Here is a 55,870-nt window from a genome sequence, read left to right as displayed (position 1 = left end):
GTCGCCGAACCCGGTGGTCGTCAGCGTCGCCACGGTGAAATACAGCGCGTCCAGATAGCCGTCGATATGTTCGGCCCGCCCCCGGAAGGCGGCGTAGACGAAGCCGGTGACGACGAAGACGAAGGTGACCAGAGAGGCCAGGGCGCGGGTGATCTCCTCGACCCGGGTGTCGTCGAACTTGCGGCCGATGGTGCGCCAGAAGAAATCCGAATTGAGCAGGGTCCACAGCCGCAGCAGCCGCAGGAAGCCCAGATTGGCCAGCCAGATCGGGAACAGCAGGGTGGCCAGAACGAACAGGTCGATCCAGACGATCGGCCGCTTCAGCCAGTCGCGCACGTCGGACCAGGCATAGGCCCGCGCCGCCAGGTCAAGCGCCAGGATGGCGGCGATGACATAGTCCAGCACATAGAAAGCCCAGCCCGCCTCCTTGAGGATCGGCGTGGCCAGGAAGAAGCCGATGATGGCCAGGTCGATGACGATGACCCCCAGGCGGAACTTCACCGCCGCCGGCTGGGTCCCGTGATAGAGGTAGCGCAGGCGCGCCCTCAGTCGCAGCCCCTGGTGCTTGCCGCTGTCGCTGTGTTCGGACGTCATCGACGCCAGCGATACATGAATGCCGGAAAAATCCTATATGAAGGCGGACATGACCCAAGCCGCCCGCCCCTACATCCGCATGAACGGCGCCGGAAACGCCTTCATCGTCGTTCAGGCCTTCGAAGAGGGCTTCCATCCGAGCGAGGCCGAGGTGCGCGCCCTGTGCGATCCCGCCTCGCCAACCGGGGGCTGCGACCAGTTGATCGGGGTCGAACCGTCCGAAAGCGCCGACGCCTTCATGCGGGTGTGGAACGCCGACGGCTCGATGGTCGAGACCTGCGGCAACGCCCTGCGCTGCGTCGGCTGGCTGCTGCTGGAAGCCACCGACAAGGAAGAGGTGGTCATCGACACCCTGGCCGGGCCGACGACGGCCAGGCGGGCCGGCGATCATCAAGTAACAGTCGACATGGGGGCGCCGCGCCTGGACTGGAGCCAGGTGCCGCTGGCCGAGGAGATGGATACGCGCGGCATCGAGTTGCAGGTCGGGCCGATCGACGCCCCGGTGCTGCACACGCCCGCCGCCGTCTCGATGGGCAACCCCCACGTGGTCTTCTTCACCGACCAGCAGGACGACGCCTTCGTGCGCGGCTCGGGGTCGCTGGTCGAACACCACCCCCTGTTCCCCGAGGCGGTCAACGTCGGCTTCGCCAAGGTCATCGACCGCAACCATATCCGGCTGCGGGTGTGGGAACGCGGCGCGGGCCTGACCCTGGCGTGCGGCACCGGCGCCTGCGCCGCCCTGGTGGCCACGGCCCGGCGCGGCCTGACCGAGCGCAAGGCGACGGTCGTGGTCGACGGCGGCGAACTGACCATCGACTGGGACGAGGCCTCCGGCCACGTCTTCATGACCGGCCCGGTCGAGGTCGAACGCACGGGGCTTTTGCCACAGCCTTGAGCAATCTGCCCCGATCCGCGGGCTGACGTAGCGTCAGCGGTTGTCCCCATCGGCCCCACGATCTAGGAACAGGGGGCGCCTGCCCTTCCCGAGATCGAAATGCCCGAATTGACCGACAAACAGACCTTCTCCGACGACGACGCTCTGGAGTTCCACAGCGCTCCGACGCCGGGCAAGATCTCCATGGCCCCGACCAAGCCGATGGCGACCCAGCGCGACCTGTCGCTGGCCTATTCGCCGGGCGTGGCCGTGCCGGTCCTGGCCATCGCCGCGGACGTGGACAAGGCCTACGACTACACCTCCAAGGGGAACATGGTCGCCGTCATCTCGAACGGCACCGCCATCCTCGGCCTCGGCAACCTCGGTCACATGGCGTCCAAGCCGGTGATGGAGGGCAAGTCGGTCCTGTTCAAACGCTTCGCCGACGTCGACAGCTTCGACGTCGAGGTGAAGACCACCGACCCGGACGAGTTCGTCACCGTGGTCAAGAACATCGGCGACACCTGGGGCGGCATCAACCTGGAGGACATCAAGTCCCCGGAATGCTTCGAGATCGAGGCCCAGCTGCAGGACCTGCTGGACATCCCCGTCTTCCATGACGATCAGCACGGCACGGCCATCATCTCGACCGCCGGCCTGATCAACGCCTGCCATATCGTCGGCAAGAAGCTGGAGGACGTGAAGGTCGTCCTGTCGGGCGCCGGGGCCGCCGGCCTGTCGTCCATCGCCCTGATGAAGGCCGCCGGGGTCAAGGCCGAGAACACCGTCATCTGCGACCGCCAGGGCGTGATTTACAAGGGCCGCGACAACGTCTCGCAATGGCAGGCGGCGCACGCCACCGACACCCCGCTGCGCACCCTGGCCGAAGCCATGGTCGGCGCCGACGTGGTGCTGGGGCTGAGCGCGAAGGGCGCCATCTCCAAGGACATGGTCGCCTCCATGGCGCCCAATCCGATCATCTTCGCCATGGCCAACCCCGACCCCGAGATCACCCCGGAAGACGTCAAGTCGGTGCGCTCGGACGCCATCATCGCCACCGGCCGCTCGGACTATGTGAACCAGGTCAACAACGTCCTGGCCTTCCCCTATCTGTTCCGGGGCGCGCTGGACGTGCGCGCGCGCCAGATCAACCACGAGATGAAGATCGCCTGCGCCCACGCCCTGGCGGCGCTGGCCCGCGAGGACGTGCCGGACGAGGTCGCCGCCGCCTACCGCGGCCGCAAGCTGAAATTCGGCCCCGAATACATCATCCCGACCCCGTTCGACCCCCGCCTGATCTGGTACATCCCGCCCTTCATCGCCCAGACGGCGATGGACACCGGCGTGGCGCGCAAGCCGATCGCCGACATGGACGCCTATCGCATCGCCCTGAAGCAGCGGGTCGATCCATCCGCCGCCCTGATGCAGAAGATCTCCTCGGCCGTGCGCTCGGGGCCGAAGCAGCGCGTCGTCTTCGCCGAGGGCGAGGAGCAGTCGGTCATCCGCGCCGCCTGGGCCTTCAAGCAGGGCGACCTGGGCACCCCCATCCTGGTCGGCCGCGAGGACCTGATCCGTCAGAACGCCGCCGAGGCGGGCCTCAACTTCGACGACCTGGGCATCGACATCGTCAACGCCCGCACCTCGGGCCACAACGCCGAATACACCGACTGGCTGTATGAGCGCCTGAACCGTCGCGGCTATCTGCGCCGCGACGTGCAGCGGATGATCAACCAGGACCGCAACTACTTCGGCGCCACCATGATCGCGCGCGGCCAGGCCGACTGCATGGTCACGGGCGTGACCCGCAACTTCAACATGGCTCTGAAGGAGGTCCGCCGCGTTCTGGACGTCAAGGACCGCATGATCGGCCTGTCGATCCTGCTGGCCAAGGGCCGCACTCTGTTCGTGGCCGACACCTCGATCCACGAACTGCCCAACGCCGCCGAACTGGCCGAGATCGCCGTCAAGGCCGCCGCCACGGTCAAGAAGCTGGGCCGCAAGCCGCGCGTGGCCTTCCTCAGCTACTCGACCTTCGGCGATCCGCCCGGCGACCGCGGCGAGAAGGTCCGCGAGGCCATCCGCATCCTGGACGCCATGGACGTGGACTTCGAATACGAGGGCGAAATGCCGCCCGAGCTGGCGCTGAACCCCGAGGCGCGGGCCAACTATCCCTTCATGCGCCTGACCGGCGACGCCAACGTCCTGGTCATGCCGGCCATCCATTCGGCGGCCATCTCGACCCGCCTGGTCCAGTCGCTGGGCGGCGCCACCGTGATCGGCCCGCTGCTGGTCGGTCTGGAGAAATCGGTGCAGATCGTGCCCCTGGGCGCCTCGGTCAGCGAGATCATCACCGCCGCCACCTTCGCCGCCTATGCCGAAGGCGCCGAAGTCGAGGACTGACGGTTCACGTCCGCGAACGCTTCGAGAGGCGGCCTTCGGGCCGCCTCTTTGCGTTTCAGCCCTGGGTTTTCCGATTCAGGCGACGACGCTCGAAGGTCAGCCGGACCCATTCCGCCGCGCAGAAGACGACGGCGATGACGCCCAGCCAGGCGGCGATGACGAACATGGCGGCATAGCCCTCACGTTCGACCAACTCGCCCAGGGCGCCGCGCCCCAGCGTCCCGATCAGCAGGGCCAGCGAGGTGAAGACCGCGAACTGGACCGCGCCGAACATCTTGTTCGACAGGGCCGACAGATAGGCGACGAAGGCCGCGCCCGCGAAGCCGCCGGCGATGTTCTCGCCCGCGATGGCCAGCATCAGTCGCGCCAGTGGCTCGCCCGCTCCGAGCAGGCCGAACGCCTTGTAGAGCCCCGTCGCGCTCATGAAGGGGTGGATCACGGGCGCGCCCATGGCCAGATCCATCATCAGCAGATTGGTGGCCGCCGACAGCACCGCCCCCAGCAACAGGCTGGCCATCCGACCGATGACCAGCAGGGCCCAGCCGCCCAGGCCGATGCCGAGGATGGTCATGACCACCCCGAAGGTCTTGGAGGCCAAGGCGATCTCGGTCTTGGTGTGGCCCAGGGCCCCGCCCGTGTCGCCCATGTAGAAGGGGAAGGCGAACGGTCCCCAGACCCCGTCGGTGATGCGATAGGTCAGGATCAGGCCCAGGACGATGATCGCCCCCCACCCCAAACGCCCCATCAGTTCGACCAGGGGCGCCAGGATGGCGTCATAGAGGGTGTTCGCCAACGGCGGAGCGTCGCGCTCCGCCGGCGCCGGCCCGGTCTTGCCGCCGCGCCAGACGATCAGTCCGGCAAGCGCCGCGGGCAGCAGCACCGCCCCGCCGACGATCCACGGCCCCCAGGCAGCGGTGAACTCGCCCGCGCTCGGCGCCGGGGTGACGCTGAGCGCCGTGACCATGAAGCGGATCAGCATGAAGGCGGCCCAGGCCCAGGCGACCAGGGTGGCGGCCAGAGCGGCCATGCGCAGGCGCGGCGAGCCGATCCGTTCGCGCGCGATGGCCTGCTTCGGCGCCGGCTTGGGCTCCGGCGCGATCAGGGCGCCCAGCAGGCCCAGCCCCATCAGGCCGGCGCCGATGACGAAGGTCGCCGACCAGCCCAGAGTGTCCGCCAGAACCAGGGCGCCCGCGCCGCCGACCAGGGCCGCCGTGCGGAAGCCCAGTTGATAGACGGTCGACAGCAGGTCGACCGGGGCGCGCTCGTCGGCAACCTCGATCCGCCAGGTGTCGATGACGATGTCCTGCGTCGCCGAGGCGAAGGCGCCCAGCGCCGCCGCTCCAGCCAGAAGTCCGATGGCGCCCGTCCCCGGATGCGACAGGGCGATGGTCAGCAGGGCGCCGACCAGCACCAGCTGGCACAGGATCAGCCAGGCGCGCCGTCGCCCCATCCGCCCGATGATCGGCGGCGTCAGGCCGACCGAGGGCGACCAGAGGAATTTGAAGGCGCCGAACAGGCCGACCCAGGACAGGACGCCGATGGTCGCCACCGAAACACCGGCGTCCGACAGCCAAGCGTTCAGGGTGCCGAACAGCATGGCGAAGGGCAGGCCGGCGGAAAAGCCCAGCAGCAGCATGGCCAGGGTGCGCCGTTCGCGGAAGGCCGCCTTCAGCACGCCCAGGCCTTTCGGCGACGGCTGCAGGGCCGCGACCTCGGAAGCGGGCGTCTTCGTGTCGGTCATGTAGGTCTCCGGCGGGCGCCGCCGGAAACAGGCGGTCGTGGCAACTAGGCCCCGACCTTGGCGCGGTTGCCCGCGTTCGTCCAGCGGGCCAGGGCCGCGCGCAGGGCGTCGGCCTCCAGCGGCTTGGTCAGATGGTCGTTCATGCCCGCCTCCAGACAGGCGATGCGGTCCTCGGCGAAGGCGTTGGCGGTCAGGGCCACGATGGGGGCGCGTTCGCCCCGCGCCCGCAGCGCCCGCGCCGCGCCCGGCCCGTCCAGCCGCGGCATCCGCATGTCCATGAAGATCAGGTCGAAGCGGGCGTCCTTCAGCGTCAGCAGCGCCTCATGCCCGTCGGCGGCGGTCTGCACCACGCAGCCCTCGCGGCGCAGCAGGGTCCGGGCCAGCAGGGCGCCGACCGGATTGTCCTCGACCAGCAGCACCCGCACGCCCTTGAAGGCCACCGGCACGACGCGGTCGTCGTCCTGGCTGCGCCCGACCGCCATGGCCAGACCCTTCCTACGGCCTGCGGCGGCCTGCACCCGTTCGGCCAGGGAGGCCCGGCGCAGGGGCTTGATCAGGTAGCCGTGGAAGCCGGCGGCCCGATAGCGGTCGATCAGATCGCGCTCGCTGGGTTTCAGCAGAATGATGGCCTCGCCCTGGGCCGGCTTGACGGCCAGCACGCCGTCCTCGGCTATGGCGTGGTCGATCAGGGTCACGCCCGCCTGACGCGCGACGCGGCCGCCAGAAGCCTCGATCTGGGCCGTCGCCGCCTGACGCACGAAGGGATCGGGCGTGCGCACCGCCACGACCGCGTCGTCCAGGGGACGGGCGCGCGGTTCGGAATCGGCGACAGGGAAGTCGGCTTCGAAGCGGAAGCGGGCGCCGGGGCCGTCGGGCCTGTCGGACACGGTCACGGTTCCGCCCATGGCCTGGGCCAGGCGCCGCACCACGGCCAGGCCCAGACCCGCGCCGTCGAAGCGGGCGGCGTCGGAGACGTCGGCGTGGCCGAACTCGTCGAAGATGCGCACCCGCGCCGCTTCCGGCACGCCGGGGCCGGTGTCGTCGACGACGAAGGCCAGGCGCGGACGCGACGCGGTTCCGCCCGCGCGCTCGACCGTCAGGCGGACCCCGCCCCGGTCGGTGAATTTCACGGCGTTGCCCGCCAGATTGAACAGGACCTGACGCAGACGGCCCTCGTCGGCGATCACGTCGGGCGCGTCGGCGGCGACGGACCAGACGATCTCCAGCCCCTTGTCGTGGGCCTTGGGACTGAGCAGTTCGGCCACGCCGCGCGTCAGGCCTTCCAGATCGACGGGGGCGGCGTCGAACTCCAGCGCCCCGGCTTCCAGCCGGGCGAAGTCCAGCAGGTCGTTGACCAGACCCAGCAGATGCTCGGCCGACTTCTGCGCCGCCTCGGCGTAGGCGCGCTGGGCGCCGTCCAGCTTGGTCCGCGACAGCAGGCCCAGCATGCCGATCACCCCGTTCAGGGGCGTGCGCATCTCATGGCTCATCAGCCGCAGGAATTGCTGTTCCGGCGCGGCGGCTTCCGCTGCGGGGGCGATGTCGGTCGGTGCGTGCGTTCTGCGTGCCTGTCCCATGGCGACGACCCTAGCGCCCAAGGGTTAAGCGTGGCCGAACGACGATTTCAGCCTTTCAGAAGGCGGGGGCCTCGCTGCGATGGGCCGTCTGGCGATCGAAATCGCCCTGGGCCCCGACGGTCGTGCGGCGATACATCAGGGCCTCGGCCACGTGGCGGCGAAGCACCCCGGTCGAACCGTCCAGATCGGCGATGGTGCGCGCCAGCCGCAGGGTGCGGGTCCAGCCGCGCGCGGTCAGCCCCCCGGCCTCGCCCGCCCGCATCAGCAGGGCGCGGCCCGCGTCGTCGGGCGCGGCGAAGCGGTCCAGGGTCTCACCCGAAGCGCGGGCGTTGATCGCCTGATCGCGCGCCTTGTCCGGGTCGAAGCCCGCCGCACGGACGCGCTCTTCCTGCTGGGCGCGGGCGGTCGCCACGCGGACGGCGGCCTCGGCCGTGCCCTCGGCGGGCGGCGGCAGGGCCATGTCGGCGGCGGTGACGGGCGGGGTTTCGACCGTCAGGTCGATGCGATCAAACATCGGGCCGGAAATGCGGTTCTGATAGTCCTTCTGGCAGCGTGGGGCCTTGCCGCAGCCGCCGCGTCCCGATCCGCCCAGACCGCAGCGGCAGGGGTTCATCGCCGCCACCAGTTGGAACCGCGCCGGATAGCGGACATGGGCGTTGGCGCGCGCCACCACGATCTCGCCCGTCTCCAGCGGCTGACGCAGACTGTCCAGCGCCTGGGCCGAATATTCCGGCAGTTCGTCAAGGAAGAGGACGCCGTTGTGCGCCAGCGAGGCCTCGCCCGGCTTGGCCCGCAGACCGCCGCCGGTCAGGGCGGCCATGGAGGCGGAATGGTGCGGCGAGCGGAAGGGCCGGTCGCGGGTCAGGGCGCCGCGCTGGATCAGGCCCGCCACCGACCAGACCATCGAGGTCTCCAGCAGTTCCTGCGGCGTCAGCGGCGGCAGCAGGCCGGGCAGACGCTGGGCCATCATCGACTTGCCCGATCCCGGCGGGCCGATGAAGAGCAGGTTGTGGCCGCCCGCCGCCGCGATCTCCAGCGCGCGCTTGGCGCTTTCCTGGCCCTTGACCTCGCGCAGGTCGGGCGCGAGGCCGCCCGCCGTCACCGGACCCGGTTCGGGCGCGCGCAGCACCTGCGTGCCCCGGAAATGATTGATCAGGCCAATCAGGGAGCGGGGCGCCAGGATGGCCGTGTCGCCGGCCCAGGCGGCCTCGGGCCCGTTGGCCTCGGGGCAGATCAGGCCCAGCCCCATGGCCCCGGCCGCCATCGCCGCCGGCAGCGTGCCTCCGACCGCCGCGATCTGGCCGTCCAGCCCCAGTTCGCCGACCGCCGCCCAGCCGTCCAGGGCGTCCGGCGCGATCACCCCCATGGAGGCCAGCAGGGCCAGGGCGATGGGCAGGTCGAAATGGCTGCCTTCCTTGGGCAGGTCGGCGGGCGCCAGATTGGCGATGACCTTCTTGGGCGGCAGGGCCAGGCCGATGCCGGCGAAGGCGCCGCGCACCCGCTCCCTGCTCTCGGCCACCGCCTTGTCCGGCAGGCCGACGATGGCGAAGGCCCCGGCAGGAGTCGCCACCTGCTGCACCTCGACATCGACCCGTCGCGCCTCGACCCCGTCGAAAGCGACCGTCACCACCCGCGCGACCATGACTTCCCTCCCGCAGTCCGAAAGAGAACAAATCACGAACTCATCGCAACTGCAAGAGCGACGTTATGCGGCCTTGGGGCCTAGGCAGCCTCGCGCTTCTTGCGCTCGATCACGTCCCACATCAGGGCCGTCGCATCGACGCCCGAGAACTTCAGCATCTGCTGGGCGCCGGTGGGGGAGGTGACGTTGATCTCGGTCAGGTAGTCGCCGATCACGTCGATGCCGACGAAGACCAGGCCGCGTTCCTTCAGATAGGGACCGATGGCGGCGCAGATTTCGAGGTCGCGCGGCGTCAGCTCGACCGGGGCCGCCGTGCCGCCGACGCGCAGGTTGGAGCGCACCTGGTCCTTGGCTGGAATGCGGTTGATGGCGCCGACCGGCTCGCCGTCGATCAGGATGATGCGCTTGTCGCCCTTGGAGACCGCCGGAATGAATTTCTGGATCACCAGCGGGTCGCGCGAACCGGCGGCGTGGATCTCGATCAGGGCTTCCAGATTGGGGTCGTCGGCCTTGAGCCGCACCACGCCCGAACCGGCGGCGCCGTGCAGGGGCTTGAGCACCACGTCGCCGTGACGGCGGTGGAAGTCGACCAGGGCGAGCGGGTCCGAGGACACCAGGGTCGGCGGCTGCAGGCCGGGGAAAAGGGTGGCGATCAGCTTCTCGGGCGCCGAGCGCACCTCGGCTGGGTTGTTGACCACCAGGGTGTGCGGATGCACCCGCTCCAGCAGATAGGTGGCGGTGACATAGGCCATGTCGAAGGGCGGGTCCTGACGCATCAGGATGACGTCGACGTCCTCGGCCAGATCGAGGACGACCTCGGGGCCGAAGTCGGCGTGCTCGCCCTGGACCGTGTTCACCGTCACCGGCCGGGCGCGGCAGAACAGGCGGCCGTCCTCCAGCGCCAGGGTGCGGAAGTCGTAAATCCACAGCTTGTGGCCGCGCGCCTGCCCCGACAGGGCCATCAGGAAGGTGGTGTCGGACTCGACGTTCACCGCCTCGAGCGGATCCATCTGGATGGCGACCTTGAGCATGGAAGTCCTTTCACGGCGTCAGAGCGTTGCAGATGCGCGGCGAGGGGCCCGGACGCAAGGGCGCGCCCCTCTCTTTGCCGCTGCCATGCCCTTTCAGCCGTCATCCTCGGGCTTGACCCGAGGATCGGGTCAGCCGTCTGCGCGACACAGGAAAAATCGACCGCGCCGCTCCGCTCGATCCTCGGATCAAGCCCCAGGATGACGGGGGTTAGTTCAGGCGCAACCGCATCCGGTCCGCGCTGGCGCGGTGCGCGTCGGCGGGGTCGCCCAAGGCGCGAGCGCGCGACAGGGCCTCCAGCGCGCCGGTCAGGGCCCCCTGCTTCTCGCGGGCGGCGGCGACGTCCAGCCAGGGCCGGTGATCCTCGGGGTCCAGCAGGGCGCGGCGCAGCGCCGAACGCTCGGCCCCCTGATAGTCCTCGACCATCAGGGCTCGCGTGAACAGGACGTTCTGCAGCCGGACCAGGGCCTGACGGTCGCTGACCGGGGCCATCAGCAAATCCAGCCGATCGGCCACGTGCGGCGTCAGCCCCGCCAGCAGGGCGCGCCGCGTCAGTTCGCTGGGCAGGACCAGACGGCCCTGACTGAAAGGGTCCAGCGCCACCGGCCCCTCGGGCGTCTCGACCCGCAGCAGGATATGGCCGGGGAAGTCCACCGCCGCCGCCTTCAGCCCCGCCCGGCGCGCCGCGTCGAGGTAGAAGACCACCAGGGCCGCCGACAGGCCGCGCCGCCGCTCGGCCACGTCGATGACGTCGGTGTTGCCGGGATGATCGTAGTTGAGCAGGTCGCCGTTCAGCCGCAGGTCCGCGGCCATGGTCTCGGCCAAGGCGTCGTCGGGACTTTCGTTCGCCGCCCGCTCCTTGACCCTCTGGGCGGCCTGGTCGGCCAGCAGGCGGACCGGCTCGGGGTCGCGGAACGGATAGTCGTGGATGGCGCAGGCGATGGCGCATTCGAGCAGCGGAAAGCCGTCGTCCTCGGCGGTTCCCGCCTGGGCCAGAATGATCTCGGCGTCCTCGCGGGTCACGCGATGTCCGTTCCTGTCGTCGTCACCCCGCGAAGATGACGCGGAAACCGCCCGGGAGCCAGCGCCACCATATCGATTCTCAACACCAGCCCCTGCAGCGATGGCCGACTGCGGGCCGCGGCCTGCCCGGCGGCGGCCAGTCGGCCGTGCTGTTCCGGCCCCAACGACAGGATCGCCGCCTCGATCGTGCGCCGCCGTTTGACCTCGACCACCGCCAGGATGCGGCCGCGTTTGGCCAGAATATCGATCTCGCCGCCCCGCCCCTTCAGACGGAAGGCCAGAATCTGATAGCCCTTGAGCATCAGCCAGACGGCGGCGATCCATTCGGCGGCATGACCCTCGCGGTGCGACCGCCCGCCCAGCGCCTGACGCCAGCCCGATTTGGACCGACGCGGCGACGGGCCGGGCCGCAGGCGGGGCTTCACCCCCGGCCCTGCATTTCCAGCGCCCGCTTGTAGAGGGGCTTTCTGGGCAGGTTCAGCGCCTTGGACACCTCGGCGGCGGCCTCGCCCGGCGGCAGGCGGGTCATGGCCTCGGTCAGGGCCGCATCGGCGTCGGCGGCGCTGGCGACCTCGGCCTCGCCGGGGCCGACGACGACGACGATCTCGCCCTTGGGCGCATCGCAGCGCGGGTCGAGCGCCAGTTCGGCCAGGGTGCCGCGCACGGCCTCCTCATAGAGCTTGGTCAGTTCGCGGGTCACGGCGGCAGGGCGGTCGCCCAGCACCTCGGCCATGTCGGTCAGGCTGTCCTTCAGACGCGGGCCGCTCTCGAAGAAGACCAAGGTCTGACGCCCGGTGCGCAGTTCCTCCAGCATGGTCTTTCGCGCCCCCGACTTGGGCGGCAGGAAGCCGGCGAACAGCACCCGGTCGGCGGGCTGTCCGGCCAGACACAGGGCGGCCAGCAGGCTGGAGGCGCCGGGAATGGGATGGACCGGCAGGCCCTCGTTGATGGCGGCGCGGGCCACGACATAGCCGGGGTCCGACACCAGCGGCGTGCCCGCGTCCGAGACCAGGGCCACGACTTCGCCCGCCTTCAGCCGTTCGACGGCGATCTCGGCGGCGCGCGCCGAGGCGTGGTCGTCGCAGCGTTCCAGCTTGGCCCGCAGGCCATAGGCGGTCAGCAGCTTGGCCGTGACGCGGGTGTCCTCGGCCAGGACCAGATCGGCGGCGGCCAGAACGTCCAGCGCCCGCAGCGTCATGTCCCGCAGATTGCCGATGGGGGTCGCCACCAGATAGAGGCCGGGCGCGACGGAGCGCGCGGGCGGGGCGGTCGGCGGGAACAGCGGGGCGTCAGGCATGAGGCCATCCTAGAGGGCGTCACGGTGTCGTGAAACCCGCCGTGTCGAAGGAACGCGGTTCCGGTTGAGGCGCTCCGGCCCCATGCGGCGCACGACGCCGCCAAGCTTGGGAAACCCACCATGTCCAAATCGACCGCCATCGTCCTCGTGCACGGCTTCTGGGGCGGCGCCGCCCACTGGAGCAAGGTCATTACGGAGTTGAGTCGGCGCGGCTACACCTCGCTGCACGCCGTCGAAATGCCGCTGACCTCCCTGGCCGACGACGCCGAGCGGGTCCGCAAGATGGTGCGCCAGCAGGACGGTCCCGTCATCCTGGTCGGCCACTCCTACGGCGGCGCCGTGCTGTCGGAAGCGGGCGATCTGCCCAACGTGGCGGGCCTGGTCTATGTCGCCGCCTTCGCCCCCGACGCCGGTGAAAGCCCCGGCGCCATCACCCAGCAGGACCCGCCGTCCGCCGCCGCCAACCTGGCCCCGGACAGCGACGGCTATCTGTGGGTCAAGCCCGACAAGTTCCACGAAAGCTTCTGCCAGGACCTGACCGCCGACGAGGCCCTGGTCATGGCGGTGACGCAGAAGGCGCCCCTGGCCGGGACCTTCGGCGACGCCGTCACCGATCCCGCCTGGCGCAAGAAGCCGGTCTGGTATCAGGTCTCGAGCCAGGATCACATGATCGCTCCGACCAATCAGCAACGGATGTCGGCGCGGATGAACGCCCGCAAGGTCATCACCCTGGACGCCAGCCACGCCTCCCTGGCCTCGCGTCCGGTCGAGATCTCCGACCTGATCGAAGAGGCCGTCGCGACGGTCTGATCTAGGTCAGAAGGGTCCGCAGCACGGCGTCCAGCACCGGACGGCCGGCCGCTGTCGCTGCAACCCGGCCCTCAACCAGCGTCAGGAAGCCGTCGGCGATCAGTTCGGCCAGCGGACCCGTCTGGGCCGACAGGCCCAGCGTCATCAAAGTCGCCAGCGGCACGCCCTCATTGGTGCGCAGACCCAGCAGCACCAGCTCCTCGGCTTCGCCCAGCGGGTCCAGCGTCTCGCGCTCGGCCCAGGGGGTTCCGGCGGCGACGCCGGCGACATAGTCGGCGATGCGGCGGTGGGCGACGGTGGCGGTGCGCTGCCCCGCCAGGGTCAGCCGTCCGTGGGCGCCGGGGCCGAGGCCCAGATAGTCGCCGCCGCGCCAGACATGCAGGTTGTGGGATGATCGGGCCGCCACGTCGCGGGCGTGGTTGGACACCTCATAGGCCTCGAAACCCGCGGCCTCGAGCACGGCCTGCGTCGCCTCATAAAGGGCGGCGGCCAGATCCTCGTCCGGCGGGGTCAGGGTCCCGCGCGCGAAGGCGCGGCCAAAGGCCGTCGTCGGCTCAATGGTCAGCTGATAGGGCGAGACGTGCTCGAACCCCAGGTCCAGCGCCGTGCTCAGCTCCGCCGTCCAGTCGGCCACCGACTGCCCCGGCCGGGCGTAGATCAGGTCGATGGACAGGCGCGGGAAGGCGCGACCCGCCGTCTCGACCGCGCGCCGCGCCTCAGCCGCCGAATGGTCGCGGCCGAGGAAGGTCAGGGCTGCATCGTCGAACGACTGCACCCCCATCGACAGGCGATTGATGCCGGCGGCGGCCAGGGCGGCGTAGCGGCCCGCCTCGGCGTCGGTGGGGTTGGCCTCCAGCGTGATCTCGATCTCGCCGCCATTCTCGTCCATGGGGGGAAAGAGCGATTTGGCCCGCGCGATCACCGCCGCCACGGCCTCGGGCGGCATCAACGAAGGGGTGCCGCCGCCGAAGAAGATCGAGGCCAGACGACGCGGCCCGACGAGCGTGGCCTGCGCCTCCATGTCCGCCAGTATGGCCTGGACCAGTCCGGCCTGCTCCTCGACCCGCCCCCGGTCGCGCACGACGTTGAAGTCGCAATAGGGGCAGATGCGGGCGCAGTAGGGCCAGTGAACGTAGAGCGCCACATCCTTGGGGTCCCTATCGCCTCCCTCGCGGAGGGAGGCTGCTTGAGGGACCCGCGAGCCTGACGGGGCCTCAGTCAATCAGCGCCGCCTTGAGCCGGGCGAAGGCAAGGGCGCGGTGGCTGATGGCGTCCTTCTCGGCCGGGTCCATCTCGCCGAACGTCAGCTCCGAGCCCTCGGGCTGGAAGATGGGGTCGTAGCCGAAGCCCCGGTCGCCGCGCGGCGGGAAGACCAGCTCGCCGTCGATGCGTCCCTCGACCACCACGCAGGGGCCGTCGGGCCAGGCCACCGCAAGCGCAGACGTGAACCAGGCGCGGCGGTCGGTCGATCCGACCTCCTCCAGCCGCTCCTCTACCTTCTTCATGGCCAGGGCGAAATCCTTGCCCGGCCCGGCCCAGCGCGCCGAGAAGATGCCCGGCGCCCCGTCCAGGGCCGCGACCGACAGGCCGGAGTCATCGGCCAGGGCCACCTCGCCCGAGGCCTCGGCCGCGTGGCGCGCCTTCAGCATGGCGTTGCCGACGAAGGTGCTCTCGGTCTCGTCCGGTTCGGGCAGGTTGAGGCTGCCGGCCGTGACGATCCTGTAATTTCCGTCCAGCAGCGCTTCGATCTCGCGCGCCTTGCCCGGATTGTGGGTCGCGGCCACCAGCCGCATCCCTTTGATCAGCTTGAGATTCATGCGGCCACCTTAGTCCCGTCCGATGCATTGCGGAAGTTTAACATCGTTAAACGATATGTAACGTGCTTTTCGAGGGGGCATGGCGCATCTTCAATCTCAAGAACGGGGGTCGCACCGTTCAGACGAAGCGAGAAAGACGCAACGTTCACCCAGCGACACCACAGAAACGCACGAAAATCGTGCAACAACGGAGAGATACGATGCAAGCGATGAAAACCTCGATCTGGATGGACCGCGTCGGCCATGGCTTCCTCAACGCCCTTCTGCTGGCTGCTCTGCCTACCGCCGCCATCGCCATGATCATCCAGAGCCTGTGATCCGACATTGGATCGCTCTGGGGGCTTTGACGATCAGCATGAACACCGCGAAGAATAGCGCCGCGTGAGGGTTCGCCGGACCCCGCGCGGCGATCGCCGCCTGAACCACCCGGCCTGAGACCTGACTTCATGCGCCTCCCGAAACTGCCTGCCATCGGGATAAGAGCGCCGCGCCTGCCGGGCGCCAACCTGCGCACCCCCAATCTCAGGACTCTGGGTCCAGGTTCCGTATCCAGCCTGCTGAAGATCGCGCTGGATGTCGCCTATGTCCTGCTGGCCCTAATCACCGGCGTGCTGCTGCTGCTCTGGGTCGCCTCCATCGTCATTCCCATCGACCATTTGAACCTGACGGTAGCCGACGAATCCAACGGCCGTCAGATGCCGCTGACCCGTCCGCTGCTGCTGTTCGGCGTTGGGGCCATGACCGCCTATTTCGGCGGCTTCCTGATGATCCTGCGCGGCCTGCGAAAGATCTTCCGCACCCTGACCCTGGGCGACCCCTTCCAGCCCGACAACGTGCGCCGCCTGCGCCAGATCGGCCTGATCCTGGCCATCGTGACCGGCGGCGTCTGGCTGGCGCAGGGCCTGGTGGCCGCCCGACTGGCCCCCGGCGTCATGGAGCCTCAAGGCGTCAGCGACCTGCTCACCCCCGTCTTCTCCATCCTCGTCGTCTTCGTCCTGGCGGAGGTGTTCCGCGAAGGCGCGCGCCTGCGCCGCGAATCCGAACTGACGATCTGATCTTGAAACGTTAAGCTGACCCCATGGCCATCCGCGTCCAACTCGACCGAATCCTCGCCGAACGGCGCATGTCGCTGACGGAACTCGCCGACCGCGTCGGCGTGACCGTGGCCAATCTGTCGATCCTCAAGACCGGCAAGGCCCGCGCCGTGCGCTTCTCGACCCTGGACGCCCTGTGCCGCGAACTGGACTGCCAGCCCGGCGACCTGCTGGCCCACGAGCCTGGGCCAGGTTCCGATCCGGGCGACGCCTTCGACGACGCCGAGGACTGAGGTGGCCCGAAAAGGCCCGCCTGCCTCTTCCGACGACGACAAACGCATCTGGGCCCGCGTGACCGGCACGGTGACGCCGCCCGCGCGCCGCAAGGCCGCCCGCGTCACCCCCGGGGCCGTCCTGCCCGATCCTGAAGCGGCGCCCGTGCCAGCGGCCAAGCCCGCGCGCGGCGTCGCCGGCAAGAAGCGCAACGCGACCGATCAGACCCCGAGCTTCGAGGCCCTGGGCATCGTCGCTCCTGTTCGCCCGGCGCCGACCCGCGCCCGGCCGACGCCCGAAGAGCTGGAGCCGCGCCGCCAGCGCCGCCTGTCACGCGAACGCGATCCGATCGAGGCCCGCATCGACCTGCACGGCTTCGGCCGGTTCGAGGCCGAGGACCAACTGCGCGGCTTTCTCATCAGTTGCCAGATGCGCGGTCTTCGCTCGGTTCTGGTCATCACCGGCCAGGGACGGCGCGGCGGCGGGGTGATCCGCAGTTCGGTGCACGACTGGCTGACCGGACCGCATCTGCGCGGCGTGGTGTCCGGCTTCGCCTCGGCCCACCGCCGCCACGGCGGCGACGGCGCCCTCTACGTCACGCTGAAGCCGCGCTGAAGCTTAACTCTGGGCGTTGCGCACCGCCGCCGCCCCGGCGACCGGCGCGATGACCACGGCGAACAGGACATAGGCGCTCAGCAGGGCCAGGGCCGACAGCGGATCCTGACCGTTCGCCGCCCGCGTCAGGGCGCCCGCGCCGAACACCACCGGCGGGATGAACAGCGGCAGCACCACCACGGCGATCAGCAGACCGCCGCGCCTGGCCCCCAGCGCCAGAGCGGCCCCCAGCGCGCCGGTGAAGGCGAAGCCGAGACCGCCGATCGCCGCCGCCAGCGCCGTCAGACCGATCAGATGCGCCGGCTGGCCCAGGGCCAGGGCCGCGACCGGGGCCGCCAGGGCCAGGGGCAGACCCGTCGCCAGCCATTGCGCCAGGGCCTTGATCGCCACCGTCGCCTCCAGCGGCAGGGGGCCGAGCGCCAACAGGTCCAGCGCCCCGTCCTCCAGATCGCGCTCGAACAAACGCTCCAGCGACAGCAGCGAGGCCAGGGCCAGGGCCATCCAGCTGGCGCCCGAGGCCGCCGGGGCCAGGACGCGCGGATCGCCGCCCGCCGCCAGCGGCAGGATGGCGGTCAGGCACAGCATGAAGCCGCAGGCCAGCAGCGGCCCGCCGCCCCCGCCCCAGGCCAGCGACAGTTCGCGGCCGAACAGGACGCGCGCCGCCCTCACGCCAGACCCCCGACAGGAAGGCCGCCCAGATCGAGATTGCGCGCCGGGACGGGCAGGGGGTCGTGCACCGCCGCCAGGATCATGCCGCCGCTCGCCAGATGCGCCGCCATCAGCTCGGCGGCGACCGCGCGCCAGCGCTCGTCCAGCGGGGCCAGGGGCTCATCCAGCAGCCACAGGGCGCGCGGCGCGGCGACCAGCCGGGCCAGCGACAGGCGCCGCTTCTGGCCCGCCGACAGCTTGCGCGTCTCCAGATCCAGCAGGGGCGACAGCGACAGCCGCGCAATCGCCGCCTCGCGCGCCGCGCTGTTCCCGCCCAGCCAGGCCGTCTGGAAGTCGAATTCCTGACGCGCCGTCCGCGTCGGCTTCAGCCCTTCAAGGTGGCCGAGCAGATGAACGCCCTCGCGCCGCGCCGCCTCGGGCTCCAGCGTCTCGCCGTCTCCGCCCGGGCCTGCGCCGGAGAATGTGATCGCGCCCGCATCCGGCCGGATGAAGCCGGCCACGGCCCGCAGCAGACTGGTCTTGCCCGCCCCGTTGGCCCCGGTCAGGGCTGTGGCCTCGCCCGCCGAAAGGCGCAGCGACAGGCCCTGGAACAGGACGCGCTCGCCGCGCGACAGGCTCAGGTCCTGGATGTCGACCGTCTTCAGCATGGCCCCGCCGATTTGCGAACCTCTCTCAATGTCCACGACCGCGTTGTGGATACATGGACGGCTCTCGCGCACGGGACTATATGCGCAAGCGCCGCAGCAGGCTTTCGCCGCGCGCGCCTGGGACCTGTGCGCCCCGGCGTCCAGCGCGCGAAGGCGCAACCGAATTGTCGGGCGGCGTTTGTCAGAGGACCCTCTCCATGCCGTCGATTGACAGCCTCAAGACCCGTCAGGACCTTTCGGTCGGGCGCAAGAAGTACGCCTATTACAGCCTTCCCGCCGCCGAGGAAGCCGGTCTGACCGGGATTTCCCGTCTGCCGCGCTCGATGAAGGTGCTGCTGGAGAACCTGCTGCGCAACGAAGACGGCGTCTCCGTCACCGAGGACGACCTGAAGGCCGTCGCCGCCTGGATCGAGAACAAGGGCGCCGTCGAGCACGAGATCGCCTTCCGTCCGGCCCGCGTGCTGATGCAGGACTTCACCGGCGTTCCCGCCGTGGTCGACCTGGCCGCGATGCGCGACGCCATGGCCAAGCTGGGCGCCGACGCCGCCAAGATCAACCCGCTGGTCCCGGTCGACCTGGTCATCGACCACTCGGTCATGGTCGACCACTTCGGCACCGCCAAGGCCTTCGGCGAGAACGTCGAGCGCGAGTATGAGCGCAACATCGAGCGCTACAACTTCCTGCGCTGGGGTTCGTCGGCCTTCAACAACTTCCGCGTCGTCCCGCCCGGCACCGGCATCTGCCACCAGGTCAACCTGGAGAACCTGGCCCAGACCGTCTGGACCCTGGACGAAGGCAAGAAGACCGTCGCCTATCCCGACACCGTCGTCGGCACCGACAGCCACACCACCATGATCAACGGCCTGGCCGTCCTGGGCTGGGGCGTCGGCGGCATCGAGGCTGAAGCGGCCATGCTGGGCCAGCCGATCCCGATGCTGATCCCGGAAGTCATCGGCTTCAAGCTGACCGGCAAGCTGCCGGAAGGCGCGACCGCGACCGACCTGGTGCTGACCGTCACCCAGATGCTGCGCAAGAAGGGCGTGGTCGGCAAGTTCGTGGAATTCTTCGGCGACGCCATCGCCGGAATGACCATCGAAGACCAGGCCACCATCGCCAACATGGCCCCGGAATACGGCGCCACCTGCGGCTTCTTCCCGGTCTCGGCCGCCACCATCGGCTACCTGACCGCCACGGGCCGCGACAAGGCGCGCGTCGCCCTGGTCGAAGCCTACGCCAAGGCCCAGGGCCTGTGGATCGACGAGACCTCGGAAGATCCGGTCTTCTCCGACGTTCTGGAACTGGACATCTCGACGGTCGTGCCGTCGCTGGCCGGCCCCAAGCGTCCGCAGGACCGCGTTGAACTGACTGTCGCCGCCCCGGCCTTCCAGACCGCCCTGGCCGACGTCTTCGGCCGTGCGACCGACGCCGAGCGCGTTTCGGTCGACGGCGAGAAGTTCACCGTCGGCGACGGCGACGTGGTCATCGCCGCCATCACCTCGTGCACCAACACCTCCAACCCGTCGGTCCTGATCGCCGCCGGTCTGGTGGCGCGCAAGGCCCACGCCCTGGGTCTGAAGGTCAAGCCCTGGGTCAAGACCTCGCTGGCCCCCGGCTCGCAGGTCGTCACCGACTACCTGACCGACGCCGGCCTCCAGAAAGACCTGGACGCCATGGGCTTCAACCTGGTCGGCTACGGCTGCACCACCTGCATCGGCAACTCCGGCCCGCTGGACCCGGCCATCTCGAAGGCGATCAACGACAACGGCCTGGTCGCGACCTCGGTCCTGTCGGGCAACCGCAACTTCGAAGGCCGCGTGAACCCCGACGTCCAGGCCAACTACCTGGCCTCGCCGCCGCTGGTCGTGGCCTACGCCATCGCCGGTTCGATGCGCATCGACATCACCAAGGAGCCGATCGGCCAGGACAAGAAGGGCAACGACGTCTTCCTGAAGGACGTGTGGCCGACCTCGCAAGAGATCGCCGACATCCAGAAGAAGTCGGTCACCCCGGCCATGTTCGCCAAGCGCTACAAGGACGTCTTCAAGGGCGACAAGCACTGGCAGGCCATCAAGGTCACCGGCGGCCAGACCTATGAATGGGACGACAAGTCGACCTACGTCGCCAACCCGCCCTACTTCGAGGGTCTGTCGATGGAGCCTTCGGCCGTCACCGACATCGTCGAGGCGCGCATCCTGGGCATCTTCGGCGACTCGATCACCACCGACCACATCAGCCCGGCCGGTTCGATCAAGAAGGCCGCGCCCGCCGGCGTCTATCTGACCAACCACGGCGTCGACGCCCTGGACTTCAACAGCTACGGCGCCCGCCGCGGCAACCACGAAGTCATGATGCGCGGCACCTTCGCCAACATCCGCATCCGCAACAAGATCACCCCGGACATCGAGGGCGGCGTCACCAAGCACTTCCCCTCGGAAGACACGATGTCGATCTATGACGCGGCCATGCGTTACCAGTCGGAAGGCCGTCCTCTGGTCGTCTTCGCCGGCAAGGAATACGGCACCGGCTCGTCGCGCGACTGGGCGGCCAAGGGCACCCGCCTGCTGGGCGTCCGCGCCGTCATCGCCGAAAGCTACGAGCGCATCCACCGCTCGAACCTGGTCGGCATGGGCGTGGTTCCGCTGCAGTTCAAGCAGGACGGCTGGGCCAAGCTGGGTCTGACCGGCGAGGAGATCGTCACCATCCGCGGCCTGACCGACGCCAACATCGGCAAGCTGAAGCCGCGTCAGGACCTGTGGGTCGAGATGTTCCGTCCGTCGGACGGCAAGATGGCCCGCTTCCCGGTCCGCTGCCGCATCGATAACCAGACCGAGCTGGACTACTTCAAGTCCGGCGGCGTCATGCCCTACGTCCTGCGCAACCTGGCGCGCGGCGACGCAGAATAGGTCTCAGGCAGCAGTCTGAAACGGAAAGGCCGGCGGAGCGATCCGCCGGCCTTTTTGTTGGCGGGGACGACGAGGCCCTCAGCCCCGCGTGGCGTTGTGCGGGCCGGGGCGGCGCGGATTGCGGCCGAAGGCGATGTCGCACAGGGCGCGGCCGAACTCCTCGGACACCATCATCTGGCGGTCCCCCAGCACGCCGATCACGCGGCCGCCCGCCTGGGTGCCGACCTCGATCGGGTAGCGGCCGACGATCTGGCCGCCGCGCGCCGGATCGACCAGCTCAGCCGTCGCCCGCAGCCGGTGCACGCCCTCGCCGCGCAACAGCACCTCCAGCCGTCCGGCGCGATCCACATCCTCGACGTGGACCCTGAGCTGCAGGGGGTAGGCGCCGTAGGCGCAGGCGCTCAGTTCCTCCTGCACCTCGTCGACGAAGGTGTCGGCGAAGTCGCTCTTGGCGTTGACCCAGTCGCTCGACATGACCACCGACGTCACCTGGGCCGTTTCCATCAGGCCCGGCGGCAGATCCAGCGGTCCGCCGCCCTGGACCACCGGCGCGCAGGCGGCGGTCAGGGCGCTGAAGCCCAGCAGGGCCAGGCCTGGAATTCCTCGTCTCATCGCATCTCTCCCTTTTTGGAGAGCATTCAGACGTCAGACGATGAACGCCCGCTGAACCGCGATATGCGGGAGATTAAATCGCCGTATGGGTCAGTCCAGCTGCATCGCCTCGGCCAGCAGGCGGGCTTCGGCCGCGCGGCTGGAGCCGGCGCGCCAGGCGACGACGATCTCGCGGCGGGGGGCGTCGGCGGAGATGGGGCGGACCACGACGCCGGGGTTGTCGGCCAGGCCGGCCTGCACCGCCATCTGCGGCAGGAAGCTGACGCCCAGGCCCGAGGACACCATCTGGACGAGGGTGTGCAGCGAGGTGGCGGCGAAGACGTCCTCGCCGCGCGGGGCCTCGATATTGACGGCGGCCAGGGCCTGATCGCGCAGGCAGTGGCCGTCCTCCAGCAGGATCAGGTCGTCGGCCTTCAGCATCCCCTCGGGAATGGGTCCCAGACCGGCCAGCGGATGACCGACGGGCGCGGCGGCCAGAATCTCGTCGTCGCCGATGCGGGCGTGGTCGATGCCCGGCGCGTCATAGGGCAGGGCGATGACGGCGGCGTCCAGCTGTCCCGCCTTCAGCCCGGCAATCAGGCGCGGGGTCAGGTCCTCGCGGATGAAGAGGCGCAGGGCCGGGTATTTCTCTCGAAGCCCGGGCAGGGCGGCGGGCAGCAGGAAGGGGGCGACGGTGGGGATGATGCCCAGGCGGAACCGTCCCGACAGGGGCTTGCCGGCGTTGCGGGCCGCCTCGACCAGGTCCTCGGTGCGGGCCAGAACGTCCTCGGCGCGCTTGACCGCCTCGGCCCCCACGGCGGTCAGTTGCACCGCGCCGCGGGTCCGTTCGACCACCGGCGCGCCCAGGATCTTCTCCAGTTCCTGCACCCCGGCCGACAGGGCCGGCTGGCTGACGTGGGCGGCCTCGGCGGCCCGGCTGAAGGAGGCGTGCTCGGCCAGGAGCTTGAGATAGTGGAGCTGTCGCAGGGTGGGGAGCATCCGCCCCACATAGGCGCTCCCTATGGAGTGTTCAAAGACAATCGAGCGCATTGATGCAGGAAAGGCGACGCCGCGGGCACCAAGTCCGCGGCGCCGCTTGGCCTTTTTCTGGCGCCTATTTCAGATCGAACCGGTCGCCGTTCATGACCTTGGTCCAGGCCGCGACGAAGTCCCGCACGAACTTCGCGCCCGCATCGGCCGAGGCATAGACCTCGGACAGGGCGCGCAGCTGGGCGTTGGAGCCGAACACCAGGTCGGTGCGGGTGGCGGTCCAGCGTTCCTCGCCGCTGATCCGGTCCGTGCCGACGAAGGTCTCGTCGCCCTGATCATCGACCTGTTTCCAGCCGGTCTTCATGTCCAGCAGGTTGACGAAGAAGTCGTTGGTCAACTGGCCCGGACGGTCAGTGAAGACCCCGTGCTTGGACCCGCCATGGTTGGCGCCCAGAACGCGCAAGCCGCCGACCAGCACCGCCATCTCCGGCGCGGTCAGACCCAGCAGCTGGGCCCGATCGATCAACAGTTCCTCGGTCGGGACGTTGAAGCGGACCTGCAGATAGTTGCGGAAGCCGTCGGCGCGCGGTTCCAGAACCGCGAAGCCCTCGATGTCGGTCTCTGCCTGCGAGGCGTCGGTGCGGCCTGGCGTGAAGGGAACCGCCACGTCGTGGCCGCCGGCCTTGGCCGCCTGCTCGACGCCGACCACGCCGCCGAGGACGATCAGGTCGGCGATGGAGACGTTGGCCCTCGACGCCGCCTGAATGTCCTCATAGGCCTTGAGAACCCGAGCCAGCTTCGCCGGTTCGTTGACCGCCCAGTCCTTCTGCGGGGCCAGGCGCAGACGCCCGCCGTTGGCGCCGCCGCGATGGTCCGAGCCGCGATAGGTCACGGCCGAGGCCCAGGCCGTCGACACCAGGTCGGCGACCGACAGGCCCGAAGCGGCGATGCGATCCTTCAGCGCCTTCACGTCGGCGTCCGACAGGGCCGGTCCCGTGTGGGCCGGGATCGGGTCCTGCCAGATCAGGTCCTCGGCCGGGACGTCCGGGCCGAGGTAGCGGGCTTTCGGCCCCATGTCGCGGTGGCACAGCTTGAACCAGGCGCGGGCGAACTGATCGCCGAAATAGGCCGGGTCGGCGCGGAAGCGCTCCATGATCGGGCGATAGATCGGGTCGATCTTGAAGGCCATGTCGGCGGTCGTCATCATCGTCGGCACGCGCTTGCCCGGGGTGTGGGCGGCGGGGGCCAGGGTGTCCGCGGGGTTGCCGACCGGCTGCCACTGCTTGGCGCCCGCCGGGCTGCGGACCAGCTCGTAGTCGTGGTCCAGCAGCATGTCGAAATAGGTCATGTCCCAGGTGATGGGCGTGGGGGTCCAGGCGCCTTCGATGCCCGAGGTGATGGTGTGATCGCCCATGCCGCTCTCGTGGCCCGAGATCCAGCCCAGGCCCTGCTGGGCGATGTCGGCGGCCTCAGGACTGGCGCCCACCTTGGCGGCGTCGCCGGCGCCATGGGCCTTGCCGAAGGTGTGGCCGCCGGCGGTCAGGGCGGCCGTCTCCTCGTCGTTCATGCCCATGCGGGCGAAGGTCTCGCGGATGTCGCGGGCCGAGGCCAGGGCCTCCGGCTCGCCGCCGGGGCCTTCGGGGTTGACGTAGATGAGACCCATCTGGATCGCCGCCAGCGGCTCTTCCAGCGCCATGCCCTTGTCCGGCTGGATGCGGGTCTGGTTGCCCTCGTCGCCGACCCAGTTCTCCTCGGTGCCCCAGTAGACGTCCTTTTCCGGCTCCCAGACGTCGGCGCGGCCGCCGCCGAAGCCGAACACCGGCCCGCCCATCGACTCAATGGCGACGTTGCCGGCCAGGATCATCAGGTCGGCCCACGACAGCTTGGCGCCGTACTTCTGCTTGATCGGCCACAGCAGGCGGCGCGCCTTGTCCAGGTTGCCGTTGTCCGGCCAGGAGTTGAGCGGGGCGAACCGCTGCTGGCCCGCGCCGGCGCCGCCGCGGCCATCCCCCGTTCTGTAGGTCCCGGCCGAGTGCCAGGCCATGCGGATGAAGAAGGGGCCGTAGTGGCCGTAGTCCGCCGGCCACCAGGGCTGGCTGTCGGTCATCAGGGCGGTCAGGTCGCGCTTCACCGCCTCATAGTCGAGGCTCTTGAACGCCTCGGCGTAGTCGAAGTCGTCGCCCATCGGGTCGCCCGACTTGCCCTGCTGATGCAGGATGTCCATCGCCATCTGGTTGGGCCACCAGTCGCGGTTGGTGCGCCCCAGCAGCGAGCGCAGCGCGCCCGGCTCCTTCCTGGGATCGTGGAGAGGGGTAGGGCCGCCTGCTTGTCCGTCCATGACTTTCCTCCTGGTTGGCAGATTATGCTCGAGCCTACGCCCGGTTCCGCGCCGAAGGAAAATCGATAAACTTTGAGATGATCAGTAGGAAAACTTATGGCGAGGCTTGAAGCCTCCCGCTTGAACACGCGTCCGTCGCCATAATGAAAATCTATTCGCGACCGCGAAATGATCGATTTGACTTCCGGGCCTCCACAGCCCATCTGAGGCCCATCGGCGATGCGTCTCCCCGCGGCGCCGGATGTCTTACATGGTCAAAATGGAGCTCCAGTATGCTGGGCGTCGGTCAAAAACTGCCTGAATTCAAGATCACTGGCGTGAAGCCGGGCTTCAACAGCCACGAAGAGAACGGCGTCTCGGCGTTTGAAACGCTGACGCAGGACAGCTTCGACGGCAAGTGGAAGGTCATCTTCTTCTACCCGAAGGACTTCACCTTCGTCTGCCCGACCGAAATCGCCGCCTTCGCCAAGCTGGGCAAGGATTTCGAGGATCGCGACACCGTCGTCCTCGGCGGCTCGACCGATAACGAATTCGTCAAGCTGGCCTGGCGCCGCGACCACGCCGACCTGAACAAGCTGCCGATCTGGCAGTTCGCCGACACCGGCGGCAAGCTGGCCCGCGACCTGGGCGTCCTGGACGAAGAAAACGGCGTCGCCCTGCGCGCCACCTTCGTCGTCGACCCGCACAACGTCGTCCAGCACGTCTATGTCACCAACCTGAACGTCGGCCGTTCGCCGGAAGACACGCTGCGCGTCGTCGACGCCCTGCAGACCGACGAACTGTGCGCCTGCAACCGCCCGGTCGGCGGCGAGACCCTGGCCGCCTAAGTACTGGCCCAGGAAGGCCCGGACCGCGTTCGTACTGGTCCGGGCCGCCCCTCTTGAAGAGGCGGCGGCGGGCGACTGTCGCCGCCTTTTTCTTTTTAGGGCGCTATCGTCCTTCGGACTACTTGAGCGCGTTTTGAATACGCTGCTTCAATGCCCCTGGCGCCACCGGCCTGCAGTCGGCCCTTATCGGAGATTTCCCATGTCCCTCGACGCCCTGCGCGACCTCATCCCGGCCTACGGCAAGGACATCTCGCTGAACCTATCCTCGCTGGCCAATGAGACGGTCCTGAACGACCAGCAGAAGTGGGGCTGCTTCCTGGCCTCGGCCCACGCCATCGGCGTCGCCCCGGCGGTCAAGCTGATCGAGGCCCAGGCCGCGACGGTGCTGTCGCCCGAGGCGATGAACGCCGCCAAGGCCGCCGCCGCCATCATGGGCATGAACAACATCTACTACCGCTCGCTGCACCTGATGAAGAACAACGAGTACACCACCCTGCCAGCCAAGCTGCGCATGAACGTCATCGCCAACCCGGGCGTCGACAAGCTGGACTTCGAGCTGTGGTCCACCGCCGTCTCGGCCATCAACGGCTGCGGCGCCTGCCTGGACGCCCACGAGGGCGAACTGCGCAAGCACGCCGTGCCGAACGTCCAGGTCCAGGCCGCCCTGCGCATCGGCGCCGTGGTCCACGCCGCCAGCCGCATCGTCGCCTCGGAAGCCGCCCTGGCCGGCTGATCTGGCCGGCTGATCCGCCCGGATCGCCCGACAGCAGAAAGGCGCGGAGCGATCCGCGCCTTTTTCGTATCCGGCCTGAGGATGCCTAGTCCTTGTCGCCGCCCGATGCGGCGGCCATCTCGCGCATCATGTCCAGGATCAGCTTCTGCTGCCGCACCGACAGCTGCGGCGCCAGGCGGCCGATCTCGATCGTCTGACGCGTCGCCGGGAAGTCATGCACGAAGGGCGCAGCCTCGTCTTCGGCCATGCCCGGCCGGGGCGCGGTCAGCCCCTCGAAGAAGTAGCTGATGTCGACCTTGAAGAAGCGGGCGATGTCCCAGAGCTTGGACGCCGAAATGCGGTTGGCGCCCTTTTCGTATTTCTGGATCTGCTGGAAGGTCAGGCCCAGGGCGCGCCCCAGGTCGCTTTGATTATAGCCGAGCGCGATCCGCTTTTCGCAAACTCGCCGTCCGACGTGCCGGTCCACCGGATGGGGGCCGTCTTCTGCAGAGCCTCTGACCATGCGTCCGCTCTCGTCCATATCAACGCCTGCTCTCAATTGTTCCGAAATGCGACAGATAGCCAGCACTGTCATCACAATTCGCGCGGCAGGCGTGCCCGGCGCCGACGAACTGTCTAGTCGTCGTCTTCGGTCCTCAAGGCGCGGATTACGGCCAGGGCGGCGCGCTGACGCGCTGGCGACAGGTCGCGCGCCGCCGCGCCGATCCGCTGCACCAGGGCGCCCCGGCCTTCCTGCGGCGCCGGATCCGAAGCATCGCGCCAGACGGCCCCGGGGTCCTCCATGCCAAGCATCGTGCGCGGCTCGCCCCCGGCGCCGCGGACCGGCACGACCCTCGCCGCCGCAAAGGGCTGGTCCTTGAACACCGCGGCGATGTCGATGTTCAGCGCTTCGCAGAACTGCCACAGCCGGGCGGCGGGCACCCGGTTCGCGCCGCTTTCATGCCGTCCCCACTGGTTGGCGGAGATATCCAGCTTGCGGGCCATGTCGGCCTGGCTCAGGCCGCGGTCTTCACGGATAGATCGAAGACGCGCCCCTAGCGGCACATCAATATGGCGTGTGCGCCTGTGGTCGTCGTCCTCGCTCGCCGTCACGCCGCGCCCCCCGCGCGACGACGGATCGACGCGCCGCCCGCCAGCATCAGGACCAGCAGGAGGCCGAACAGACCGTCGCCCCAACGGCCATAGAGGGTCGGCGCGGCCGGTTTCGGCAGGCGCACGTCGATGACCCCGGCATGGCCCGGGTCCAGCCGCTTGCCGTTCACGATCCGGCCCCAGGGGTCGATCATGGCCGAGACGCCGGTCGGGGTGGCGCGAGCGATGGGCAGGCCGGTCTCGATGGCGCGATAGCTGGCCAGGTTCAGGTGCTGACGCGGGCCGGAGGTGGCGCCGAACCAGGCGTCGTTGGAGACGTTGACGATCCAGGCCGGGCGCGCCGCGCCCCTGGCCGGAGTGAAGCCCGGATAGAGGCTCTCATAGCAGATCAGCGGCTGCACGTTCGGGGCGTTGACCAGGCTGATCGGCGCGGGCTTCGGCCCCGCGCTGAAGTCTGCCGGGACGTGGACCAGGCTGCGCACGCCGATCTTGCCCATCAAGCGGCCCATAGGCAGATACTCGCCGAACGGCACCAGCCGGTGCTTGTCATAGACGGCGCCGATGCGCAGCCCGGCCGCCCCTTCGTCGTGCAGGGAGAACAGGCTGTTGTAGTAGCGGGCGCCGCCCTCGGCGGTCGGATCGGCCTCGCCCCGGCTGATCCCCATCAGCAGGGTCTGGCCGGTCTGAAGGGCGCCGGCGATGGCCTGGGCGTCGGGCGAGTTGAAGACGTCGTTGGCGGTCGCGGGCAGGGCGCCCTCGGGCCAGATCACCACGTCAGGCAGGACCGGTCCCGCCTGGACCGTCAGGGCGACATAGCGGTCGACGATGGCCTGATAGGCCTCGGGCGACCACTTGGATTCCTGCGGAATATCAGCCTGGACCAGCCGCACCAGGGTCGGGCCGTCGACCCGTTTCGCCGACGACAGGCGCAGGGTTCCAAAGCCGAACAGGCCCGCCAGAACGGCGACGCCGAGGCCCGCCGCGATCAGCCGCGAGCGACGCGGCCCGCCTCCCGCCAGCAGGCCCAGCGCCGACACGGCCGCCAGCGTCACCAGGCCCAGACCATAGACCCCCGCCACCGAGGCGAACTGCGACATGGCCGAACCGGCCCGCCAAGTGGCGCCCGTCGGGTTCCAGGGGAAACCCGTCAGCACATGGCCGCGCAGCCATTCCAGCAGGGCGAACAGGGCGGCGAACAGCAGGACGCGCCGCGCGCCCTTCGGGGCGAACCGACGATAGAGGGCCGTCGCCGCGCCGAAGAACAGCCCCAGCCCCATGGGCAGCAGGCTGGCGGCGAAGGGCGCCATCCAGGCCTGATCCTTGTTGACCAGAAAGGCCTCGGCCACCCACCAGCAGCCGATGAAGAAGTAGGCGAAACCGGCCAGCCAGCCGACCCAGAAACCGCCCTTCACCGTGCGCGACCGCTCGGCCAGCAGCATCAGCAGCGGATAGCCCAGCAGGCCCGGCAGGATCCCGAACGGCGGATGCGCCAGGGCGGCGCCCGCTCCGGCCAGCAAGGCCAGGGCGATGCGGCCCCAGCGGTTCGTCAGCACGCCTCCCCCCAAGGCCCTTAGGCCCTGCGCCGACAAACGCTCGCTCATGCATCAGCCTCATGTTCAGTCTTGTAGGGATCGGCGACGCCGAGCGTGGCCAGGATTTCGCGCTCCTCGGCCTCCATCTCCTCGGCCTCGGCGTCGTCCTCGTGGTCGCGGCCCAAGAGGTGCAGGACGCCGTGGACGACCAGATGGCTCAGATGGTCCGACAGGGTCTTGCCCTGCGCCTCGGCCTCCGTGGCGCAATAGGCGAAGCCCAGCACCACGTCGCCCAGATGCGGAAAGGCGCTTTCGGCCGCAGGGAAGGACAGGACATTCGTCGGCCGATCCTTGTCGCGAAAACGGGCGTTCAGGTCCTGCACCCCGGCGTCGTCGGTCAGCAGCACGACCACGTCGCCCTCGACCGTGCCCAAAGCCGCCGTCGCCGCGCGCAGGACCACGGCCTCGGCGTCAGGCAGCGCAGCCGTCCAGGCCGCGTCCTCGACTTCGATCTCGATCATCAGTCTTCATCGTCCTCAAGATCAGGGGTCGGCCGCCCCCGGGCCGCATCGGCGTCATAGGCGCGCACGATGCGTTCGACCATGGCGTGGCGCACCACGTCCTCGGCCTTGAAGGCCTGAACGCCGACCCCCTTCACGTCCTGCAGGATGCGCAGGGCGTGGCGCAGGCCGGAATCGCGCGGGTTCAGTAGGTCGATCTGCGACGGGTCGCCCGTCACCACCATCCGCGCGCCCTCGCCCAGACGGGTCAGGACCATCTTCATCTGCAGCCGCGACGTGTTCTGCGCCTCGTCGACGATGATGAAGGCGTGGCTCAGGGTGCGGCCGCGCATGAAGGCGATGGGGGCGGCTTCGATCTCGCCCTTCTCGCGGCGGCGGCGCACGTCGTCGATCCCCAGGATGTCGTTCAGCGACTCCCAGATCGGGGCCAGATAGGGATCGACCTTCTCGTTCAGGTCGCCCGGCAGGAAGCCCAGCTTCTCGCCCGCCTCGACCGCCGGGCGGGTGATGACCAGCCGGTCCACCTGTCCGCGCCGCAGCAGGGAGGCGCCGTAAGCCGCCGCCAGGAAGGTCTTGCCCGTGCCCGCCGGACCGACGCCGAAGGTCAGTTCGCAACGGCTGAGCAGGTCCAGATAGCGCGCCTGAGCCGCCGTCTTGGGCGCGATCGCCCCGCGCCGCCCAACCGGCAGGGCGACCGCGTCGGGCACGACCCGACCGTGGTCCGGCCGGGGCTGCGACACGGCGGCGCCCAGGGCCATGCGTACGTCGGCCTCGGTGATCTCGGCGCCCGTATCCGCCCGCTTGGCCAGGATCTCGACGACGCGCTTGGCCTGGGCCCGGTCCCGCGCCGAGCCGTTGATCGACACGCCCCCGCCCGGCGCCTCGACCAGCACCTTGAAGGCGTCCTCAATCAGGGCGACGTGGCGGCTGTTGGGGCCGATCACGGCCCGCAGCGCCTGATCGCTCAGGGACAGGAATTCGGACTCTCGCGCCATCAGGCTTCCTTCTTTGTGTTCCTAACGCCTCGTTCGCGGAGCGAGGCTGCTTGAGGGACATGTCCTTCGGGTCCCTATCGTCTCACCCGCGGGGCGAGACTGCTTGAGGGACACAGTGTCAATAAGCCGCCTCGTCGGGAAGCGTATCGAGTTAGATAGTGCCTAGGTCGATCAACCGCCCGTTCAAACTGTTCTGGGCGCCGCTGACGATCTCGACCGGAACGATCTGGCCCAGCAGATGATCCGCCGCCTCGACGTGGACCGCCTGCAGATAGGGCGAGCGGCCGATGGCCTGGCCGGCGTACCGGCCCTTCTTTTCGAACAGGACGTTCAGGGTCTTGCCCGCCTGGGCGGCGTTGAAGGCGGTCTGCTGTTCGAACAGCAGGGCCTGCAGACGCTGCAGACGCTCCAGCCCGACCTTCTCCTCGATCTGACCGGGCATGGTGGCGGCGGGCGTGCCCGGACGCGGCGAATAGACGAAGCTGAAGGCGCCCGCATAGGTCACCTGCCGCACCAGATCGAGGGTGTCGTCGAAATCGCGGTCGGTTTCGCCGGGGAAACCGACGATGAAGTCCCCGGCGATGGCCATGTCGGGCCGCGCCGCGCGGATGCGGGCGATCAGGTCGATGTATTTCTGACGCCCGTGCTTGCGGTTCATCAGCCGCAATACCCGGTCCGACCCGGCCTGAACCGGCAGGTGCAGATAGGGCATCAGGGCGTCCAGATCGGCGTGAGCGTGTATCAGGTCGTCGCTCATGTCGTTGGCGTGGCTGGTCGTATAGCGGATGCGGTCCAGGCCCGGGATCTCGGCCAGGGCGTAGGCCAGCCGGGCCAGGGTGAAAGGTTTTCCATCCGGCCCTTCGCCGTCATAGGCGTTGACGTTCTGGCCCAGCAGGGTGACTTCGCGCACGCCCCGGTCGGCCAGGGACCGGGCCTCGGCCAGGACCGCCGCGACCGGGCGCGACCATTCGGCGCCGCGCGTATAGGGGACGACGCAGAAGGTGCAGAACTTGTCGCAACCCTCCTGCACCGTCAGGAAGGCGGTCGGGCCGTCGCCGCCGCGCATCGCGGGCAGGGCGTCGAACTTCTCATGCGGGGCGAAGTCGGCGCCGATGCGCTCGCCGCGCGCCCGCGCCGTGCGGGCCAGCAGTTCCGGCAGCTGGTGGTAGGCCTGCGGTCCGACCACCAGGTCCACCGCCGGCTGGCGCTTCATGATCTCCTCGCCCTCGGCCTGAGCGACGCAGCCGGCCACCGCGATGGTCATGCCGCCGTCGCCGCGCGCGACCTTGCGCTCGCGCATCTGCTTCAGCTTGCCCAGCTCGGAATAGACCTTTTCGGCGGCCCGTTCGCGGATGTGGCAGGTGTTGAGGATGACGAAGTCCGCCGCCTCGGGGGCGTCCGTCGTCGCATAGCCCAGCGGACGCAGCACGTCGGCCATGCGCTCGCTGTCATAGACGTTCATCTGACAGCCGTAGGTCTTGATGAACAGGCGCTTGGGCGCAGCGGTCTGCGCTGCGCCGTCCGCCGTCGCTACGGGCGTTTCGAGGGTATCGGTCATGCCCGGCTTATGATCGCCGAAGCCGGCGACGGCAAGGCGAGCGAAACGCCGCGATCAGGCTCAGTTGTCGGCCGTTTCAGGCTCGATCCGCGCGGCGTGGCGCTTGTAGATCAGGCCCTCGCGCTCGACCGGCTCGGCGCCGGGAATGGCGTGGCCGTAAAGCTCCAGCTTGTGACCGACCAGTTCGAAGCCCAGGCGCTTGGCGATCTCGGTCTTCAGGCGCTCGATCTCGGCGTCGAAGAACTCGATGACCTCGCCCGTCTTGGTGTCGATCAGGTGGTCGTGGTGGTCGTCGCCGGCCTCTTCATAGCGGCTGCGGCCGTCGCCGAAGTCGTGCTTCTCGACCACGCCCGCCTCTTCGAACAGGCGCACGGTGCGATAGACAGTGGCGATCGAGATGTGCGGATCAATCGCCGAAGCGCGGCGATACAGCTCCTCGACGTCGGGGTGATCCTCGGCCTGCGACAGGACGCGGGCGATCACGCGCCGCTGTTCGGTCATACGCATGCCGCGGTCGGCGCAAAGTTTCTCGATCCGTTCCATGCGCCGGAAGATAGGCTGAGCCGCCGACTTATGGAAGCGTCGCGGTAAAGTTGAGCGCCAGAACCAGCGCGTCCTCGCGGCTTCCGTCCGCACGCGCATAATAGCCGCGCCGACGTCCCGCCTCATGGAAGCCCGCCCGGGCGTAGAGGGCGCGGGCCGCGACATTGTCCTCAGCCACCTCCAGGAACATCCGTTCGGCCCCGAGCGCGGCGGCGCGCACCACGGCGGCCTCGACCAGCCGGGCGCCCTGGCCGCCCCGCCGCGCGGCGGGCCGCACGGCCAGGGTCAGGATCTCGGCCTCGTCGGCCACGACGCGGACCAGGATGAAGCCGCCCGTCTCCTCCACCGCAAAAACGCCGGGCGAGGCCAGCAGGGCCGACAGGCTGGCGGCGTCCCACGGCGTCTCGAAAGCCTCGGCGTGGATGGCGGCGAGGGCCTCGGTCACGACGCTTGGGGGCGCGGCTGCCCCGGCAGTCGGCTGGGCGGCGTGGCGTCCGGCGCGCGCAGATAAAGGGGGCGGGGCAGGGCCGTCGCCGGATCGACCACGGCGGTCATATAGGCCAGGGCTTCGGGCGAGGGGGCGGGCAGGCGGGCGAGGATGGCCGCGCCCAGGCGCTCGGGATAGGCCTCGGCCAGGACCGGCCCGCCCGAGCCGACCAGGATCGGCGGCGCGCCGGCGGCGGCGTGGAAGATGCGATCCGCCGCCGCGTCCAGCGACAGGGCTTCCGGTTGGCCCAGCGGGCGGCCGTCGCGGAACAGCCGCGCATAGACCTGCCCCCGGCGGGCGTCGATGACGGCGGCCACCAGTCCCGAAGGCTTGATCGAGACGGCCAGGCCGTCCAGCGTCGACAGGCCGACCACCGGACGATCCAGCGCCGCGCCCAGGCCTTGAGCGAAGGCCAGGCCGACCCGCAGGCCGGTGAAGGAGCCCGGTCCGACGGTGACGCCGATCCGGTCCAGCGCCTCGAAGCCGCCGCCGGCTTCCTTGGCCGCGTCGGCCACGGCGTCGCGGACCATGCCGGCCAGCCGCTCCTGATGGCCCTTGGCCATCAGTTCGGAGCGGACGCCCAACAGGCGCCCGTCCTCGACCACGCAGGCCGTACAGGCGCCCAGCGCCGTATCCACGATCAGAACTCTCATCGCGGCCTTCCTATCGGGGCGGTCAGGCCGACGCCAGCGCCGCGACCACCCGGCTCACCGCCTGACGCAGCGCCGGATCGCTGATCCGGGGAAAGGCCTCGGCCAGGGCGCGCCCGTCCGCGGTCGCGGTCAGGGCCCGCAACCCGGCGACCGGATCCAGTTCGTCCCCCCGCGCCGGAAAGAAGTAGGCCACCGAACAGCCCAGGGCCGTCGCCACCTGATGCAGGCGCGAGGCGGAGACGCGGTTGGCGCCCTTCTCGTACTTCTGCACCTGCTGGAAGCTGACGCCCAGCTGTACGGCCAGGGCCGTCTGCGACAGGCCCAGGGCCGAACGGCGCGCGGCCATCCTCAGGCCCACGGCGGCGTCGATGTCCTGAGTGCGGCGAGGCATGGGCGGCGTCTCCCTGACAATGGCGACGCCAGGGTTTCACATGAAACAATGAAACATAACCGTTTCGTTTCATCAGTCGTCCAGTCGAGCGATCACCGCCGCGACGGACCGGGCGCGGGACCGGGGTATCCGCTCGATCGTCAGCAAGGCGCCGGCGCCGCGCACCACCAGCTCCGCCTCGTCCGACCGCACATAGAGACGCGCGCGCAGGCTTCCGTCGTCCATCTCGATGACGCAGCCCTGATCGCGGCGCGGCCAGCGGCCCGGCGCATACTCCAGCACCGTCCCCGCCGCCGCCCAGGGCGCCAAGTCGTCGGTCGACAGTTGCAGCCGCCGCCGCTCCCCGGGAGGCGCGGCTTCAAAAGCGCGGCCGCGGGCCTCCAACCCGTCGGAGGGCGGTTTCGGCGATGAAACAGGGGCGGGGGCGGCGCCGACCAGAAGCGCCAGATCCTCGGGCGTGGCGTCCAGGGCGCCGGTCAGGCGGCGCTGGACGTCAGGGCGGAACAGGCCGGGCCGCTTGCCAGCCTCGTACAGGCCCCAGCCCTGGCTGGTCATGCCGATCCTCTGACCGGCCTCGGCCTGGCTCAGGCCCCGCTCGCGACGCAGGGCGGACAGGGCTTCGCCGAGGGCGCGCCCCTCGGCTCCGGCGTCATCGTCAGAAGTGAAACGGGCCATGCGGCGATCATGCCCCACGGCCCGTTCGGACGATAGTGTTTCATGTGAAACATCTTGGTGGGCTGCGGTCAGAAGGCTTCGCCTTCTCGACCCGACGCGGCCTGGCGCTTCGCGCGCGCTCAAGCAGCGAGCCGCCGCGCGGCGAGCGATAGCGCCCCTTACTTAGATCACCTGTTCGACGCTGGTCACTTCGGGGATGTAGTGGCGCATCATCTGTTCGACGCCCGCCTTGAGGGTGGCGGAAGAGGAGGGGCAGCCCGAACAGGCGCCGCGCATCCGCAGACGCAGGACGCCGGTTTCCTCATCGAAGTGGTCGAACAGGATGTCGCCGCCGTCCTGGGCCACGGCCGGGCGGATGCGGCTGTCCAGCAGACCCTTGATCTCGGCGATGATCTCGGTGTCCTCGCCGGCGTCTTCGGCCGCCGCCTCGACGCCGCGCGTCAGCGGCGCGCCGGAGACGAAGTGATCCATGATGACCGACAGGATCGGCGCCTTCATCACGCTCCAGTCCGGGGCCTGGGCGCCGCGCGTGACCGAAACATAGTCGGCGCCGAAGAAGACGCCCTCGACGCCTTCCAACTCGAACAGGGCCTCGGCCAGGGGCGAGGCCGCCGCTTCGTCGATGGTGCGGTATTCCAGCACGCCTTCGGGGGCCACGTCGCGGCCCGGCAGGAATTTCAGGACATTGGGGTTCGGCGTGGGTTCGGTCTGGATGAACATGGCCGGGAGATGCGCCCCCTGAGCGGCATCTTCAAGACCCCACGCGCGGCGCCAATCGTCGCTCAAGCAGCGAGGCCCGCGAGCCGAGCGATAGCGACCCCAAAAAATCGCTCAAGCAGCAAGCCGCCGCGCGGCTTGCGGTAGCGACCCCTGGCGTCACGCCAGGTCTTCGATGTCCGCTTCGGTCAGTTCGCCGGGCACGATGGTGACGGGCAGCTTGCGGCCGGTGAAGGCGCCGCCCTGTTTCAGCACCGCCGAGACCAGAGGCCCGGGGCCGCGCGAACCGGAGCCGGCGGCCAGGACCAGGATCTTGATGTCGGGATCGGCGCCGACGGCCTTGCGGATGGCGCCCTGGGGGTCGCCTTCCTCGATCAGGAAGACCGGGGCGGCGCCCGATTTCTCGGCGGCCTCCTCGCCGATGCGGGTCAACAGGGCCTCGGCCTCCTCGCGCTGCTGACGGCGGATTTCGTCGCGGACGCCGGACCAGTGCTCGTCCGAGCCGCCGGGCAGGGCGCGCAGCAGGACGACTCGGCCGCCCGTCGATTTGGCCCGCCGAGCGGCATAGCCCAAGGCGGCGCCGAACTCGGGGCTGTCGTCGACGACGACAAGAAACTTCCTGGGCATGGGTCTTGCGGCCTTGCGGATCTCTGAACAGCGGCGATCACCTAACGCCAAGCCGCCCCAAACGCCAAGGCCCGCCCGCCTCGCCGAGAACGACGAAACGAGCGGGCCCCATTCAGGCAGAAGTTACGCGGCTGCGCTCAAGCAGCGAGCCGCCGCGCGGCGAGCGATAGCGCTCTTAACTACCCAACACTTCCCGAATAGCACCGTTGGCGATGGTCAGCTTGGCGAAGGTCCAGCCGGCGCCCGAGGTCTCGATCTCGTCCACCGCTGCGCGCAGGGATTCGACCTGGCCCATGCGGGCGCCGATCCAGGCGTCGACGGCCTGTTCGGCGGCTTGCTCGCTGGCGCCCGCCGCCTCGGCCGAGGCCTGGGCCACGGCGCGGGTCAGCTGCTGCTGCTCGGCCATCAGGTCCTGGATCAGGCGACGCACGGCCAGACGGTCGAAGTGGTCGCCCGACGGCACCGAACCGGCCGCGACGCGCAGGCGGTCGAAGTCGAAGGCGGCGCCGACCTGGTGATAGAGGCGGGCCATGGCCGGGGCGCTCCAGCCCAGTTCATTGGCCAGATCGCCGATGTCGGCCGTGGCCACCATGGGCCGCAGCAGGGCGATGTCGCGCGCCAGGTCTTGCGGCGCGCCCAGGCCGACGAAGGTGGCGACGCGAGCCTCGAACTGCTGCTGCTCGAAGCGCGACAGCACGGCGGGACCGGCGGCGCGCAGGGCGTCGGCGGCCGGTTGATAGGCGGCGATCATGCCGCCGACCGTGGTTTCCGTGCGGGCGGCGCGACGGGCCAGCCAGTAGGTCTGGCGACGCAGGACCTTGGCGATCTCGCGATACAGCGCCGTCTGGGCCTCGGCCGGGATCTTCAGGTCCAGCGCCGAGACGGCGTTCCAGGCCTGATCCAGACGGAAGACCTGACGCGCGGTCTCGAAGGCCGTGACCATGGCGGCGGTGTCGCATTCCGCCGCCGCGCGCAGACGGTCGGGGAAGGTCGGCCCGGCCATGTTGACGATCTCGTTCGACAGCACGGTGGCGATGATGTCGCGACGCAGGCGGTGGCCCTTCATGTCCTCCTCGAACTTCGCCAGCGGGGCCGGGAAGTAGTGGACCAGCAGGCGCTCGAAGAAGGCGTCGTCGGGGGCCGAGGAGCCGACGATCTCGTCGAACAGCTCCAGCTTGGAATAGGCCGTCAGCACCGCCAGTTCGGGACGCGTCAGAGCGGCGCCCTGCAGCTTCATCTCGGCCATGCGGGCGTCGTCGGGCAGGTATTCCACCGCGCGGTTCAGCTTACCCAGGGCGGTCAGGTGCTGCATGAAGGCCTGCTGGGCTTCGAGCGCCTCGGCGCCCTCGGCCTGCTGCAGGCTGACGGCCAGGGTCTGGTCGTAGTTATGCGCCAGGACCTTGAGGCCGACCTCGTCGGTCATCGACTTCAGCAGGGCGTTGCGGTCCTCGGCCTTGAGGTGGCCCGAGGCGATGGCGCCGCCGGTGAGGATCTTGATGTTCACCTCATGGTCGGAGGAGTCCACGCCCGCCGAGTTGTCGATGGCGTCGGTGTTCAGGCGCATGCCCGCGCGCGCCGCCTCGATGCGGCCCAGCTGGGTGGCGCCCAGGTTGGCGCCTTCGCCGAGGACCAGGGCGCGAACCTCGCCGCCGTTGATGCGGATGGCGTCGTTGGCCTTGTCGCCGGCCTGGGCGTTGGTCTCGCCCGCGCCCTTGATGTAGGTGCCGATGCCGCCGAAGTAGAGCAGTTCGGCGCGCGCCTTGAGGATGGCCTGCATCAGGGTGGTCGGGTCGACGCTGTCGGCCTCGATGTCCAGCAGTTCCTTGATCTGCGGCGTCAGGGCGATGGTCTTGGCCGAGCGCGAGAAGACGCCGCCGCCCTCCGAGATCAGGCTCTTGTCATAGTCCTGCCAGCTGGTGCGCGGGGTTTCGAACAGACGCTGACGCTCGGCCCACGACTTGGCCGTGTCCGGGTTCGGGTCGATGAAGATGTCGCGGTGATCGAAGGCGGCGACCAGCTTGATCGCCTTGGACAGCAGCATGCCGTTGCCGAAGACGTCGCCCGACATGTCGCCGACGCCGACCACGGTGAAGGGCTCGGACTGGATGTCCTTGCCCATCTCGCGGAAGTGACGCTTGACCGCCTCCCAGGCGCCGCGCGCCGTGATGCCCATCTCCTTGTGGTCGTAACCGACCGACCCGCCCGAGGCGAAGGCGTCGTCCAGCCAGAAGCCGTAGGACTGGCTCACGCCGTTGGCGATGTCCGAGAAGGTCGCCGTGCCCTTGTCGGCGGCCACGACCAGATAGGGGTCGTCGCCTTCCCAGGCGACGACATTGGCCGGGCGGACGGGCGCGCCCTCGCCGACGATGTTGTCGGTGATGTCCAGCAGGCCGGACAGGAAGGTCTTGTAGGCGCGGATGGCCTCGGCCTGGACCGCATCGCGGTCGCCGCCTACCGGCAACTGCTTGGGATAGAAGCCGCCCTTGGAGCCGACCGGGACGATGACCGAGTTCTTGACCTGCTGGGCCTTCACCAGACCCAGGACTTCGGTGCGGAAGTCGTCGCGACGGTCCGACCAGCGCAGGCCGCCGCGCGCCACCGGGCCGAAGCGCAGGTGGACGCCCTCGATGTGCGGCGCCCAGACGAAGATCTCGCGGAAGGGCTTGGGCAGGGGCAGGTCCTCAAGCTCGCGCGAGGCGATCTTGATCGAGATGTGCGGCTTCGGATTCCCCTCGGCGTCGACCTGATAGAAGTTGGTGCGCTTGATCGCGCCGATCAGCAGGGCGATGCGGCGCAGCACCCGGTCGTGATCCAGGCTCTTCACGTCCTGCAGCAGGGCGACGATCTTGTCGTTCAGCTCGGCGACCAGGGCTTCGCGTTCGGCGACCGAACCGCCGTGGGCCGGATCGAACTTGGCCTTGAACAGCGACAGGATGGCGCGGGCCACGGTCGGATACTCGCGCAGGGCCGCTTCCTGCACCGCCTGCGACGGGTCCAGGCCGGTCTGCTGGCGATAGCGGGCCAGGGTGCGGATCAGGGCCGCCTCGCGCCAGTCGACGCCCAGCTCCAGCACCAGGCGGTTGAAGCCGTCGCTCTCGGTGCGGCCGGTCCAGACCGCCGAGAAGGCGGCCTCGAACGGGGCCTGGATGTCGGCGAAGGTCAGGGCCTCGCCGCGCGGGTCTTCCAGCAGGAAGTCGTGGACGAAGATGGGGGCGTCGCCGACCGGACGCACGACGTGGTCCGACTCTTCCAGCGTCTTCAGGCCCATGTCGGCCAGGATCGGCAGGACGTCGGACAGGGGCACGGCCGAACCGCGACGATACAGCTTGAAGCGGAACTGCAGCGAGGTCTCGTCCGCCGTGCGGAAGGCGCGGACCGCCACCGGCTCGGAATGGACGCCGTCGCCGGCCGAGCCGTCGTTCAGGCGGTCGAACTGCTCCAGATCGGCCACGGCCTCGGCGGCGTCATAGCGGTCGCGATAGGCGACGCCGAAGCCTTCGGCCCATTTGGCGCTGGTCGGGCCGACGGCGACCTCGTCCACCTCGGCGGCGCGCAGGGCGGTTTCGATGCGGTCGATCCAGCTGCGGCCGGCTTCGGCCACCTCAGCCTCCAGGGCCTTGGGATCGGGGTTCAGGTGAGCGCCCGGCTCGACGCCGATGATGTAGTGGACGCGCGTCAGCGGCTGGTCCGTCAGCTGCGGATACCAGGCCGAGACCCGACCGCCCCAGGCCTTGGCCAGGATGCCGCCGATGCGCTGGCGCAGACTGGCGTCGAAGCGTTCGCGCGGGATGAAGCAGAGCACCGAGACAAAGCGGTCGAACGGATCGCGGCGCGTGAACAAACGGATGCGCGGGCGGTCATAGAGGTGCAGGATGCCCAGCGCCGTCGCCAGCAGCTCGTCCTCGCTGATCTGGAACAGCTCGTCGCGGGGGTAGTTCTCGAGGATGTTCTTCAGGCGCTTGTAGTTGTGGCTGCCCGGCGCCTTGCCGGCGCGCTCCAGGGCGTTGGCCACCTTGCGCCGGATCAGCGGCACCTCCTTGGCCATCTTGTCATAGGCTTCGGCGGTGAACAGGCCAACGAAACGGGTCTCGCCCGAGGCCTTGCCATCCGCGCCGTAACGCTTGACCCCGACGTAGTCCATGTAGGCGCGGCGATGCACGCGCGAGCGGATGTTGGCCTTGGCCACCGTCACCGGTTCGCTGAGGTCCAGCTGGCGCTGCATGGCGGCGGTCAGAACCGCCGGCTCCGAGGCGCGGCGCAGGACGCGGCGCTCCGGGTCGCCCAGGACGCCCAAGCCCTGATCCGAGACGTCCAGCGGGGCCTCGGGCGCATAGCCGCCGTCGGCGCTGCGCGGATAGGCGTAGTCGCGGGCGCCCAGGAAGACGAAATGATCGCTCTTGGCCCAGCGCAGGAAGGCGATGTTCTCTTCCAGAACGGCGGGATCGATGGCGGAAGGCGGCGTGGCCTCCAGTTGCTCGACGGCGTCGCGCATCAGCTGGACCATGGCCCCGTGGTCCGAAACCGCGGCGCGCACGTCGGCCAGGGCCTGGGCCAGGCCCTCGCCCAGGGCGTCGCGGCGCTCCTGCGGCAGGGGGTCGATGACGGCGATGATCAGCGAGTCGCGGCGGCCGGCCTCGATCTCGACGATCGGGTGGAACAGGGCGCGCACGGTGACGCCGGCGTCGGCCAGCTCGCCCAGGACGCTGTCGACCAGGAAGGGGGCGTCGTCCTGAAGGATGAGGACGCTGTCATAGCCGGTCGGCGCGCCGTCGGCGCCGGCCAGGGGGCCGACGGTGACGCGGGCCGGCTCGCCCGCCTGGCGGGCCTGGGCCGAGCGCCAGACCAGGGCCAGCAGGGCAGCCAGGTCGTCGCCGCCCAGTTCCGGCGCCTCATCGGCGGCGTAGTCGTCGAAGGCCTGGGCCAGCAGCGACTTTTCAGCGGCGCCCGGCGGGCCGTCGACAATCCGCGCATAGGCCGCCTCCAGCGCCTCCAGAACTGCTGGGGTGGCGGAAACTGTGCGCGGAGCGGCGGACATGATGAAGTCTCGAACAGCACGGCCTGGGGCCGCAGGGATTTGACCGCGACACATTAGCGCCGCTGGCGAAACTGGCTAGGCCGCCCGGGGCGGCGAACCCCCTGAATTTCAGTGTGCAGCGCACCATGTTGCGCCCGAGGCCCACTGTTGAGCAGTTTCTCGCTGGCACAGCCACATTGACGACAACAACCGCCCCATTTCCGCCCCGATCGGACGCAGCCCGCCAGCTCAATCAGGGGGCCAGAAACGAACAAGGCCGCCGAGCGCGAACGCTCGACGGCCTGCTCGGGTCCCGGCGCAGGAGGGGGAGGGAGCGCCGGTCCTTGGACTTCGCGGCCAGGAGGGGGAGGGGAGGCCGCGTCGTCTGATTGGGTAGATAGTCGCCAGATATGGCGGATCAAGGGCAGGATCAGTCTTCGTTCGCCTCATTTTCATGCGACCGCTTGCCGCGCCCCAGCCAACGCTTGAATCCGCCGCCGGCGGTGGGTCGCCGCCTGTCCGCATCGCTCTTTCGCGGCGCATAGGGCTCGCCGTCGCCCGACAGCAGCACCGCCATCCAGCGCGAGCCCTTGAACTCGGCCAGGATAGCCATGGCCATGACCGCCAGGGGCGTCGACAGGAACATCCCGGGCACGCCCCACATCTTGCCCCACAGGGCCAGGGCCAGCAGGACCACCACGGGATCAATGTTCTGATTGTCCCCCTGCATCCGGGGCTGGACCATGTTGCCGACGACGAACAGCAGGGTCTGCAGCCCGACCAGAAGGATCAGAGCGGGCCAGTAGCTCTCGAACTGGACCAGGGCGAACAGGGGCGGGGCGCAGCCGGCGATGGCGCCGCCCAGCACCGGGATGAAGCCGACGATGAAGATGACGAAGGTCCAGAACTCGGCGTTCTGAAGCCCCACGGCCCGCATCAGCATCCAGGCCACGAAGCAGATCATGGCCCCGGTGACGGCCTGAACCCACAGATAGCCCTCGACCCCGCCGCGCACCCGGTTGAACACCTCCAGCGCCTCGCTGCGGGCGCCCCGGTCGGGGAACATGGCGACGATCTTCTTCCGGAAGCCCGCCTGCGACGCCAGCAGGAAGCCCAGGTAGACCATGACGAAGAAGGCGCCCGAGGCCACCCCCTGCGCCTGCAAGGCCGCCTGGGTCAGCCAGCCGCGCACGTCGATCCCGGCGATCAGGTCCTGCAGCGTCGGCGGGTCCTTGATCCCGACCAGGCCGCTGACGTCGGCGATGATGTGATCCAGGCGCGGCCCGATGCTGGCCGAGACCCCCGAGGCGTCGGTGAAGAAGCCCGCCGCCCCGTCGACGATGATCCAGATCGACAGCAGGAAGCCCAGCACCACCGCGATCAGGGCCGCCGCCCCGGCGAATCGCGACGGCACGGGCGTGCGGTGTTCAATGGCCCGCTTCACCCCGTCGATCATGATCATCAGGAAGATGGCCATGGCCAGGGGCGTCAGGATGTCCCGCAGCCAATAGAGAGCCGCCCCGCCCGCCACGACGGCGATCAGGACCAGGGCGTTGCGCGCGACCGAGGAGGTCGGAACCGTAATGGGCAGTTTCATGAGCGGGACTGTCGGGGCCGAGGCGACGGGCGTCAATCGCCGCCGCCGTCGCGGTTCCGCCTTGCGGCCCGGTCGCGGTCGGATAACCATGGCGGCGACACGCTGGAGATCGCCTGTATGACCGACGTCCCCGCCGCCCTCTTCCTCGGCCAGTCCTTCGAGGGCGCCGCTGAAAACCTGCTGTTCAAGCGCGCCAACCGCCACGGCGTCGTCGCGGGGGCCACCGGCACCGGCAAGACGGTGACGCTGCAGATCATGGCCCAGGGCTTCTCGGACGCCGGCGTCCCGGTCTTCTGCGCCGACGTGAAGGGCGACCTGTCGGGCATCAGCCAGTCCGGCAACGTCGAGAAATTCGCTGAACGCGCCGGGACCATGGGCCTGACCCTGAACGGCCGCGCCGCCCCCGTCGTCTTCTGGGACCTGTACGGCCAGAAGGGCCACCCGGTGCGCGCCACCGTCACCGACATCGGCCCCGTGCTGATGGCCCGGATGCTGGAGCTGAACGACGTGCAGGAAGGCGTGCTGACCGTCGCCTTCCACGTCGCCGACAAGGAGGGCCTGCTGCTGCTGGACCTCGAGGACCTGCGCAGCCTGCTGGCCTATGTGGCCGAGAACGCCCAGACCATCGGCCGCGAGGTCGGCAACGTCTCGCCCACCTCGGTCGCCGCCATCCAGCGCGCCCTGCTTCAGCTGGAGCAGCAGGGCGGCAAGGCCTTCTTCGGCGAACCGGCCCTGCGGCTGGAGGACATGATGCGGACCGGCCTGGACGGCCGCGGCCAGGTCAACGTCCTGGCCGCCGACCGGCTGATGAACAGCCCGCGCCTCTACGCCGCCTTCCTGCTGTGGCTGCTGTCGGAGCTGTTCGAACAGCTTCCCGAGATCGGCGACCCAGAAAAGCCGCGCCTGGTCTTCTTCTTCGACGAGGCCCACCTGCTGTTCAACGACGCGCCCAAGGCCCTGCTGGAAAAGGTCGAGCAGGTGGTGCGGCTGATCCGCTCCAAGGGGGTCGGGGTCTATTTCGTCACCCAGAACCCGGCCGACATTCCCGACAGCGTCCTGGCCCAGCTGGGCAACCGGGTGCAGCACGCCCTGCGCGCCTACACCCCGGCCGAGCAGAAGGGGCTGCGCGCCGCCTCGCAGAGCTTCCGCACCAACCCCGCCTTCGACACGGCCGAGGCCATTCAGGGCCTGGGCGTGGGCGAGGCCCTGGTCTCGACCCTGGACGAAAAGGGCGCGCCGACCGTGGTGGCGCAAACGAAGATCCGCCCGCCGGACTCGCGCCTCGGCCCCGCCACCGAAGCCGAACGCGCCGCCGTCATGAGCGCCAGCCCGGTGCGCGGCCTCTATGACGCCGTGGTCGACCGCGAGTCCGCCGAGGAAATCCTGGCCGCCCGTCAGGCCCAGGCCGACCGCATCGAGGCCGAAACCGCCAGCGCCGCCGCCGAAGCCAAGGCCGCCGAGAAGGCCGCCCGCTCGGTGCCGGCCCCGACCCGAGAGCGCGCCGCCCCGCGCCCTCGCGCCTCCAGCCGCCAGACCCCGATGGAGGCCCTGACCAAGTCCGTCCTGCGCACCGCCGGCTCGACCATCACCCGCGAACTGCTGCGCGGCGTGCTGGGCAGTTTGAAGCGACGGTAGGGAGAGTCAGCTAAGGGTGGAAAGCGGCCCTAGTGGGTAGAGAAGTTTATAACTGCAGCATCCGCAGGCAACGCGGTTGAAACCGAGACAAAGTTCCGAAACCGACCCGAGTTTATCCACACCGAGTATGAGTGCGCGGGAGCGACAGTGCACTTCAGAGAATACGTGCGCCCGTCAACCGATTGCTCCGGAACGCCTTTGCAGGCCGGAAACTCGTGGCCGTCTCTGGACACAAACGAGTAGCTTCGTTCGCGCATCGGCTGATCGAACGTTACCACAAGCGTTACTTCACCGGCTGGCACCACAGAGCCGGAAACGGGTGACATCGACACGATACGCGGTGCCGCAGGTTCGATGTTCGACTGAGTGGTCAGAACTGTGGCGATTAACAGCGCGATCATCGTGAACCTCCCGGGAGCGTCTCGGAATGAAGTTTAGACGTTGGCGTGCGGCCTGCAACTCTAAGTGATGCTCTCCCTCAGCATGGCAGAGGTGACCGTCCGCTATGGGTCGTAAGCAGACTCAGATCGCGTCGCCTCAGCCCCTCGGAACCAGCCGCCACATCCGCAGCGGATGGCGCACAGCTCCCGCTTCCTGACCCGCCGCGTCGCCGCGGCCGATGTAGAGGTCGGCGCGGACGGGGCCGCGGATGGCGGAGCCGGTGTCCAGGGCCATGACCAGGCCGCGATAGCTGGCGCGGGCGCCGATCAGATTGCCGCCGTCAGCCTCGATCCAGACGGCGTCGCCATAGGTCCAGCGCGACGGGTCCACGGCCACCGAGCGGCGGGCGGGCAGGGGGACGCCGGCGGCGCCGGTCGCCTCCTTGCCGTCGTCGGGACTGACCCCGAAGAAGATGTAGCGCGGGTTCAGGGCCATGACCCCCCGCGCCTCGGCCCCGCGACGGGCCGACAGCCAGCCGCGAATGGCGTCGCCCGAGGTTCCGTTCGGGGGCAGCAGGCCGCGCTCGGCCATCGGCCGGGCGATGCCGACGAAGGGCTTGCCGTTGTCGGCGGCGTAGGCGGCGCGCAGCCGAGCGCCGTCCGGGAAGGTCAGGGTGCCCGACCCCTGGATCTGCAGGAAGAAGAGATCCTCGGCCCGCATCCAGGCCAGGGCGGTCGACTGGGCCGATCCGGCCTCGATGGCGGCGCGGTCGCCGACTTCGGACAGGTTGGAAGGGCGGCTCAGGACCGGGGCGTCGAACTCGGCGTCGGGCGTTCGGCGGGCCGCATACTCGGGCGCGAAATAGGCCGTCAGCAGACCGGCGCGGCCGTCATCGGTGCGCGCCTCGGTCGCGACGAAGTTCGTTTCAAGAAAGGCGCGGGCGTCGCTGGGCGACGGACGTTGGCCCGCCAGGGCGCGGGCGCGATCACAGACGAGACTCGCCGCCGCCTTGGCCGGACGACAGCCGGCGACATAGGCGCCGAAGGCCGCCAGATGGTCCTCCTCGGCCCAGCCGGGCAGGGCGCTGAGGCTCAGGCCTTCGACCGGGGCGGGCGGCGCAACCGGCCCCGGTCCAGGGCGCGGCGGCGTCGTCGGAGCAACGACCGGCGGCGTCGAGGCGCAAGCCGCCGCGAACAGCAGCAGCGACAGGACGCCGACCCTCTTCGCCCCTGGCCCGGCCGCGCCCGACCGGTCGAGCGGCGGGGCGGACGGCAGGGCGGCGGCGCGCATCAGGCGCTGGCCGGCTCGACGCGGGCCAGGGCCCAGTTGGGATCGGCGGCGCCGAGGGCGCGCTCGAAGGTCCAGAGTTCGGCGGTGCGGCGCTCCTCGGTCGCGGCCTCGCCTTCGGCAGGGGTCACGACGCTGCGCATCTCGGCCAGGAAGCGGACCTTGGCGACGGCGCGGTCGTCCTTGACCGTGGCCAGCTCCAGATCGGCGCGGGGCGGATGCAGGAACTCGGCCTGCTCGCGCTCGCCGCGCGCTTCACGCGCCGCGATGCCGGCCTCGAACGAGGTCATGACCGACGGGGTCAGCAGGGGCCGCAGGGCCTCGCGGTCGCCCGAGGCGTAGCCGCGCACGATGGTCTCATAGGCCTGACGCGCGCCCTCCAGAAAGCGAGCGGGGTCGAAGGCCGGATCGCGGGCCTTCAACCCGGCGACGGCGGCGGCGGTGGCGGCGTCCACGCCCGGCGTGACGGCCGCCGGCGTCTGGCCGCCGACGGCTGCGGCCTGAGGCAGACGGGCGTCCTCCTGGGGCTGACGACCGACCTTCTTGCCCAGAACATTGTAGAGCATGAACAGCAGCACCGCGGCGACGATGGCGAACATGATGATCTGGAATTGCACGGGCACGGGCTTCACCTGATTGGCGCGCGCCCAGGGGGATCTGGCGGGCGCGCATCTGTTATGGTGAGGATTAGGGGGCGATCCCGCCGGGCGCAAGGCGAGGGCGGTCCAGAACGCGGGTCTCGCCGTTGCGGCCAATAGCCTCGCCGTGGTAGTCGCGGGCCCTTCACCCCGGGCCCGGAGCGGTCCGGCGTCCCTTGTTTTCAGACTGACGGCTTTCCTTCATGACCGACGCCACCGCCCCCGCCGACACCGCCCCCAACGGCCAGACCGAGCCGACGGAAGGCCAAGGCCAGCCCGCCGGTCCCGGCTTCCGCATCCTGGCGCAATACGTCCGCGACCTGTCCTTCGAAAACCCGCGCGCGCCGGAAAGCCTGCGCATCGAGGGCAAGCCCGCCATCGACATGGGCGTGGAAATGAACGCCGCCGGCCGCCCGGACGGCCTGTTCGAGCTGGACCTCAAGCTGTCGGTCAAGGCCACGGGCGAAGACAAGAACGCCGTGTTTCACGTGGAACTCGTCTACGGCGGCCTGTTCGCCCTGAGCGGCGTCGCCCCGCAGGACATCGAGCCCATGCTGCTGATCGAATGCCCGCGCTACCTCTTCCCCTTCGCCCGTCAGGTCATCGCCCAGGCCACCTCGGACGGCGGCTTCTACCCGCCCTTCATGGTCGACCCGATCGACTTCGCCGCCATCTACGTCGCCCGCCAGCAGCAGATCGCCAGCGGCCCGGCCGAGACCGGCCAGGCATAATTCAAGAAGACCGCTAACGCGAGGCGCGCGGCGCCTCGCTGCTTGAGCGGAAGGAAGGGGCGTCCGCGGGACGCCCCTTTTCTATGTCTAAGGGAGAGCCAGTCGCTGTGCTGAAGGTCATCGCCGAGGACTTCATCAAGCCCGAGCACGTCGAGACGGTGATGCCGCTCTATCGCGAACTGGTGCGGCTGACGCGCGAGGAGCCGCTATGCGTCGCCTATGATCTGTTCACGGATCAGCGCGCGCCCGGCCACTTCGTCTTCATCGAGGAATGGCCCGATCAAGCCGCGCTGGACGCCCATTGCGCCAGCGAACATTTCCGCCGTCTGGTCCCGCAGATCGACGCCTTTCAGGCAAAGCCCGGGACCTACATCCTGATGGACCCGGCGGTTTAGGCCGCCGCCTCGTCCTTGGCTTCGACCTCGACGGTCACGCCATAGCCGGCCCACAGGCTGTGGTCCTTCAGCGTCGCTTTCAGGAAGGCCTGATGCGCCGCCTGCTCCGCCTCGGTCGAACGGAAGGGCAGGGGGTTGGGCCGCGCGCCGTGGTCCACCGAAGCGGCCGCCGCCATGGCCTGAGGGCTGCGGGCGCTCGTCAGGTCCAGCGCTCTTTCCTTGCCGCCGCGCAGCTCCAGATAGACCTCGGCCAGCAGGCGGGAGTCGATCAGGGCGCCGTGCAGGGTGCGGTCGACCAGCGAGATCTTGAACCGCTTGCACAGGGCGTCCAGCGAGTTCGGCATGCCCGGAAAGCGCTTCTGGGCCAGCTGCAGCGTGTCGATCCACCGCTCCTGATGGGGCGGCTTCTGGCCGATGCGGCTGTATTCGAAGTCGATGAAGTTGCGGTCGAAGTTGGCGTTGTGGGCGATCAACGGGGCGTCGCCGATGAACTCCAGCAGGTCGGCCGCGATCTCGTGGAACTTGGGCGCGTCCTTGACGTGGTCGTCAGTGATGCCGTGGACCCGGATCGCGTCCGGCGGGATCAGCCGTTCGGGATTGACCAGACGGTGAAAGGTCCGGCCCGTCGGCAGCAGGTCGTGGATCTCGATGCAGCCGACTTCGATCAGACGGTCGCCCGTCTTGGGGTCGAATCCAGTGGTTTCGGTGTCGAGGACGATTTCGCGGGCCATATCCCCTTAATGGGGCAAGGCGAGCCGAGACGAAAGAGCCGGCTCAGCCGCGACGCGGCGGCGTCCACGACGGCGCCAGGACTGTCCCCACGATTTCGCGCACCTGATCCCGCGCCGCCTCCAGCCCTCCCCCGGTGTCGACCAGAAAATCGGCGCGGCGGCGTTTCTCGGCGTCGGGCGTCTGGCGGGCCAGAATGGCGTCCAGACGTTCGCGAGTCATGCCGGGGCGGGCCAGGACCCGCGTCGCCTGCACCTCGGGATCGGCCGTGACCACGACCACCGCGTCCACGAAGGCATCGCTGCCGGTCTCGAACAGCAGGGGAATGTCGAGCACGGCCAGCCGAACGCCCTCGGCCCGGGCCGCCGCCAGATCCTCGGCCCTGTCCTGCGCCACCAGCGGGTGAACGATCCGCTCCAACCGGCGGAAAGCGTCCTCGTCACGGCCCAGAGCCTCAGCCAGACGGGTGCGGTCCACGGCGCCGTCCACGACCACGCCGGGGAAGGCTTCATCCAGCGGCCCGACCGCCGCTCCGCCGCGCGCATAAAGACGATGGACGGCGGCGTCGGCGTCCCACAGCAGGGCGCCTTCGTCGGCGAACATCCGCCCCGTCGTCGACTTGCCCATGCCGATCGAGCCGGTCAGGCCGAGGATGATCATGCCGTCTTTCCCAAATGGGACTCTCCCAGATGGGCCAGCAGCAGGGCGCGCAGGTCCAGCGCCTCATCATTCAGGGGCGGCGGGCGCCGGAACAGGGCGGCAAACGAGGGCGCCGCCTGGCCGATCAGCATGGCCAGGCCGTCCACGGTCGTCAGACCTCGCGCCCGGGCCGCCGCCAGGAAGGGGGTGACGACGGGCTTGTAGGTCATGTCCATGACCACGGCCCCCGGTTTCAGCGCCGACAAATCAATGGAGGGCTGCACGCTGAGCGCGTTGATCACCAGATCAGCCTCGGCCAGAGCGGCTTCGTCGGCGACGCTGACCGACGGACCCAGATCGGCGGCCAGGGCCTCGGCCCGGTCGCGCGAACGGTTGAGGATGCGGATCTGCGCCCCCGCCTCGATCAGGGCGCCCGCGCCGGCTCTTGCAGCCCCGCCGGCGCCCAGCATGACGACGACGGCGCCCTTCAGGTTCAGCCCCGGGGCCTGTTCGGCCAGGGCGTAGAGAACCCCGACGCCGTCGGAACTGTCGGCGCGGACGCGGCCGTTGTCGAACACCAGGATGTTGGCCGAGCCGGTCGCCTGGGCCGCGTCGCTGGCCTCATCGGCCAGGGCGAAAGCCTGTTCCTTGAAGGGGGCGGTGACGTTCAGGCCCTGGATCAGACCGGCGCGGCCGGCGGCGACCAGGGCGTCGAACCCGGCGGCGTCCTTCGGCGCGAAGGGCACATAGGCGCCGTCGATGCTCCCGGCCTCCAGCCAGGCATTGTGGATGACGGGGCTGAGCGAATGGGCCACCGGCTGACCGGCGATGCCCGCCAGCAGGGCGGCGCCCGTGATGCGAGAAGGGGAGGGGCTCACGACAGGATCACTCCGGCGCGGCGCAGTTCGGCCAGCACCAGCCACAGCGGCAGACCCAGGACGGTGAAGTAGTCGCCCTCGACCGCCTCGAACAGCTGCGAGCCCAGCCCCTCCAGCCGGTAGGAGCCGACGCAGGTCAGAAGCGCCTCGCCCTCAGCCGCCAGATAGGCGTCGAGGAAGGCGTCGGAGAAGTCGCGCATCTTCATCTCGACCGTGTCGACGCCCGACCAGACCACCTGGCCGTTGCGGGCCAGGGCCGCGCCGGAATGCAGCTGATGGGTGCGCCCGCGCATGGCGATCAGGCGTTCGCGCGCCGCCTCAAGCGTCGGCGCCTTCGAAACCAGGCCGCCGTCGAAGGCCAGGGTCTGATCGGCGCCCAGGACCCAGGCCTCCGCGTCGTGGCGCGACACGGCCAGGGCCTTGGCCCGCGCCAGTTCAACCGCCAGTTCGACCGGATCGACGCCGGGGGTCTTCAGCGCGTCCTCGTCCACGTCGGCCACCTGAACCGTGAAGGGCACGCCCGCCTCGGTCAGGATGGCGCGCCGCGCCGCGCTCTTGGAGGCCAGGATCAGCCGTTCGCCGTCGTTTTTCACCAGACAGTCCCCACGCGATGCGTCCGCCGCTCGCTCAGAAGGTTGATGATGGCCGCCGCGGTCTCCTCGACCGAGCGGCGGGTCACGTCGATGGTCGGCCAGCCGCGCCGTTCGAAGGCGCGCCGCGCCTTGACCGTTTCCTCGCGCACGGCGTCGTGGTCGACATAGTCAGAGGCGTGGTGGGCGTTCAGCCCCTCCAACCGGTTGCGGCGGATCTGCACCAGCCGATCGGGCGACACCGTCAGGCCCACGACCAGAGGATTCTTCAACTGGGTCAGCCGCTCGCCGTCTTCCTGACCCGGCACCAGGGGCACGTTGGCGGCGCGGATGCCGCGATTGGCCAGATAGATGCAGGTCGGGGTCTTGGACGTCCGGCTGACGCCGCACAGAACCACGTCGGCGTGTTCCAGCTGATCCAGCGTGCCCTGGCCGTCGTCGTGGGCGATGGCGAAGTCCAGGGCGCCGATCCGGTTGAAATAGCCGTGGTCCAGGGCGTGCTGGGCGCCGACGCGGGTCGAGATATTGGTCCCCAAATAGCCCGACAGGGCCCCGACCAGGGGATCCAGCGCCCCGATCTGCGGCGTCTGCAACCGACGACAGCCTTCCTCCAGCTGTTCGCGCAGTTCACGGTCGACCAGGGTGTGCAGCACCACGCCCGGCGCCCCGGCGACTTCTTCCAGCACCCGCTCCATCTGCTTGGGCGAGCGGACCAGGGCGTAGATGTGTTCGATGGGAATGACGCCGTCGAAACGAGCGATTACCGCCTTGGCCATGGCGTTCAGGGTCTCGCCGGTCGAGTCCGAGACCAGGTGGACATGGAAATAGGTGGCCAGACGCGACGACGGGCGGGCGGGGCTCATGGCTCTGATCGTCTCCTCAACCTCAAACGCGGCGCGGATAGCGTCGGACTCTTTCCCCGTAGCCTGTGCAAAAGCCGGGGCGCCGTTCGACATCGCCTGGGCGCCGACTGGGCGCCGAATCCTCTAGCAAGCTCAAGAGGCGGTCGCGAGCGGGGATCACGGGCGCCGATTGGCGAACGGCGCCTGGAGTCGTTCATACAGGCGCCGAATTTCTATCCTCACCCGGGGATAAGGCGCCTTGTCCAGAATTGGCGCCCGGCGCCTTTCCCACAACGGCGCCCAGCTCGGACTCCCGTCACAGCGGACTCAGAGCCGGTTATCCCCACAATCAACACACCATGATCGAGGTCGCGGGATTCATTCGCGCGAAAACGGGGAGAAACCTGTCGATCGACGGTATGGCCGGATTCTATCCCCGCAGTTCAGCGCCCTGCTTCCATCCTCCAATTTCTTTCAATTCTTAAATCTGAATAGGGATTGAGGCTTGGGGGTGTGCATCCTAAAGCCCAAGGCATGAGCACTCCTCTCCTGATCCAGGCTCTCCAGGGCCAGACTACGACCCGTCCGCCCGTGTGGTTCATGCGTCAGGCGGGGCGCTACCTGCCGGAATACCGCGAGCTGCGGGCCAAGGCGCCGGACTTCATCGCCTTCTGCATGAACCCGGAAATGGCGGCCGAGGCGACGCTTCAGCCCATGCGCCGGTTCGGCTTCGACGCCGCCATCGTCTTCGCCGATATCCTGCTGATCCCGGGCGCCCTGGGACAGAAGGTCTGGTTCGAAGCCGGCGAAGGTCCGCGCCTCGGCGCCCTGCCGTCGGTGGAGTCGATGCGGGAGCTGGCCTCCGGGGCGGGGGAAGCCCTGAAGGCGGTGGGTCAGACCCTCAGCCTGGTGCGCGCTGAACTGGAGCCGGAACGGGCCCTGATCGGTTTCGCCGGCGCGCCCTGGACGGTCGCCACCTATATGCTGGACGGCGAAGCCCGCACGATCGTGAAGGGCGAGCGGGCGCAGGCCCGCACCTATGCCTATGCCGAACCGGAAAAGGTCGCGGCCCTGCTGGACGTCCTGGTCGAGGCGACCGCCCATTATCTGAAGATGCAGCAGGACGCCGGCGCTCAGGTGTTGAAGATCTTCGAGAGCTGGGCCGAGGGCCTGCCCGACGATCTGTTCGAAAGTCTGGTCCTGAAGCCTCACCAGGCGCTTGTGGCCCGCGCCCGAGCCCTGGGGGTCACTGTGCCGCTCATCGGCTTCCCAAGGGGCTCTGCGGCGCTTGCGGAGCGTTATGCGACTGAGTGCGATGTTCAGGCCGTGGCGCTGGACACCGCCTGTCCTCTGGAGGTCGGCAAACGGGTTCAGGCGATCAAGCCGATCCAGGGCGCGCTGGATCCCCTGTTGCTGCGCGCCGGCGGCCCCGCGCTGGACCGCCGCGTCGATCAACTGATGGAGGCCTGGGGCCAGGGACCGTGGATCTTCAACCTGGGCCACGGCATCCTGCCGGACGTGCCGATCGCCCATGTCGAACAGGTCCTGCGCCGGATCGGCGCCCAATGAGCCTGACCGCCGAGAACAGTCGTCCGAACCGGCGCGTGGCGGTGGTGCTGACCAATCTCGGCGGACCGGACGGACCGGACGCGGTCAAACCCTTCCTGTTCAACCTGTTCAATGACCCGGCCATCATCGGCCTGCCGGGCATCGTCCGCACGCCCCTGGCCCGGCTGATCTCTTCGCGTCGCGAGAAGGCGGCCCAGGCCAACTACGCCCTGATGGGCGGCGGCTCGCCCTTGCTGCCCGAGACGCTGAAACAGGCCGCTGCGCTTTCAGAGGCGCTGGCCGACGCCGCGCCGGGCGATGAGACCGAGGTCTTCATCGCCATGCGCTACTGGCATCCTCTGACCGAGGATACGGCGCGGGCAGTGGCGGAATTCCAGCCCGACCATGTCGTGCTTCTGCCCCTCTATCCGCAGTTCTCGACCACCACGACGGCCTCGTCGCTCAAGGCCTGGCGCGAAGCCTATCAGGGGCCGGGCGAGGTCCACGCCGTCTGCTGCTATCCCGACGCCGAGGGCTTAGTCGAGGCTCAGGCCCGGCTGATCCGTGAGACCATGGACAAGGCTGAAGGCCAGCCCGTGCGCGTGCTGTTTTCGGCCCACGGCATTCCGGAAAAGCTGGTCGCCGCCGGTGATCCCTATCAGGCCCAGGTCGAGGCCACCGTGGCCGCCGTTGTCGCCCGCATGGGTCTGACCGACTGGGCCATCTGCTATCAGAGCCGGGTCGGGCCGCTGAAATGGCTGGGTCCGGCCACGCCCGAGGCCATAGAACAGGCGGCGAAGGACGGCGTCGGCGCCGTGATCGTGCCCATCGCCTTCGTCTCCGAACACGTCGAGACCCTGGTCGAGCTGGATCTCGAATACGGCGAACTGGCCGCTTCGGTCGGCTGCGCCCCCTATCTGCGGGCGCCGGCGGTCGGCGTGGAGCCGGCCTTCATCGCCGCCTTGGCCCAGGCGGTCGAGGCCGCGCTGGAAACCTCGGGCGTGGCGCCGCAAGGCGCGTCCAAGGGGGGACCATGCGCCCACTTGAAAGCCTGTCCCGGCGGTTGTTCAAAGGCGGCCTGATCGGCCGAGGGGAGCGACATGGACTATTACAATCTCGCGCGCGGGTTCCACATCCTGGCGGTGATCGCCTGGATGGCGGGGATGCTCTTTTTGCCGCGCCTGTTCGCTTATGACGCCGAGCAGGCGAACAAGCCCGAGCCCTTGCGCGGCGAAATGCAGGCCCTGCTGCGGGTCTGGCAGACCCGACTGCTGCGCATCATCATCAATCCGGCCATGATCCTGGCCTTCATCTTCGGCGGCTGGCTGCTGTGGCTGCGCAGCGGCGAGGGCGCCGACTGGAGCTTCGCGCACCAGCCCTGGATGGCGACCAAGCTGACCGGCGTCTTCCTTCTGGCGGCCTGGCACGGCTTCCTGGCGGGGCAGAGGAAGAAGATCGCCGCCGGCACGTCGAAATATTCGGGTCGCTTCTGGCGCATGACCAACGAGATTCCCTTCCTTCTCGCCATCGTCATGGTTCTGTCCGTGACGCTGGAATGGACCTTCTAGGGCGCTAACCTCGCGACGCGGTCGCTCACTGCTTGAGCGCGCGAAGCGTCAGGCCGCGTCGGGTCGAAACCCGTAGGGCGGCGCGAAGCAGTCAAGACGGAGCCTTTTGACCGCGGCCTAGAGAAAAGGCCGTGCTTGACGGCGCCACGGGTTTCGTGGTTCCGCTGACGGCGAACCGTCCGGCGCAAGCTGCAGGGCGGTCCCTCTCTTCTCGCGACGCCTGCTGGTTCGATCCTGCGGGAGCCCGTCGCCCTCCCTCTGGCCGCAAGGCCGCGACATCGACAGACGAACCGCCCTCGACGCCCTCTCGCGTCCGAGCGCGTGAGCGAGCACGCCATGACCGACACGCCCGAAAACAACGACCAGTCCTCGGAAGTGGTTGAAACTGTTGCGGAACGTCCGCGCAAGACGCTGACCCTGGGCGGTTCGCGCGCCGTCGCCGAGCCCGCGCCGGAACCGGAAATCGAGATCGAAGCCGTCGCTGAAATCGTCAACGACGACACTGGCGTCGACACCACGGCCGACGACGAGGACGAGGACGGCGAGCCGATCGTCCCCAACGGCCGCATCACCCTGCAGGAACTGAACGAGAAGACGCCGGAAGACCTGGTCGCCTTCGCCGAGAGCCTCGAGATCGAGAACGCCGGCAACCTGCGCAAACAGGACCTGCTGTTCGTCATCCTCAAGACCCTGGCCGATGAAGAGGTCGAGATCATCGCCTCGGGCGTGCTCGAGATCCTGCCGGACGGCTTCGGCTTCCTGCGCAGCCCCGACGCCAACTATTTGCCGGGTCCGGACGATGTTTACGTCTCGCCGTCGCAGATCCGCCGCTTCGGTCTGCGGTCGGGCGACACGGTGCACGGCGCCGTGCGCGGCCCGCGTGAAGGCGAGCGCTACTTCGCTCTGCTCAAGGTCGACACGATCAACTTCGAAGATCCGGAGATGGTCAAGACCAAGGTCCTGTTCGATAACCTGACCCCGCTCTATCCCGAAGAGCGGCTGCACATGGAAATCCAGGACCCGACGCTGAAGGACCGCTCGGGCCGGGTCATCGACATCGTCGCCCCGCTCGGCAAGGGCCAGCGCTGCCTGATCGTCGCCCCGCCGCGCGTGGGCAAGACGGTCATGCTGCAGAACATCGCCAAGTCGATCGAGCGCAACCACCCGGAAGTCTTCCTGATCG

Annotated in this window: 54 protein-coding genes (2 of these 54 running past the window's edge); 16 read left to right on the top strand and 38 right to left on the bottom strand. The window is 69.3% G+C overall.

Annotated elements, in window-relative coordinates; all coding sequences use genetic code 11:
* Positions 1–594, bottom strand: partial view of a potassium channel family protein gene (locus AC3IS2_RS14555; protein WP_489198500.1) — the 5' portion only. The gene continues 210 nt to the left of window position 1, outside the view; only the first 594 of its 804 coding nucleotides appear in the window; the start codon lies at positions 592–594; its stop codon lies beyond the left edge, outside the window.
* A 49-nt stretch (positions 595–643) separates the two neighbouring features.
* On the opposite strand from AC3IS2_RS14555, the gene dapF reads away from it, so the two are divergent.
* Both dapF and AC3IS2_RS14545 read left to right on the top strand, forming a co-directional pair.
* Positions 644–1,489, top strand: a complete 846-nt coding sequence (gene dapF, locus AC3IS2_RS14550) for a diaminopimelate epimerase (protein WP_489198499.1) — start codon at positions 644–646, stop codon at positions 1,487–1,489.
* A 99-nt stretch (positions 1,490–1,588) separates the two neighbouring features.
* Complete coding sequence (locus AC3IS2_RS14545) at positions 1,589–3,868, top strand: NADP-dependent malic enzyme (RefSeq protein ID WP_489198498.1); 2,280 nt, start codon at positions 1,589–1,591, stop codon at positions 3,866–3,868.
* 55 nt (positions 3,869–3,923) lie between these two features.
* On the opposite strand, the gene AC3IS2_RS14540 is transcribed toward AC3IS2_RS14545, so the two are convergent.
* The 7 genes from AC3IS2_RS14540 to rsmI all read right to left on the bottom strand — a co-directional run bounded on the left by AC3IS2_RS14540 (position 3,924) and on the right by rsmI (position 12,177).
* Complete coding sequence (locus AC3IS2_RS14540; RefSeq protein WP_489198497.1) at positions 3,924–5,609, bottom strand: AmpG family muropeptide MFS transporter; 1,686 nt, start codon at positions 5,607–5,609, stop codon at positions 3,924–3,926.
* A gap of 44 nt (positions 5,610–5,653) precedes the next feature.
* A complete protein-coding gene (locus AC3IS2_RS14535) occupies positions 5,654–7,186 on the bottom strand; it encodes a response regulator (protein ID WP_489198496.1) in 1,533 nt (510 codons plus the stop codon).
* Between the two features lie 55 nt (positions 7,187–7,241).
* On the bottom strand, positions 7,242–8,828 hold the full coding sequence (locus tag AC3IS2_RS14530; protein WP_489198495.1) for a YifB family Mg chelatase-like AAA ATPase: 1,587 nt from the start codon (positions 8,826–8,828) through the stop codon (positions 7,242–7,244).
* An 80-nt stretch (positions 8,829–8,908) separates the two neighbouring features.
* Positions 8,909–9,859, bottom strand: coding sequence for a glutathione synthase (gene gshB, locus AC3IS2_RS14525; RefSeq protein ID WP_489198494.1), 951 nt, complete (start codon positions 9,857–9,859; stop codon positions 8,909–8,911).
* Positions 9,860–10,067: 208 nt separating this feature from the next.
* Positions 10,068–10,880 carry a SirB1 family protein gene (locus AC3IS2_RS14520; RefSeq protein WP_489198493.1) on the bottom strand — a complete coding sequence of 271 codons (813 nt, stop codon included), beginning with the start codon at positions 10,878–10,880 and terminating at the stop codon, positions 10,068–10,070.
* A complete protein-coding gene (locus AC3IS2_RS14515) occupies positions 10,877–11,305 on the bottom strand; it encodes a YraN family protein (protein ID WP_489198492.1) in 429 nt (142 codons plus the stop codon). The genes AC3IS2_RS14520 and AC3IS2_RS14515 overlap by 4 nt, the downstream gene beginning before the upstream one ends.
* Positions 11,302–12,177: a 16S rRNA (cytidine(1402)-2'-O)-methyltransferase gene (rsmI, locus tag AC3IS2_RS14510; RefSeq protein WP_489198491.1), complete on the bottom strand. Its 876-nt coding sequence runs from the start codon at positions 12,175–12,177 to the stop codon at positions 11,302–11,304. Before rsmI ends, AC3IS2_RS14515 begins: the two co-directional genes overlap by 4 nt.
* A 120-nt stretch (positions 12,178–12,297) precedes the next feature.
* On the opposite strand from rsmI, the gene AC3IS2_RS14505 reads away from it, so the two are divergent.
* A complete protein-coding gene (locus tag AC3IS2_RS14505; RefSeq protein ID WP_489198490.1) occupies positions 12,298–12,987 on the top strand; it encodes an alpha/beta hydrolase in 690 nt (229 codons plus the stop codon).
* 1 nt (position 12,988) lies between these two features.
* On the opposite strand, the gene hemW is transcribed toward AC3IS2_RS14505, so the two are convergent.
* Both hemW and rdgB read right to left on the bottom strand, forming a co-directional pair.
* A complete protein-coding gene (hemW, locus tag AC3IS2_RS14500) occupies positions 12,989–14,131 on the bottom strand; it encodes a radical SAM family heme chaperone HemW (protein ID WP_489198489.1) in 1,143 nt (380 codons plus the stop codon).
* A gap of 70 nt (positions 14,132–14,201) precedes the next feature.
* Complete coding sequence (gene rdgB / locus AC3IS2_RS14495) at positions 14,202–14,804, bottom strand: RdgB/HAM1 family non-canonical purine NTP pyrophosphatase (RefSeq protein WP_489198488.1); 603 nt, start codon at positions 14,802–14,804, stop codon at positions 14,202–14,204.
* Between the two features lie 446 nt (positions 14,805–15,250).
* On the opposite strand from rdgB, the gene AC3IS2_RS14490 reads away from it, so the two are divergent.
* From AC3IS2_RS14490 to AC3IS2_RS14480, 3 genes are read left to right on the top strand one after another with little or no spacing between them, the layout of a single operon-like run.
* Entirely contained in the window at positions 15,251–15,859 is a 609-nt protein-coding gene (locus AC3IS2_RS14490) for a DUF2975 domain-containing protein (protein ID WP_489198487.1), read from the top strand.
* 23 nt (positions 15,860–15,882) lie between these two features.
* The gene (locus tag AC3IS2_RS14485) at positions 15,883–16,131 is read left to right on the top strand and encodes a helix-turn-helix domain-containing protein (RefSeq protein ID WP_489198486.1); all 249 of its coding nucleotides are present in this window, start codon (positions 15,883–15,885) and stop codon (positions 16,129–16,131) included.
* A 1-nt stretch (position 16,132) separates the two neighbouring features.
* On the top strand, positions 16,133–16,726 hold the full coding sequence (locus AC3IS2_RS14480; protein ID WP_489198484.1) for a Smr/MutS family protein: 594 nt from the start codon (positions 16,133–16,135) through the stop codon (positions 16,724–16,726).
* A gap of 3 nt (positions 16,727–16,729) precedes the next feature.
* Here AC3IS2_RS14480 and ccmB read toward each other — a convergent pair whose 3' ends face one another.
* Together ccmB and ccmA are read right to left on the bottom strand one after the other, a co-directional pair.
* On the bottom strand, positions 16,730–17,395 hold the full coding sequence (gene ccmB, locus AC3IS2_RS14475; protein WP_489198483.1) for a heme exporter protein CcmB: 666 nt from the start codon (positions 17,393–17,395) through the stop codon (positions 16,730–16,732).
* Positions 17,392–18,042: a heme ABC exporter ATP-binding protein CcmA gene (gene ccmA, locus AC3IS2_RS14470; RefSeq protein WP_489198482.1), complete on the bottom strand. Its 651-nt coding sequence runs from the start codon at positions 18,040–18,042 to the stop codon at positions 17,392–17,394. Before ccmA ends, ccmB begins: the two co-directional genes overlap by 4 nt.
* A 197-nt stretch (positions 18,043–18,239) precedes the next feature.
* Here ccmA and acnA point away from each other — a divergent pair, with 197 nt between their 5' ends.
* Positions 18,240–20,945 (top strand): aconitate hydratase AcnA, encoded by a 2,706-nt coding sequence (gene acnA / locus AC3IS2_RS14465; protein ID WP_489198481.1) that lies wholly within the window; start codon positions 18,240–18,242, stop codon positions 20,943–20,945.
* A gap of 78 nt (positions 20,946–21,023) precedes the next feature.
* Here acnA and AC3IS2_RS14460 read toward each other — a convergent pair whose 3' ends face one another.
* From AC3IS2_RS14460 to katG, 3 genes are all read right to left on the bottom strand, one after another.
* Positions 21,024–21,557, bottom strand: a complete 534-nt coding sequence (locus AC3IS2_RS14460; RefSeq protein ID WP_489198480.1) for a hypothetical protein — start codon at positions 21,555–21,557, stop codon at positions 21,024–21,026.
* 90 nt (positions 21,558–21,647) lie between these two features.
* Entirely contained in the window at positions 21,648–22,535 is an 888-nt protein-coding gene (locus AC3IS2_RS14455) for a hydrogen peroxide-inducible genes activator (protein ID WP_489198479.1), read from the bottom strand.
* A gap of 115 nt (positions 22,536–22,650) precedes the next feature.
* Complete coding sequence (gene katG, locus AC3IS2_RS14450; protein ID WP_489198478.1) at positions 22,651–24,864, bottom strand: catalase/peroxidase HPI; 2,214 nt, start codon at positions 24,862–24,864, stop codon at positions 22,651–22,653.
* A gap of 272 nt (positions 24,865–25,136) precedes the next feature.
* Here katG and AC3IS2_RS14445 point away from each other — a divergent pair, with 272 nt between their 5' ends.
* Positions 25,137–25,691 carry a peroxiredoxin gene (locus tag AC3IS2_RS14445; protein ID WP_489198477.1) on the top strand — a complete coding sequence of 185 codons (555 nt, stop codon included), beginning with the start codon at positions 25,137–25,139 and terminating at the stop codon, positions 25,689–25,691.
* A gap of 199 nt (positions 25,692–25,890) precedes the next feature.
* A complete protein-coding gene (gene ahpD / locus AC3IS2_RS14440; protein WP_489198476.1) occupies positions 25,891–26,424 on the top strand; it encodes an alkylhydroperoxidase, AhpD family in 534 nt (177 codons plus the stop codon).
* A gap of 85 nt (positions 26,425–26,509) precedes the next feature.
* Here ahpD and AC3IS2_RS14435 read toward each other — a convergent pair whose 3' ends face one another.
* From AC3IS2_RS14435 to AC3IS2_RS14365, 15 genes are all read right to left on the bottom strand, one after another.
* Positions 26,510–26,926, bottom strand: a complete 417-nt coding sequence (locus tag AC3IS2_RS14435) for a helix-turn-helix domain-containing protein (protein WP_489198475.1) — start codon at positions 26,924–26,926, stop codon at positions 26,510–26,512.
* A gap of 113 nt (positions 26,927–27,039) precedes the next feature.
* A complete protein-coding gene (locus tag AC3IS2_RS14430; protein ID WP_489198474.1) occupies positions 27,040–27,516 on the bottom strand; it encodes a helix-turn-helix domain-containing protein in 477 nt (158 codons plus the stop codon).
* Positions 27,513–29,117 carry an apolipoprotein N-acyltransferase gene (gene lnt / locus AC3IS2_RS14425; RefSeq protein WP_489198473.1) on the bottom strand — a complete coding sequence of 535 codons (1,605 nt, stop codon included), beginning with the start codon at positions 29,115–29,117 and terminating at the stop codon, positions 27,513–27,515. Before lnt ends, AC3IS2_RS14430 begins: the two co-directional genes overlap by 4 nt.
* Positions 29,114–29,569 (bottom strand): rRNA maturation RNase YbeY, encoded by a 456-nt coding sequence (ybeY, locus tag AC3IS2_RS14420; protein ID WP_489198472.1) that lies wholly within the window; start codon positions 29,567–29,569, stop codon positions 29,114–29,116. Before ybeY ends, lnt begins: the two co-directional genes overlap by 4 nt.
* On the bottom strand, positions 29,569–30,564 hold the full coding sequence (locus AC3IS2_RS14415) for a PhoH family protein (protein WP_489198471.1): 996 nt from the start codon (positions 30,562–30,564) through the stop codon (positions 29,569–29,571). The genes ybeY and AC3IS2_RS14415 overlap by 1 nt, the downstream gene beginning before the upstream one ends.
* A 151-nt stretch (positions 30,565–30,715) precedes the next feature.
* Complete coding sequence (gene miaB / locus AC3IS2_RS14410; protein ID WP_489198470.1) at positions 30,716–32,122, bottom strand: tRNA (N6-isopentenyl adenosine(37)-C2)-methylthiotransferase MiaB; 1,407 nt, start codon at positions 32,120–32,122, stop codon at positions 30,716–30,718.
* Positions 32,123–32,182: 60 nt separating this feature from the next.
* Entirely contained in the window at positions 32,183–32,629 is a 447-nt protein-coding gene (locus AC3IS2_RS14405; protein WP_489198468.1) for a Fur family transcriptional regulator, read from the bottom strand.
* 64 nt (positions 32,630–32,693) lie between these two features.
* Positions 32,694–33,110 (bottom strand): ribosomal protein S18-alanine N-acetyltransferase, encoded by a 417-nt coding sequence (rimI, locus tag AC3IS2_RS14400; RefSeq protein WP_489198467.1) that lies wholly within the window; start codon positions 33,108–33,110, stop codon positions 32,694–32,696.
* Positions 33,107–33,805 (bottom strand): tRNA (adenosine(37)-N6)-threonylcarbamoyltransferase complex dimerization subunit type 1 TsaB, encoded by a 699-nt coding sequence (gene tsaB / locus AC3IS2_RS14395; RefSeq protein ID WP_489198466.1) that lies wholly within the window; start codon positions 33,803–33,805, stop codon positions 33,107–33,109. Before tsaB ends, rimI begins: the two co-directional genes overlap by 4 nt.
* Positions 33,806–33,827: 22 nt before the next feature.
* The gene (locus AC3IS2_RS14390; RefSeq protein WP_489198465.1) at positions 33,828–34,196 is read right to left on the bottom strand and encodes a helix-turn-helix domain-containing protein; all 369 of its coding nucleotides are present in this window, start codon (positions 34,194–34,196) and stop codon (positions 33,828–33,830) included.
* Positions 34,197–34,268: 72 nt separating this feature from the next.
* On the bottom strand, positions 34,269–34,871 hold the full coding sequence (locus AC3IS2_RS14385) for a helix-turn-helix transcriptional regulator (RefSeq protein WP_489198464.1): 603 nt from the start codon (positions 34,869–34,871) through the stop codon (positions 34,269–34,271).
* 162 nt (positions 34,872–35,033) lie between these two features.
* On the bottom strand, positions 35,034–35,591 hold the full coding sequence (locus AC3IS2_RS14380) for a NifU family protein (RefSeq protein WP_489198463.1): 558 nt from the start codon (positions 35,589–35,591) through the stop codon (positions 35,034–35,036).
* 156 nt (positions 35,592–35,747) lie between these two features.
* The gene (locus AC3IS2_RS14375) at positions 35,748–36,215 is read right to left on the bottom strand and encodes a universal stress protein (protein WP_489198462.1); all 468 of its coding nucleotides are present in this window, start codon (positions 36,213–36,215) and stop codon (positions 35,748–35,750) included.
* Between the two features lie 175 nt (positions 36,216–36,390).
* Positions 36,391–41,250: an NAD-glutamate dehydrogenase gene (locus AC3IS2_RS14370; RefSeq protein ID WP_489198461.1), complete on the bottom strand. Its 4,860-nt coding sequence runs from the start codon at positions 41,248–41,250 to the stop codon at positions 36,391–36,393.
* 409 nt (positions 41,251–41,659) lie between these two features.
* Entirely contained in the window at positions 41,660–42,826 is a 1,167-nt protein-coding gene (locus tag AC3IS2_RS14365) for an AI-2E family transporter (protein WP_489198460.1), read from the bottom strand.
* Positions 42,827–42,943: 117 nt separating this feature from the next.
* On the opposite strand from AC3IS2_RS14365, the gene AC3IS2_RS14360 reads away from it, so the two are divergent.
* Positions 42,944–44,461 (top strand): helicase HerA-like domain-containing protein, encoded by a 1,518-nt coding sequence (locus tag AC3IS2_RS14360; RefSeq protein WP_489198459.1) that lies wholly within the window; start codon positions 42,944–42,946, stop codon positions 44,459–44,461.
* Positions 44,462–44,490: 29 nt separating this feature from the next.
* Here AC3IS2_RS14360 and AC3IS2_RS14355 read toward each other — a convergent pair whose 3' ends face one another.
* The 3 genes from AC3IS2_RS14355 to timA form a co-directional block, all read right to left on the bottom strand.
* Positions 44,491–44,787, bottom strand: coding sequence for a hypothetical protein (locus AC3IS2_RS14355; protein WP_489200162.1), 297 nt, complete (start codon positions 44,785–44,787; stop codon positions 44,491–44,493).
* 211 nt (positions 44,788–44,998) lie between these two features.
* A complete protein-coding gene (locus tag AC3IS2_RS14350) occupies positions 44,999–46,132 on the bottom strand; it encodes an MltA domain-containing protein (RefSeq protein WP_489198458.1) in 1,134 nt (377 codons plus the stop codon).
* Positions 46,132–46,746, bottom strand: coding sequence for a TIM44-related membrane protein TimA (gene timA / locus AC3IS2_RS14345; protein WP_489200161.1), 615 nt, complete (start codon positions 46,744–46,746; stop codon positions 46,132–46,134). The genes AC3IS2_RS14350 and timA overlap by 1 nt, the downstream gene beginning before the upstream one ends.
* A gap of 224 nt (positions 46,747–46,970) precedes the next feature.
* Between timA and secB the strand changes: the two genes are divergently transcribed.
* Both secB and AC3IS2_RS14335 read left to right on the top strand, forming a co-directional pair.
* A complete protein-coding gene (gene secB, locus AC3IS2_RS14340) occupies positions 46,971–47,498 on the top strand; it encodes a protein-export chaperone SecB (protein WP_489198457.1) in 528 nt (175 codons plus the stop codon).
* 107 nt (positions 47,499–47,605) lie between these two features.
* Positions 47,606–47,893: a putative quinol monooxygenase gene (locus AC3IS2_RS14335; RefSeq protein ID WP_489198456.1), complete on the top strand. Its 288-nt coding sequence runs from the start codon at positions 47,606–47,608 to the stop codon at positions 47,891–47,893.
* Here AC3IS2_RS14335 and dnaQ read toward each other — a convergent pair.
* From dnaQ to AC3IS2_RS14310, 5 genes are read right to left on the bottom strand one after another with little or no spacing between them, the layout of a single operon-like run.
* Entirely contained in the window at positions 47,890–48,624 is a 735-nt protein-coding gene (dnaQ, locus tag AC3IS2_RS14330) for a DNA polymerase III subunit epsilon (protein WP_489198455.1), read from the bottom strand. The genes AC3IS2_RS14335 and dnaQ overlap by 4 nt on opposite strands.
* Before the next feature lie 43 nt (positions 48,625–48,667).
* The gene (coaE, locus tag AC3IS2_RS14325) at positions 48,668–49,282 is read right to left on the bottom strand and encodes a dephospho-CoA kinase (RefSeq protein ID WP_489198454.1); all 615 of its coding nucleotides are present in this window, start codon (positions 49,280–49,282) and stop codon (positions 48,668–48,670) included.
* Positions 49,279–50,139 (bottom strand): shikimate dehydrogenase family protein, encoded by an 861-nt coding sequence (locus tag AC3IS2_RS14320; protein ID WP_489198453.1) that lies wholly within the window; start codon positions 50,137–50,139, stop codon positions 49,279–49,281. The genes coaE and AC3IS2_RS14320 overlap by 4 nt, the downstream gene beginning before the upstream one ends.
* On the bottom strand, positions 50,136–50,735 hold the full coding sequence (locus tag AC3IS2_RS14315; protein ID WP_489200160.1) for a Maf family protein: 600 nt from the start codon (positions 50,733–50,735) through the stop codon (positions 50,136–50,138). The genes AC3IS2_RS14320 and AC3IS2_RS14315 overlap by 4 nt, the downstream gene beginning before the upstream one ends.
* The gene (locus AC3IS2_RS14310) at positions 50,729–51,592 is read right to left on the bottom strand and encodes a pyruvate, water dikinase regulatory protein (protein WP_489198452.1); all 864 of its coding nucleotides are present in this window, start codon (positions 51,590–51,592) and stop codon (positions 50,729–50,731) included. Before AC3IS2_RS14310 ends, AC3IS2_RS14315 begins: the two co-directional genes overlap by 7 nt.
* Before the next feature lie 513 nt (positions 51,593–52,105).
* Between AC3IS2_RS14310 and hemE the strand changes: the two genes are divergently transcribed.
* From hemE to rho, 4 genes are all read left to right on the top strand, one after another.
* A complete protein-coding gene (gene hemE / locus AC3IS2_RS14305) occupies positions 52,106–53,140 on the top strand; it encodes a uroporphyrinogen decarboxylase (RefSeq protein ID WP_489198451.1) in 1,035 nt (344 codons plus the stop codon).
* On the top strand, positions 53,137–54,201 hold the full coding sequence (hemH, locus tag AC3IS2_RS14300; RefSeq protein ID WP_489198450.1) for a ferrochelatase: 1,065 nt from the start codon (positions 53,137–53,139) through the stop codon (positions 54,199–54,201). Before hemE ends, hemH begins: the two co-directional genes overlap by 4 nt.
* An 18-nt stretch (positions 54,202–54,219) precedes the next feature.
* A complete protein-coding gene (locus tag AC3IS2_RS14295) occupies positions 54,220–54,687 on the top strand; it encodes a CopD family protein (protein WP_489198449.1) in 468 nt (155 codons plus the stop codon).
* 336 nt (positions 54,688–55,023) lie between these two features.
* A protein-coding gene (gene rho, locus AC3IS2_RS14290; RefSeq protein WP_489198448.1) for a transcription termination factor Rho crosses the window boundary here: on the top strand, positions 55,024–55,870 show its 5' portion. Its footprint extends 641 nt past the window's final position; 847 of the gene's 1,488 nt are visible here — the first part of the coding sequence; its start codon is at positions 55,024–55,026; its stop codon lies beyond the right edge, outside the window.

This window comes from Brevundimonas sp. KH_025, from assembly GCF_057839885.1.
Note: the sequence above shows the minus strand (reverse complement) of the source record. Positions and strands in the feature narration are given on the sequence as shown.

Bases quoted from the DNA above. Each gene is read 5' to 3' on its own strand.
- dapF (WP_489198499.1), top strand. From the start codon at position 644: ATGACCCAAGCCGCCCGCCCCTACATCCGCATGAACGGCGCCGGAAAC.
- AC3IS2_RS14545 (WP_489198498.1), top strand. From the start codon at position 1,589: ATGCCCGAATTGACCGACAAACAGACCTTCTCCGACGACGACGCTCTG.
- AC3IS2_RS14540 (WP_489198497.1), bottom strand. From the start codon at position 5,609: ATGACCGACACGAAGACGCCCGCTTCCGAGGTCGCGGCCCTGCAGCCG.
- AC3IS2_RS14535 (WP_489198496.1), bottom strand. From the start codon at position 7,186: ATGGGACAGGCACGCAGAACGCACGCACCGACCGACATCGCCCCCGCA.
- AC3IS2_RS14530 (WP_489198495.1), bottom strand. From the start codon at position 8,828: ATGGTCGCGCGGGTGGTGACGGTCGCTTTCGACGGGGTCGAGGCGCGA.
- gshB (WP_489198494.1), bottom strand. From the start codon at position 9,859: ATGCTCAAGGTCGCCATCCAGATGGATCCGCTCGAGGCGGTGAACGTC.
- rsmI (WP_489198491.1), bottom strand. From the start codon at position 12,177: ATGCCTGACGCCCCGCTGTTCCCGCCGACCGCCCCGCCCGCGCGCTCC.
- AC3IS2_RS14505 (WP_489198490.1), top strand. From the start codon at position 12,298: ATGTCCAAATCGACCGCCATCGTCCTCGTGCACGGCTTCTGGGGCGGC.
- rdgB (WP_489198488.1), bottom strand. From the start codon at position 14,804: ATGAATCTCAAGCTGATCAAAGGGATGCGGCTGGTGGCCGCGACCCAC.
- AC3IS2_RS14490 (WP_489198487.1), top strand. From the start codon at position 15,251: ATGCGCCTCCCGAAACTGCCTGCCATCGGGATAAGAGCGCCGCGCCTG.
- AC3IS2_RS14485 (WP_489198486.1), top strand. From the start codon at position 15,883: ATGGCCATCCGCGTCCAACTCGACCGAATCCTCGCCGAACGGCGCATG.
- ccmA (WP_489198482.1), bottom strand. From the start codon at position 18,042: ATGCTGAAGACGGTCGACATCCAGGACCTGAGCCTGTCGCGCGGCGAG.
- acnA (WP_489198481.1), top strand. From the start codon at position 18,240: ATGCCGTCGATTGACAGCCTCAAGACCCGTCAGGACCTTTCGGTCGGG.
- AC3IS2_RS14460 (WP_489198480.1), bottom strand. From the start codon at position 21,557: ATGAGACGAGGAATTCCAGGCCTGGCCCTGCTGGGCTTCAGCGCCCTG.
- AC3IS2_RS14455 (WP_489198479.1), bottom strand. From the start codon at position 22,535: ATGCTCCCCACCCTGCGACAGCTCCACTATCTCAAGCTCCTGGCCGAG.
- katG (WP_489198478.1), bottom strand. From the start codon at position 24,864: ATGGACGGACAAGCAGGCGGCCCTACCCCTCTCCACGATCCCAGGAAG.
- AC3IS2_RS14445 (WP_489198477.1), top strand. From the start codon at position 25,137: ATGCTGGGCGTCGGTCAAAAACTGCCTGAATTCAAGATCACTGGCGTG.
- ahpD (WP_489198476.1), top strand. From the start codon at position 25,891: ATGTCCCTCGACGCCCTGCGCGACCTCATCCCGGCCTACGGCAAGGAC.
- AC3IS2_RS14435 (WP_489198475.1), bottom strand. From the start codon at position 26,926: ATGGTCAGAGGCTCTGCAGAAGACGGCCCCCATCCGGTGGACCGGCAC.
- lnt (WP_489198473.1), bottom strand. From the start codon at position 29,117: ATGAGCGAGCGTTTGTCGGCGCAGGGCCTAAGGGCCTTGGGGGGAGGC.
- ybeY (WP_489198472.1), bottom strand. From the start codon at position 29,569: ATGATCGAGATCGAAGTCGAGGACGCGGCCTGGACGGCTGCGCTGCCT.
- AC3IS2_RS14415 (WP_489198471.1), bottom strand. From the start codon at position 30,564: ATGGCGCGAGAGTCCGAATTCCTGTCCCTGAGCGATCAGGCGCTGCGG.
- miaB (WP_489198470.1), bottom strand. From the start codon at position 32,122: ATGACCGATACCCTCGAAACGCCCGTAGCGACGGCGGACGGCGCAGCG.
- AC3IS2_RS14405 (WP_489198468.1), bottom strand. From the start codon at position 32,629: ATGCGTATGACCGAACAGCGGCGCGTGATCGCCCGCGTCCTGTCGCAG.
- tsaB (WP_489198466.1), bottom strand. From the start codon at position 33,805: ATGAGAGTTCTGATCGTGGATACGGCGCTGGGCGCCTGTACGGCCTGC.
- AC3IS2_RS14390 (WP_489198465.1), bottom strand. From the start codon at position 34,196: ATGCCTCGCCGCACTCAGGACATCGACGCCGCCGTGGGCCTGAGGATG.
- AC3IS2_RS14385 (WP_489198464.1), bottom strand. From the start codon at position 34,871: ATGGCCCGTTTCACTTCTGACGATGACGCCGGAGCCGAGGGGCGCGCC.
- AC3IS2_RS14380 (WP_489198463.1), bottom strand. From the start codon at position 35,591: ATGTTCATCCAGACCGAACCCACGCCGAACCCCAATGTCCTGAAATTC.
- AC3IS2_RS14375 (WP_489198462.1), bottom strand. From the start codon at position 36,215: ATGCCCAGGAAGTTTCTTGTCGTCGTCGACGACAGCCCCGAGTTCGGC.
- AC3IS2_RS14370 (WP_489198461.1), bottom strand. From the start codon at position 41,250: ATGTCCGCCGCTCCGCGCACAGTTTCCGCCACCCCAGCAGTTCTGGAG.
- AC3IS2_RS14365 (WP_489198460.1), bottom strand. From the start codon at position 42,826: ATGAAACTGCCCATTACGGTTCCGACCTCCTCGGTCGCGCGCAACGCC.
- AC3IS2_RS14360 (WP_489198459.1), top strand. From the start codon at position 42,944: ATGACCGACGTCCCCGCCGCCCTCTTCCTCGGCCAGTCCTTCGAGGGC.
- AC3IS2_RS14355 (WP_489200162.1), bottom strand. From the start codon at position 44,787: ATGTCACCCGTTTCCGGCTCTGTGGTGCCAGCCGGTGAAGTAACGCTT.
- AC3IS2_RS14350 (WP_489198458.1), bottom strand. From the start codon at position 46,132: ATGCGCGCCGCCGCCCTGCCGTCCGCCCCGCCGCTCGACCGGTCGGGC.
- secB (WP_489198457.1), top strand. From the start codon at position 46,971: ATGACCGACGCCACCGCCCCCGCCGACACCGCCCCCAACGGCCAGACC.
- dnaQ (WP_489198455.1), bottom strand. From the start codon at position 48,624: ATGGCCCGCGAAATCGTCCTCGACACCGAAACCACTGGATTCGACCCC.
- coaE (WP_489198454.1), bottom strand. From the start codon at position 49,282: ATGATCATCCTCGGCCTGACCGGCTCGATCGGCATGGGCAAGTCGACG.
- AC3IS2_RS14310 (WP_489198452.1), bottom strand. From the start codon at position 51,592: ATGAGCCCCGCCCGCCCGTCGTCGCGTCTGGCCACCTATTTCCATGTC.
- hemE (WP_489198451.1), top strand. From the start codon at position 52,106: ATGAGCACTCCTCTCCTGATCCAGGCTCTCCAGGGCCAGACTACGACC.
- hemH (WP_489198450.1), top strand. From the start codon at position 53,137: ATGAGCCTGACCGCCGAGAACAGTCGTCCGAACCGGCGCGTGGCGGTG.
- AC3IS2_RS14295 (WP_489198449.1), top strand. From the start codon at position 54,220: ATGGACTATTACAATCTCGCGCGCGGGTTCCACATCCTGGCGGTGATC.